49 protein-coding genes (1 of these 49 only partly in view) are annotated in these 56,937 nt (G+C 73.0%); 17 read left to right on the forward strand and 32 right to left on the reverse strand.

Features of this window, described 5'->3' with window-relative positions:
• Positions 1-104: 104 nt before the first annotated feature.
• Positions 105-3,002: a glycoside hydrolase family 48 protein gene (locus AB0B20_RS20425; RefSeq protein ID WP_357472632.1), complete on the reverse strand. Its 2,898-nt coding sequence runs from the start codon at positions 3,000-3,002 to the stop codon at positions 105-107.
• Between the two features lie 859 nt (positions 3,003-3,861).
• Between AB0B20_RS20425 and AB0B20_RS20430 the strand changes: the two genes are divergently transcribed.
• A complete protein-coding gene (locus AB0B20_RS20430; RefSeq protein ID WP_357386603.1) occupies positions 3,862-5,355 on the forward strand; it encodes a GH1 family beta-glucosidase in 1,494 nt (497 codons plus the stop codon).
• A 43-nt stretch (positions 5,356-5,398) separates the two neighbouring features.
• On the opposite strand, the gene AB0B20_RS20435 is transcribed toward AB0B20_RS20430, so the two are convergent.
• The 3 genes from AB0B20_RS20435 to AB0B20_RS20445 form a co-directional block, all read right to left on the reverse strand.
• On the reverse strand, positions 5,399-5,812 hold the full coding sequence (locus AB0B20_RS20435) for a roadblock/LC7 domain-containing protein (protein ID WP_196806755.1): 414 nt from the start codon (positions 5,810-5,812) through the stop codon (positions 5,399-5,401).
• 5 nt (positions 5,813-5,817) lie between these two features.
• Positions 5,818-8,394, reverse strand: coding sequence for a nitrate- and nitrite sensing domain-containing protein (locus AB0B20_RS20440; protein ID WP_357472465.1), 2,577 nt, complete (start codon positions 8,392-8,394; stop codon positions 5,818-5,820).
• A gap of 121 nt (positions 8,395-8,515) precedes the next feature.
• A complete protein-coding gene (locus AB0B20_RS20445; protein WP_357388123.1) occupies positions 8,516-9,886 on the reverse strand; it encodes an FGGY family carbohydrate kinase in 1,371 nt (456 codons plus the stop codon).
• Positions 9,887-10,145: 259 nt separating this feature from the next.
• Here AB0B20_RS20445 and AB0B20_RS20450 point away from each other — a divergent pair, with 259 nt between their 5' ends.
• Entirely contained in the window at positions 10,146-12,065 is a 1,920-nt protein-coding gene (locus tag AB0B20_RS20450) for a chorismate-binding protein (RefSeq protein WP_357472469.1), read from the forward strand.
• 71 nt (positions 12,066-12,136) lie between these two features.
• Here AB0B20_RS20450 and wrbA read toward each other — a convergent pair whose 3' ends face one another.
• Positions 12,137-12,754, reverse strand: a complete 618-nt coding sequence (wrbA, locus tag AB0B20_RS20455; RefSeq protein ID WP_357388119.1) for an NAD(P)H:quinone oxidoreductase — start codon at positions 12,752-12,754, stop codon at positions 12,137-12,139.
• Positions 12,755-12,839: 85 nt separating this feature from the next.
• Here wrbA and AB0B20_RS20460 point away from each other — a divergent pair, with 85 nt between their 5' ends.
• A complete protein-coding gene (locus AB0B20_RS20460) occupies positions 12,840-13,331 on the forward strand; it encodes a GNAT family N-acetyltransferase (protein ID WP_357472472.1) in 492 nt (163 codons plus the stop codon).
• Between the two features lie 203 nt (positions 13,332-13,534).
• Positions 13,535-14,638, forward strand: coding sequence for a winged helix DNA-binding domain-containing protein (locus AB0B20_RS20465; RefSeq protein WP_357388115.1), 1,104 nt, complete (start codon positions 13,535-13,537; stop codon positions 14,636-14,638).
• An 84-nt stretch (positions 14,639-14,722) separates the two neighbouring features.
• Here the strand turns inward: AB0B20_RS20465 and ugpC are convergent, their stop codons facing one another.
• Genes ugpC through AB0B20_RS20485 form a run of 4 tightly spaced genes read right to left on the reverse strand, consistent with a single transcriptional unit; the run spans position 14,723 to position 19,119 of the window.
• Positions 14,723-15,931, reverse strand: coding sequence for a sn-glycerol-3-phosphate ABC transporter ATP-binding protein UgpC (ugpC, locus tag AB0B20_RS20470; RefSeq protein ID WP_357388113.1), 1,209 nt, complete (start codon positions 15,929-15,931; stop codon positions 14,723-14,725).
• A gap of 9 nt (positions 15,932-15,940) precedes the next feature.
• The gene (locus AB0B20_RS20475) at positions 15,941-16,777 is read right to left on the reverse strand and encodes a carbohydrate ABC transporter permease (RefSeq protein WP_357388111.1); all 837 of its coding nucleotides are present in this window, start codon (positions 16,775-16,777) and stop codon (positions 15,941-15,943) included.
• 1 nt (position 16,778) lies between these two features.
• On the reverse strand, positions 16,779-17,780 hold the full coding sequence (locus AB0B20_RS20480) for a sugar ABC transporter permease (protein ID WP_357472475.1): 1,002 nt from the start codon (positions 17,778-17,780) through the stop codon (positions 16,779-16,781).
• Between the two features lie 55 nt (positions 17,781-17,835).
• On the reverse strand, positions 17,836-19,119 hold the full coding sequence (locus AB0B20_RS20485; RefSeq protein WP_357472478.1) for an ABC transporter substrate-binding protein: 1,284 nt from the start codon (positions 19,117-19,119) through the stop codon (positions 17,836-17,838).
• A gap of 390 nt (positions 19,120-19,509) precedes the next feature.
• On the opposite strand from AB0B20_RS20485, the gene AB0B20_RS20490 reads away from it, so the two are divergent.
• Together AB0B20_RS20490 and AB0B20_RS20495 are read left to right on the forward strand one after the other, a co-directional pair.
• Positions 19,510-19,941 (forward strand): hypothetical protein, encoded by a 432-nt coding sequence (locus AB0B20_RS20490; RefSeq protein ID WP_357388105.1) that lies wholly within the window; start codon positions 19,510-19,512, stop codon positions 19,939-19,941.
• Between the two features lie 47 nt (positions 19,942-19,988).
• Positions 19,989-20,264 (forward strand): hypothetical protein, encoded by a 276-nt coding sequence (locus AB0B20_RS20495; protein WP_357472481.1) that lies wholly within the window; start codon positions 19,989-19,991, stop codon positions 20,262-20,264.
• Positions 20,265-20,328: 64 nt separating this feature from the next.
• Here the strand turns inward: AB0B20_RS20495 and AB0B20_RS20500 are convergent, their stop codons facing one another.
• The 3 genes from AB0B20_RS20500 to AB0B20_RS20510 all read right to left on the reverse strand — a co-directional run bounded on the left by AB0B20_RS20500 (position 20,329) and on the right by AB0B20_RS20510 (position 22,939).
• Positions 20,329-21,030 (reverse strand): hypothetical protein, encoded by a 702-nt coding sequence (locus AB0B20_RS20500; protein WP_357472484.1) that lies wholly within the window; start codon positions 21,028-21,030, stop codon positions 20,329-20,331.
• A gap of 402 nt (positions 21,031-21,432) precedes the next feature.
• Positions 21,433-22,218: a DUF4184 family protein gene (locus tag AB0B20_RS20505; RefSeq protein WP_357472487.1), complete on the reverse strand. Its 786-nt coding sequence runs from the start codon at positions 22,216-22,218 to the stop codon at positions 21,433-21,435.
• A 22-nt stretch (positions 22,219-22,240) separates the two neighbouring features.
• Positions 22,241-22,939 (reverse strand): HAD family hydrolase, encoded by a 699-nt coding sequence (locus AB0B20_RS20510; RefSeq protein ID WP_357472490.1) that lies wholly within the window; start codon positions 22,937-22,939, stop codon positions 22,241-22,243.
• 134 nt (positions 22,940-23,073) lie between these two features.
• On the opposite strand from AB0B20_RS20510, the gene AB0B20_RS20515 reads away from it, so the two are divergent.
• Positions 23,074-24,393 carry a hypothetical protein gene (locus AB0B20_RS20515; RefSeq protein WP_357472493.1) on the forward strand — a complete coding sequence of 440 codons (1,320 nt, stop codon included), beginning with the start codon at positions 23,074-23,076 and terminating at the stop codon, positions 24,391-24,393.
• Positions 24,394-24,432: 39 nt separating this feature from the next.
• On the opposite strand, the gene AB0B20_RS20520 is transcribed toward AB0B20_RS20515, so the two are convergent.
• Entirely contained in the window at positions 24,433-27,153 is a 2,721-nt protein-coding gene (locus AB0B20_RS20520) for a glucosidase (RefSeq protein ID WP_357472496.1), read from the reverse strand.
• Between the two features lie 42 nt (positions 27,154-27,195).
• Here AB0B20_RS20520 and AB0B20_RS20525 point away from each other — a divergent pair, with 42 nt between their 5' ends.
• The 4 genes from AB0B20_RS20525 (at position 27,196) to AB0B20_RS20540 (ending at position 34,070) form a co-directional block, all read left to right on the forward strand.
• Entirely contained in the window at positions 27,196-29,139 is a 1,944-nt protein-coding gene (locus AB0B20_RS20525; protein WP_357472499.1) for an amylo-alpha-1,6-glucosidase, read from the forward strand.
• A 128-nt stretch (positions 29,140-29,267) separates the two neighbouring features.
• Positions 29,268-30,593: a glycosyltransferase family 4 protein gene (locus AB0B20_RS20530; RefSeq protein ID WP_357472502.1), complete on the forward strand. Its 1,326-nt coding sequence runs from the start codon at positions 29,268-29,270 to the stop codon at positions 30,591-30,593.
• A gap of 89 nt (positions 30,594-30,682) precedes the next feature.
• Positions 30,683-33,139 (forward strand): protein kinase, encoded by a 2,457-nt coding sequence (locus tag AB0B20_RS20535; RefSeq protein WP_357472505.1) that lies wholly within the window; start codon positions 30,683-30,685, stop codon positions 33,137-33,139.
• Between the two features lie 121 nt (positions 33,140-33,260).
• Positions 33,261-34,070 carry a metal-dependent hydrolase gene (locus AB0B20_RS20540; RefSeq protein ID WP_357472508.1) on the forward strand — a complete coding sequence of 270 codons (810 nt, stop codon included), beginning with the start codon at positions 33,261-33,263 and terminating at the stop codon, positions 34,068-34,070.
• A gap of 29 nt (positions 34,071-34,099) precedes the next feature.
• On the opposite strand, the gene AB0B20_RS20545 is transcribed toward AB0B20_RS20540, so the two are convergent.
• The 10 genes from AB0B20_RS20545 to AB0B20_RS20590 all read right to left on the reverse strand — a co-directional run bounded on the left by AB0B20_RS20545 (position 34,100) and on the right by AB0B20_RS20590 (position 43,634).
• Complete coding sequence (locus tag AB0B20_RS20545) at positions 34,100-34,585, reverse strand: hypothetical protein (protein ID WP_357472511.1); 486 nt, start codon at positions 34,583-34,585, stop codon at positions 34,100-34,102.
• Positions 34,586-34,822: 237 nt separating this feature from the next.
• The gene (locus tag AB0B20_RS20550) at positions 34,823-35,539 is read right to left on the reverse strand and encodes a VOC family protein (protein WP_357472514.1); all 717 of its coding nucleotides are present in this window, start codon (positions 35,537-35,539) and stop codon (positions 34,823-34,825) included.
• 117 nt (positions 35,540-35,656) lie between these two features.
• Positions 35,657-35,989, reverse strand: coding sequence for a TfoX/Sxy family protein (locus AB0B20_RS20555; protein ID WP_357472517.1), 333 nt, complete (start codon positions 35,987-35,989; stop codon positions 35,657-35,659).
• Positions 35,990-36,030: 41 nt separating this feature from the next.
• Positions 36,031-36,624: a nucleotidyltransferase family protein gene (locus AB0B20_RS20560; RefSeq protein ID WP_357472520.1), complete on the reverse strand. Its 594-nt coding sequence runs from the start codon at positions 36,622-36,624 to the stop codon at positions 36,031-36,033.
• A gap of 140 nt (positions 36,625-36,764) precedes the next feature.
• Positions 36,765-38,432, reverse strand: a complete 1,668-nt coding sequence (locus tag AB0B20_RS20565) for a bifunctional 3'-5' exonuclease/DNA polymerase (RefSeq protein ID WP_357472635.1) — start codon at positions 38,430-38,432, stop codon at positions 36,765-36,767.
• A gap of 138 nt (positions 38,433-38,570) precedes the next feature.
• Positions 38,571-39,527 carry a carbohydrate ABC transporter permease gene (locus AB0B20_RS20570; RefSeq protein WP_357388077.1) on the reverse strand — a complete coding sequence of 319 codons (957 nt, stop codon included), beginning with the start codon at positions 39,525-39,527 and terminating at the stop codon, positions 38,571-38,573.
• Between the two features lie 13 nt (positions 39,528-39,540).
• Positions 39,541-40,482 carry a sugar ABC transporter permease gene (locus AB0B20_RS20575; RefSeq protein ID WP_120569017.1) on the reverse strand — a complete coding sequence of 314 codons (942 nt, stop codon included), beginning with the start codon at positions 40,480-40,482 and terminating at the stop codon, positions 39,541-39,543.
• A 22-nt stretch (positions 40,483-40,504) separates the two neighbouring features.
• Complete coding sequence (gene ngcE, locus AB0B20_RS20580) at positions 40,505-41,917, reverse strand: N-acetylglucosamine/diacetylchitobiose ABC transporter substrate-binding protein (protein WP_357388075.1); 1,413 nt, start codon at positions 41,915-41,917, stop codon at positions 40,505-40,507.
• A 23-nt stretch (positions 41,918-41,940) separates the two neighbouring features.
• Positions 41,941-42,690, reverse strand: coding sequence for an SIS domain-containing protein (locus AB0B20_RS20585; RefSeq protein ID WP_357388073.1), 750 nt, complete (start codon positions 42,688-42,690; stop codon positions 41,941-41,943).
• On the reverse strand, positions 42,687-43,634 hold the full coding sequence (locus AB0B20_RS20590) for a MurR/RpiR family transcriptional regulator (protein ID WP_357388072.1): 948 nt from the start codon (positions 43,632-43,634) through the stop codon (positions 42,687-42,689). The genes AB0B20_RS20585 and AB0B20_RS20590 overlap by 4 nt, the downstream gene beginning before the upstream one ends.
• A gap of 157 nt (positions 43,635-43,791) precedes the next feature.
• Here AB0B20_RS20590 and AB0B20_RS20595 point away from each other — a divergent pair, with 157 nt between their 5' ends.
• Positions 43,792-44,781 (forward strand): BadF/BadG/BcrA/BcrD ATPase family protein, encoded by a 990-nt coding sequence (locus AB0B20_RS20595; protein WP_357472523.1) that lies wholly within the window; start codon positions 43,792-43,794, stop codon positions 44,779-44,781.
• A gap of 236 nt (positions 44,782-45,017) precedes the next feature.
• On the opposite strand, the gene AB0B20_RS20600 is transcribed toward AB0B20_RS20595, so the two are convergent.
• The 7 genes from AB0B20_RS20600 to ngcE (AB0B20_RS20630) form a co-directional block, all read right to left on the reverse strand.
• Complete coding sequence (locus tag AB0B20_RS20600; RefSeq protein WP_357472527.1) at positions 45,018-45,449, reverse strand: SRPBCC domain-containing protein; 432 nt, start codon at positions 45,447-45,449, stop codon at positions 45,018-45,020.
• Complete coding sequence (locus tag AB0B20_RS20605; protein WP_357388066.1) at positions 45,442-45,762, reverse strand: metalloregulator ArsR/SmtB family transcription factor; 321 nt, start codon at positions 45,760-45,762, stop codon at positions 45,442-45,444. The genes AB0B20_RS20600 and AB0B20_RS20605 overlap by 8 nt, the downstream gene beginning before the upstream one ends.
• Entirely contained in the window at positions 45,755-46,126 is a 372-nt protein-coding gene (locus tag AB0B20_RS20610) for a glyoxalase superfamily protein (protein ID WP_357388064.1), read from the reverse strand. The genes AB0B20_RS20605 and AB0B20_RS20610 overlap by 8 nt, the downstream gene beginning before the upstream one ends.
• Positions 46,127-46,210: 84 nt before the next feature.
• Positions 46,211-46,780, reverse strand: a complete 570-nt coding sequence (locus AB0B20_RS20615) for a hypothetical protein (protein WP_357472530.1) — start codon at positions 46,778-46,780, stop codon at positions 46,211-46,213.
• 85 nt (positions 46,781-46,865) lie between these two features.
• Positions 46,866-47,780: a carbohydrate ABC transporter permease gene (locus tag AB0B20_RS20620; RefSeq protein ID WP_357388060.1), complete on the reverse strand. Its 915-nt coding sequence runs from the start codon at positions 47,778-47,780 to the stop codon at positions 46,866-46,868.
• The gene (locus AB0B20_RS20625) at positions 47,777-48,685 is read right to left on the reverse strand and encodes a sugar ABC transporter permease (protein WP_357388137.1); all 909 of its coding nucleotides are present in this window, start codon (positions 48,683-48,685) and stop codon (positions 47,777-47,779) included. The genes AB0B20_RS20620 and AB0B20_RS20625 overlap by 4 nt, the downstream gene beginning before the upstream one ends.
• Positions 48,685-50,100, reverse strand: a complete 1,416-nt coding sequence (ngcE, locus tag AB0B20_RS20630) for an N-acetylglucosamine/diacetylchitobiose ABC transporter substrate-binding protein (RefSeq protein ID WP_357472533.1) — start codon at positions 50,098-50,100, stop codon at positions 48,685-48,687. Before ngcE (AB0B20_RS20630) ends, AB0B20_RS20625 begins: the two co-directional genes overlap by 1 nt.
• A 163-nt stretch (positions 50,101-50,263) precedes the next feature.
• Between ngcE (AB0B20_RS20630) and AB0B20_RS20635 the strand changes: the two genes are divergently transcribed.
• Positions 50,264-51,652, forward strand: a complete 1,389-nt coding sequence (locus AB0B20_RS20635; RefSeq protein WP_357388056.1) for an acyltransferase — start codon at positions 50,264-50,266, stop codon at positions 51,650-51,652.
• Positions 51,653-51,655: 3 nt separating this feature from the next.
• On the opposite strand, the gene AB0B20_RS20640 is transcribed toward AB0B20_RS20635, so the two are convergent.
• Positions 51,656-52,951 (reverse strand): aspartate aminotransferase family protein, encoded by a 1,296-nt coding sequence (locus AB0B20_RS20640; RefSeq protein ID WP_357388054.1) that lies wholly within the window; start codon positions 52,949-52,951, stop codon positions 51,656-51,658.
• A gap of 152 nt (positions 52,952-53,103) precedes the next feature.
• Here AB0B20_RS20640 and AB0B20_RS20645 point away from each other — a divergent pair, with 152 nt between their 5' ends.
• Entirely contained in the window at positions 53,104-54,057 is a 954-nt protein-coding gene (locus tag AB0B20_RS20645; protein ID WP_357388135.1) for a hypothetical protein, read from the forward strand.
• A 57-nt stretch (positions 54,058-54,114) separates the two neighbouring features.
• Here AB0B20_RS20645 and AB0B20_RS20650 read toward each other — a convergent pair whose 3' ends face one another.
• A complete protein-coding gene (locus AB0B20_RS20650; protein ID WP_357388052.1) occupies positions 54,115-54,801 on the reverse strand; it encodes a Tat pathway signal sequence domain protein in 687 nt (228 codons plus the stop codon).
• A gap of 345 nt (positions 54,802-55,146) precedes the next feature.
• On the opposite strand from AB0B20_RS20650, the gene AB0B20_RS20655 reads away from it, so the two are divergent.
• The 3 genes from AB0B20_RS20655 to AB0B20_RS20665 form a co-directional block, all read left to right on the forward strand.
• On the forward strand, positions 55,147-55,896 hold the full coding sequence (locus AB0B20_RS20655; protein ID WP_357388050.1) for a TetR/AcrR family transcriptional regulator: 750 nt from the start codon (positions 55,147-55,149) through the stop codon (positions 55,894-55,896).
• Between the two features lie 182 nt (positions 55,897-56,078).
• The gene (locus tag AB0B20_RS20660; protein ID WP_357388048.1) at positions 56,079-56,708 is read left to right on the forward strand and encodes a DUF6230 family protein; all 630 of its coding nucleotides are present in this window, start codon (positions 56,079-56,081) and stop codon (positions 56,706-56,708) included.
• A 1-nt stretch (position 56,709) separates the two neighbouring features.
• A protein-coding gene (locus tag AB0B20_RS20665) for a DUF6114 domain-containing protein (RefSeq protein WP_357388046.1) crosses the window boundary here: on the forward strand, positions 56,710-56,937 show its beginning. 324 nt of this gene lie beyond the right edge of the window; 228 of the gene's 552 nt are visible here — the first part of the coding sequence; its start codon is at positions 56,710-56,712; its stop codon lies off the right edge, out of view.

The following is a 56,937-nucleotide window of genomic DNA, read 5'->3' on the forward strand; positions in this document are numbered from 1 at the left end:
GCACTCGGCGGCCACCGAGGTCCAGGTCCACTCGAAGAGCTGGACGATCACCTTCTTGGTGCCCGGGGTACGGGCTCGCGCCCGCCCGCGGAGGAGGGGTCACCTCACCCCTGCGGGAAGTAGGTGCCGTAGTCGGCGTACGCCATGGCGATGTCCGCCTGCGCCCAGAACCGGTGGTAGTTGAAGACCGGCTCGGGACCGCCGTTCAGGTACGCCTGCACCTTCGGCCAGTCCGGGTCGTTCTTGTAGAACGACCGGATGTCCAGGAAGCTCTTGCCCGGGGCGATCGCGTCGCCGTTGGGCATCTTCCCGGTCCAGCCGTTGGGCACGTAGAGACCCTGGCCGTCGGCGGCGTTGTAGACGTCGTCGAAGCGCTTGTAGTCGCCGCGCTTCTCCGGCGTCGAGACGCCCTTGCTGTCGGCGGACGCCGAGAGCGCGTCCAGCAGGCCCTTGGCGGTGTCCTTCGCCGCGGTGTTGCCGGACTTGGCCGCGTACGCGATGAGCGTGCGGGCGTAGGCGCCGGCGACGCCGACGTCCTGGCCCTTCACCGTCACCTCGACGTGCAGGTTGCTGTTCGGCTGCGGGCTGCTCGGGTTCCAGTTGGCCGGCTGGCCCGTCCACTTCATGTCCGACGGGATCGACCAGTTGGTGCCCAGCGTGGTGTTCGCGATCGCCCACGGCACCCACTTGTCCAGCAGCGCCTTGGCCTTCGCGTTGCCGGTCTCCAGGTAGAGCTCGGCGATGCGCTGCATCGACCAGGCCTGCATGCCGAACCACTGGTTCGACGGCGGGTCGTTGTAGACCGGGTCGACGTCGTAGTACATGCCGTAGAAGGTGGCGGTGCCGGCCGGCGGCTGGGCGTAGCTGCCGTCCCAGCTGTTCGTGGCGCCACCGGCGATGCCGCCCTCGGCGGACTGGAGCCAGGTGTAGAACTCGAGCTGCCGGTCGAGGCTCTTCTGCCAGTCGGAGACCGCGGTCGGCGACTTCGGCTTCAGCTCCGCGACGTTCGTCATCGCCCAGGCCGCGAACGGGTTCTGGTAGCCGAAGTGGCTGTGGCTGGAGCCGATCCGCCACGACCAGTTCTGCGAGGCGTCGTACGCGCCGCCCCAGGCGTAGTACCAGGAGAGCAGGTAGTGCGCCGAGTCACGGCCGCTGCCGGCCGGGCAGGTGCTCGCCCCGACGCAGTTGCCGATCTTCTTGAAGTACTTGTCGAACAGCGCGTAACGCAGGTAGTCGCCCATCTTGGCGGCCTTGGCCACGGTGGCCGCGACGTCGGCCTGCTTACCCTGCGCCTTGGCCCAGGTCAGCGCCCAGTAGGCGGCCTGGACGGCACGCGCGTCGGCGTCCGGGGCGTTTGTGTACTTCCACTGCTTGGCCGGGGCGCTGGACTCCTTGACGAACAGGTCCAGGTAGCCGTTCGGACCGCCGTGCTTGAACGTGTCGCAGGACGGCTGCGGCACGGTCTCCCACACCGACTCCTGGGTGCCCCGCTGGAACGTGTTGATGTACGCGGGCCGCGTGGTGCCGTCGCCGCAGCGGCCGAAGCCGTAGGTGTTGTCCACGTCCAGCAGCCAGTGCATGCCGTAGATGTCACCGGTGCCGTAGGTGGACTGCAGCTCCGAGCGCAGCGGGTCCTGGCCGACCGGGACGCTGGCCTCCAGCGCCGACGGGTACTGGCTGGGCAGGTTGTGCTCGGCGGCGTACTGCGGGGTGCCGGGCGAACCGGCAGTGGCCTGGTCGGCGTGCGACGGGATGATGTACTTTTCCATCACCGTCCAGGCGTTGTTGAACGGGGCCCAGTTCTGGGTGACCCGGCCGTACTGCGCCTCCAGCCAGAGCCAGAAGCTGAACGCCTCCGAGGTGGTCTCGTGGCCGTGGTCGGGCGCCTCGACGATGAGCGTCTCGATCGAGTGGTACGGCACGCCCTCGGGGCTGAAGTAGCCCGAGTTCTTGATCTTGCCGTACTGGTCGAGGAACTTCTTGATGTAGGCGTTGTCGCCGCCGGGGGTGTCGTTGTCCGCCTCGGTGGCCACGACGGAGATCGGCGCGTAGCCGGTGGCCGACGCGGTGATCGTGGCGGTGCCGCCGACCGTGTCGGCGTCCTCCGCGGCGGAGACCGTCGCGGTGACGCCGGTGCTCCAGTTGCTCGGGGTGAGCGTCAGCGTGGACGGCGAGACGGTGATGTCGCTGTCGCCGGTGACGGCGAGGGTCACCGGGACGTTGGCGGTGGGTGCCGCGCTGAGCGTGTACCGGACCGTGGCGCTGCCGCCCTCGGACACGGTGACCGCCGACGGGCTGGCGACCAGCTTCGGCCCGCTCGCCGCGGTCACTGTGAACGACTTCTCCGAGACCGCCGTGCCGCCCGCGTTGTCGTACGCCTTGGCCTGCACCGTGTAGCTGCCGGCCGGCAGGTCGAGCAGGTCGTAACCGTACGGCGCGGTGGTGTCGGTGTTGACGAGCAGGCCGTTGCGGTAGAACTCGACCTTGCTGATGGTGCCGTCGGTGTCGCTCGCGGTCGCGGTCAGCGGGACGTCCGCCGGCGCCTCGAACGGGCCGGCCGGCACGCTCAGGGAGACCGTCGGCGGCTGGTTGGTCTGCGCGCCGTTGCAGGCGACCCCGTTGAGGGTGAACGCGGTGGGCTTCGGGTTGCTGCCGCTGTAGCTGCCGTTGAAGCCGATGCTGGTGGACGCGCCGGTGGGCAGGCTGCCGTTCCACGACTCGTTCGTCGCGGTGACCTCGCTGCCGGACTGGCTCCACCGGGCCGACCAGCCCTGAACCACGCGCTGGCTGCTGTTCGGGAAGGCGAACTTCAGCGACCAGTTGTTCAGCGCGTCACCCAGGTTCTTGATGGTGACGTTGGCGGTGAACCCGTTGTTCCAGTCGGTCGTCGCATAGGTCACGTCGCAGGCGGGCGCGGCCTGTGCGGCGCCCGCGGGCAGGGCCACCCCGCCTATGACGAGGGCGGTGGCGGCGACCATCGCCGTACGGCGACGTCTGGCCAGAAGTCTCATGTGGGCGGTGTCTCCTCGGACCGGGCCGGGACCTCGGGGCCCCGGCAGGGCGCCTCCACGCGACGACGGGCGTACGCGGGGGGACGGAGGCGTCCGGAAAGGTGGTCGTCCCGGCCGTGCCGGGGATCGGGGCGCCGCACCGGTTCGTCACCGGGTGCCCTCGGCGGCCCGCGCTCGCGTTCACTGGCTCCGCGCTGCGTGACGAGAGTGTGACATGGAAGCGCTCCCACCACAACGGCCAGGGCAGATACGCGCTTCCATGTTTCGATCTCGTTTAGGGTCTTTTCCAAACCCGTGACGAGCGTTACAGTCGCAGCATCGCCGATGGGAGCGCTTCCATCGACGGAGATATAAGTACTGGATCGCCGGGTACACCCGTGCCCGGCGCGTCGGCCCAGAGGCCGACGGCGGACCAGCCCGGACGCCGCCGCCGGCCGCCACCCGCCAGACGGAGGGAGGTGGAACCAGAGCCACTCGCGTGGCCCGGCTCCCGCGCGACGCGCACGACGGACGCCAATTCCACTTCGTGCGTGTGTGCACCATCGGTGGGGACGGGGGTTGCCCTCCCCCGTCCCCACACTAAACCCCCGTTGTCGACGGCAAAAGAGGCCGACGGGACAGGCGTGACACGCCACCCGGACGGCCTTTCGCGCTATCCGCCCCATCCCTCGCCGCTCACGCCGCCGCGAGCGACGTTCCCGAGCGACGCCCCCGCCCACCCCACACCCTTCCGGCCGCCCGCCGGCCGCGCCGCATCCTCGCCGCGACCGCCGGATCGGGGCCGGCCGCCCCTGGCTATGCTGGGAGCGCTCCCGGCCCTGGGCGGCCCGTCACTCCGAGGAGAAGCCTCATGTCGTTACTCACCCGACGGCGCCTGCTCCGCCGCGCCGCCCTCTCCGCGACCGCGGCCGGCGCGGCCCGGACCGGGCTCGCCGGCGCCACCGCGGCCGGGGTCGCCGCGTCGACAGTCGCGCTCGGCGGCTGCGACAGCCGGCCCGAGCGCACCACCGACCCGGAGCCGGATCGCGGGCTGCGCTTCCCGGACGGCTTCGGCTGGGGGGCGGCGACCTCGGCGTACCAGATCGAGGGGGCCGCGAAGGAGGACGGGCGGGGTGAGTCCGTCTGGGACACCTTCAGCCACACGCCGGGCCGCACCCGCAACGGCGACACCGGCGACGTCGCGGCCGACCACTACCACCGGTACGCCCAGGATCTGGACCTGATGCGCGAGCTGGGGCTGCGCAGCTACCGGTTCTCCATCTCCTGGCCGCGCATCCAGGCCGACGGCTCCGGCCGCCCCAACCAGCGCGGCCTCGACTTCTACCGCCGCCTGGTGGACGGGCTGCACGAGCGCGGCATCGCGCCGATGGCCACGCTGTTCCACTGGGATCTCCCCCAGGCTCTGCAGGACGCCGGCGGCTGGGAGAACCGGGACACCGCCGAGCGCTTCGCCGAGTACTCCGACGTGGTGTTCCGCGCCCTCGGCGACCAGGTGCCGGTCTGGCTGACCATCAACGAGCCGAAGACTGTGGTGCAGAACGGCTACATCTGGGGCCACCACGCGCCGGGCATCCGCGACGAGGACGCGGCGTATCTGGTCGCCCACCACCTCCAGCTCGCCCACGGCCTCGCCGTGCGGGCGCTGCGCGCCTCCGGCGTCACCGGCCGGATCGGCCCGGCGCTCAACCTGCACCCCTGCTACCCGGCCGACGACTCGGCCGAGTCGGCCGCCGCGACCCGGCTCCACGACGGCTACGAGAACCGCCTCTACCTCGACTCGATCTTCAAGGGCGCGTACCCGGAGGACGTGCTGGACGACCTCGGCCCGGACAGCCGGATGGCGCGCGGCGTCCGCGACGGCGACCTGAAGATCATCTCCAGCCCGGTCGACCTGCTCGCCGTGCAGTACTACACGCCGCTCTACGTCACCGGCACCCGCGACACGGTCCGCAAGTGGCCCACCTCCGAGGCGGAGTGGCAGCAGATCTACCCGGAGGGCATGTACGACATCCTGACCCGGGTCACCCGCGACTACGGCCGGGTGCCGATCACCATCACCGAGAACGGCCTGCCCTGCCCCGACGTGCCCGGTCCGGACGGCAACATCGACGACGCCGGGCGGGTCGCCTTCCTGCGCGACCACTTCGCCGCCGCCCACCGGGCCGTCGCCGACGGGGTGCCGCTGGAGAGCTACCACGTCTGGTCACTGCTTGACAACTTCGAGTGGGCCGAGGGGTACGAGCAGCGCTGGGGCCTGGTCTACGTGGACTACGCGAGCCAGCGACGGGTGCTCAAGCGCAGCGCCCACTGGTACCGCGACGTGATCCGCCGCAACGGCCTGTGACCCGGTGCGCGCCCGGCCGGCAGACCACCGGCCGGGCGCGCTCTCAGCGCGGCAGCGCCTGCTGGAGTTCGGCGCGCAACGCCGGGGTGAGCATCTCGCCCGCCTGCTTGGCCAGCCGCGCCATCTCGTAGCCGACCACGCCGATGTCGGCGTCCGCCCCGGCCAGCGTGGCCAGGATCGAGCCGTCCCGGATCTGCATCACCAGGAAGTAGCCGCGCCCCATCTCGACCACCGTCTGCTTGACGACGTCACCGTCGAACATCTGCGCCGCCCCGGCGGTGATGCTCATCAGGCCGGAGGTCACCGCGGCGAGCTTGTCCGCGTGGTCGCGGGGCAGGTGCGCCGAGATCGCCACCAGGAGCCCGTCGGAGGACACCACCACCGCGTGGGCCACCCCCGGAACACGCTCGGCGAACGCGTTCACCAGCCAGCTCAGGTCGCGTGCCTCCTGGCTCAACGTCGTCACTGTCGTCGCCCTCCTTCGTCGTGCGGCAGGTACATCTCGGTGGTCTCCTCGGCCTCGGCCCGCCGTACGCCGCTGTAGAGGCGCGACAGCATGCCGCCGACCGCCTCCGGATCCGGCTCGTGCCGCACCACCGGGCGGTCCGGACGCCCGGCCGGGGCGACCGAGGTGAGCTGGGCCATCGGCACGCGTACCGGCAGGCCCCGCTCGTTCGTCCCTCCGGTCACCGGCGTCGCCGCCGGGGCCGGCGTCACACCCGGCGCCGACGCGGCCGGTCCCTGCCGGCTGAACCAGCCGCCGCCCGCCGCGCCGGCGTCCGGCGTGAGCACGTCCTCGGCCCGTCCCGGCCGGGGCCGTGGCGCGGTGACCGGCGCGGCGGCCGGCGCCGGCGCGCCGGGCGCGGCGTCGGTTCCGTCGCCGAGCGGCCGGCCGGTCAGCGGGGACACCGGCAGCGCCGCGGGCTGGCCCGGCGCCGGACGCCATCCGGCCACCGGCAGTTCGGCGGTCGCCGCCACGAGCGCCCCGGACGCCGCGACCCGACCGGTGAGCGCCCGCTGCTCCGCGCCGCGCCCGAGCCGGTCCGGCCCCGGCCGGTCCGTCTCCGGCGTGGGCGCCTCGGCGAGCAGCTCGGCCGGGATCCGCACCCGGGCCACCAGGCCCGCCCGGCTGGCGCTCAACCGCACCCGTACGCCGTGCCGGGCGCTGAGGTGGCTCACCACGAACAGGCCCATCCGCTCCGAGGCCGACACGTCGGCGGCCGGCGGCTCGGCGAGCACCGCGTTCGCCTCGGCCAGCGCCGACGGGCTCATGCCCAGGCCCGCGTCGACCACCTGCACCAGCGCGCCCCGGCCGTCCGGCTCGACGACCACCCGCACCGCGGTGTCCGGGCGGGAGAAGGCGGTGGCGTTCTCCAGCAGCTCCGCGAAGAGGTGCACCAGGTCGCCCACCGCGTGCCCGACGACGTGCAGGTCGGTCCGGTTCTCGTGGCGCACCCGCTGATACTGCTCGATCTCCGCGCTGGCGGCCAGCAGCACCGCGCCCAGGCCCACCGGGCGGTTCCACCGCCGGGTCGACTCGCTGCCGGCGAGCACCAGCAGGCTCTCGTCGTTGCGGCGCATGCGGGCGGCGAGGTGGTCGAGCTTGAACAGGTTCTCCAGCTGGTCCGGGTCGCTCTCCTCGCGTTCGAGTTCGTCGAGCAGCTCCAGTTGCCGCTCCACGAGCACCTGGCTGCGCCGGGCCAGGTTGACGAACATGGCGTTGACGTTGCGCCGCATCATCGCCTGCTCGACCGCCACGTCGACGGCGCTGCGGTGCACCGCCACGAACGCCTCCGCCAGCTCGCCGATCTCGTCCTGCGAGTCGATCACCGCGGGCGGTACGTCGATCGCGCCCACCGGGCGGTCCACCGTGCGCAGCCGTTCCAGCGTCAGCGGCAGGTCCACCTGCGCGATCCGCAGCGCCTGGCCGCGGAGCTGCCGCATGGCGCGGGCCACCGACCGGCCGACCAGCAGCGAGATCAGCACCGCGGCCAGGAGCACCGTGGCGATCGCGCCGCCCACCAGCAGCGTGTCGCGCAGTTGCCGGGCGCTGGCGTCGTCCGCCTCGCGTACCGCGTCGGCGACGATCTCGCTCTCCAGCTGGCGGAACAGCTCCTGCCGCTGCTCGCCGGCCGCCCACCACTGGGCCGCGTCCAGCAGGGCCGGCTTCGCCTCGCCGCCGGGCAGGGTGCGCTCCTCCATCCGGGTGGCGGCGACGAACGCCGGGTCGACCGAGGTGCGGTCGTAGCGGCGGATCTGGTCCGAGGTCGCCGCGACCCGGAACGCGCCGAGCGCGGTGAGCTGCTGGGCCCGCAGGTCGCTCAGCGTCACCTGGGCGTCGGGCTCGTACCGGCCGGACCGGGCGGCGGCGTAGAGCTCCGCGCGGATGCGCGAGGACAGCTCCTTGACCCGGGAGACCTGCACGTACCGCAGCACCGCCTCGGTCAGGTCCTGCCGGCCGTCGCCCGGCGACGGCTCGGCCAGCAGGCGCAGCAGCGCCGCGACGGACCTGTGGTAGTTGCTCAGCACGGTGTCGCTGGACAGCACCGCCGGCGCCACCGCCGCCCGGATGTTCACCACCTGGTCGTACGCCTCGATGGCCTCGGAGTAGGAAACGCGCCAGGCGGCGTCGGCGTCGGCCAGCGGCGCGGCGGCGGTGCGCAGCTCCGTCATCGCCCGGTCGGTGGCCTCCTGGAGCGGCTTGAGCGCGGCGACGGCGGCGTCCCGGTCGGCGCCGGTGCCGGCGCGGCGCAGCGCGGCCAGTTCACCGGCGGTGCGGTCCCGTTCGTGCTGGAGCCGGTCCACGGCGGCGGAGATCTGCCGGCCGATGCCGACCTGCTCGGCGAAGGCGCTCAGCGTGGTGGTCTGCCCGACCAGTCCCCGGGTCTGGATGCCGGCCAGGATCAGGAACGCCAGTGAGGGGATCACCAGCACCGTGGCGAGCTTGGTGCCCATCCGCCAGTCCCGCAGCCGGAACCCGGAGCGCCGCCGGTGCGGTTGAGGGGCCGCACCGCGAACCGGGTCGGGACCTGCGCCCACGGTTGCCTCCTCGTCCCGCCCCACCACGTCGGGGAGCGGAGTCCATCCAATCAGGCCGGCGGTCGGTGTCAACGGCCGCCCGGACGGCATGACCAGGACGGTCAGCGCCGCGGGTGGACGGTCACGCGTGCGAGGCGGCCTCGTCCGTCCGGCCGACCCCGGCGATCTCGCCCGCCTCCGCGAGCCGGCCCAGCGCGATGAGCGCGGCGCCGGTCGCGCCGATCTCCGGGTTGCGCTGCCAGGCCACCCGGCGCGGCGCGAGCGCGTCGAGGAACGCCCCGCGCCACCACGGCGAGGCGGTCAGCGCCCCGCCGCCGAGGATCACCTCCGTCGGCTCGCCGATGTCGGCCTCCAGCAGGGTCAGGTCGTCGGCGACCAGCCGGCACAGCCCGCTCATCAGACCGGCGAGGATGTCCACGGCGGTGGTGCCGAAGCTCAGCCCGCGCAGCTCCCCCGAGCCCGCCGGGGCGGTGCCGGGTGGACGGTCGCCGCCGAAGCGCGGATCGGCCCGCACCGGGCCGGCGGTGCGGTCCAGCGCCGCCTCCAGCTCCGCGCCCTCCGGCAGCCGCAGCTCGCGGGCCGCCCAGGCGAAGAGGTTGCCGCCGCTGGAGTACGCCGCGCCGGTCACCACGTGGTCGTGGTCGACCCGGTAGCGCCAGAGCTGCGCCGGCAGCGGCGGCGGCTGCGCACCGGCCGGCAGCGCCTGGATCACACGGACCGCCGCCGAGGTGCCGACGGTCACCGCCGCGCGGGAGGGCTCGACGCAGCCCGAGCCGACGTTCGCCGCCGCGCCGTCGCCGACCGGCGGCGCCCACCGCGCGCCGGCCAACTGCGGCCAGCGCCGGGCGTACGTCGCGTTCAGCCGGCCGTGCCAGCCCCGCGGGGCCGGCGGCGCCAACCCATCCGGGCGTACGCCGGCCAGCTCGCACGCCTCCGCGTCCCAGTCCAGGCGCCACAGGTCGAACAGCCCGGTGCCGGAGGCCAGCGACACGGACATCGGCGCCTCGTCGAGCAGCGTGCCGAGCGCGTACTCGGTGAGCCCGGTGAAACGGGCGGCCGGGCCGGCCCGCTCGCGCAGCCAGGGCAGCCGCACCGACCAGTAGCAGCGGTGCCACCAGGTGCCGGTACGCCTGTGGAAGTCCTCCGGGTCGGCCGGCCCGGTCGCTCCGCCAAGCGGCTCCGGCCGGGTGTCCAGCCAGGTCAGCACCGGCCCCGACGGTGTGCCGTCGGCGGCCACCGGCAGCACCGAGTGCCACTGCGCGGAGGTGGCGACCAGCTCCACGTCCCGCAGGTGCCCACCGGCGGCCAGCTCGTCCACGCACTCGATCAGGCAGGCCAGATAGGCCGGGCCGTCGAGCGTCCCGCTGCCGTCCTCCCCGGTGACCAGGCGCACCCGGCGCCGGGCCAGCGCGCCCGGACGGGGCACGGCGTCCGCGTCGAGCACCAGGCCGCGCACCGAGGAGGTGCCCAGATCCAGAGCGAGAATGTCCATCGCCGGTCAACCTACCCGCCGTGACCGGCGGCTACGCCAAGATCCGTACCGCTCTCGTGTGATCGGGTTCCGCGCCGACCGCCGACCGCGTACAGTGACCGTCATGCTCGCGCATCTGTCCTGCTGGTGGCCCGCCGACCCGGCGGCCCACCCCCGCGCGTAGCTTTCCCCACGCGGCCGCCCGACGAGGCGGCCGCCGGTCTTCCCCGGCATCCCGGGTCGCCTTCACCGGCGGCCACCGGCCCACCGAGGAGACCCGATGACCCGCCCGTCCGACCCGCTCGCCGCCGTCGCGGCCGGCCGCGACCCCGGCCCGTTCGCGCTCGTCCGCCGCGAGGGCGCCGGCCATGTCGACCTGTTCACCGGCCCGGTACGCACCGCCGGCCGGCTCGCCGACCTGCCACTGCCAGAGCACGGCCCCGGGCCGCACACGCTGGCGGTGGTGCCGTACCGGCAGATCACCGAACGCGGTTTCGAGTGCGTCGACGACGGGCTGCCGCTGGAGTTCCTGGCGGTCGAGGAACACCGGCGGATACCGCTCGTCGAACTCCTCGACGACCTGCCCGACGCCGAGGTACGCACCCGCGACGCCGACTTCGACATCCCCGACGACGAGTACGCGGCGATAGTGGAACGGGTGCTGACCGACGAGATCGGCCGGGGCGAGGGCGCGAACTTCGTCATCCACCGCACCATGCGCGCCACAGTGCAGGGCGACCCGCTCGCGGCGGCCCTGGCCGCGCTGCGCCGGCTGCTGCTGCGCGAGCGGGGCGCGTACTGGACGTTCCTGGTGCACACCGGCACCCGGATCCTGGTCGGCGCCAGCCCCGAGCGGCACGTCAGCGTCGCCGACGGGCTGGTCGAGATGAACCCGATCAGCGGCACGTTCCGGCACCGGGGCGCGACCGTCGACCGGGCTGAGCTGCTGCGCTTCCTGCACGACGAGAAGGAGGTGGAGGAGCTGTACATGGTGCTGGACGAGGAGCTGAAGATGATGGCCGTGGTCGCCGAGCACGGCGGCCAGGTGGTCGGGCCGTACCTGAAGGAGATGGCGCACCTGGCGCACACCGAGTACCTGCTGGCCGGGCGCTGCTCCCGGGACGTCCGCGAGGTGCTGCGGGAGACCATGTTCGCGCCGACGGTCACCGGCAGCCCGATGGAGAACGCCTGCCGGGTGATCGCCCGGCACGAGCGCGCCGGCCGGCGCTACTACGCCGGGGTGCTCGCCCTGCTGGGCCGCGACGAGCAGGGCCGGCAGACGCTCGACGCGCCGATCCTGATCCGTACCGCCGAGATCTCCCCGGACGGCGCGCTGCGCGTGCCGGTCGGCGCGACGCTGGTCCGGCACTCGACCACCGCCGGGGAGGTCGCCGAGACGCACGCGAAGGCCGCCGGGGTGCTCGCCGCGCTGGGTCTGGGCCCGGACGCGCCGCGCTCGGCCACCGAGCCGGCCGTCCGGTACGCCGACGACCCCGAGGTACGCGCCGCGCTGGCCGCCCGCAACGCCCCGCTGGCCCGGTTCTGGCTGGACCAGCGGAAGCCGGGGGCACTCGCGCTGCGCGGGCTCGCCGGACGCCGGGCGCTGATCGTCGACGGCGAGGACACGTTCACCGGCATGCTCGCCCACCAGCTCGGCGCGCTGGGCCTGGCGGTGACCCGGCGGGACTGGCCGGACCCGGGCCCGCTGGACGGCTACGACCTGGTGGTGGTCGGCCCGGGGCCGGGTGACCCGCGGGACGCCACGGCGCCGAAGATGGTGGCGCTGCGGGCGCTGCTGACCGAGCTGCTCGACTCGGGCCGGCCGACGCTCGCGGTGTGCCTGGGCCACCAGTTGCTCGCCGGGCTGCTGGGCCTGCCGCTGCACCGCCGCGACGCGCCGTACCAGGGGTTGCCGCGGGACGTGCCGGTGTTCGGGGTGACCCGCCGCGTCGGGTTCTACGCCAGCTTCACCGCCCGCGCCGACGCCGACCGGGTCGCCGGCCCGTACGGCCCGGTCGAGGTGTCCCGCGACCCGGCCGACGGCGCGGTGCACGCGCTGCGCGGCGCGGGCTTCGCCGGGGTGCAGTTCCACCCGGAGTCGGTGCTGAGCCAGGACGGCACGAAGGTCCTGGCGGATCTGCTCGGGCATCTGCTCGACCGGCCGGCGCTGAGCGCGCATGGCGCGGCCGATCGCGGGTAGGGCACTGGCGACCGGTGGTCCGGACGGGTTCGAGAGCCCCCGCCCGGCCACCGGTCACCCGGGCACGCCGGTCAGCCGGCCATGCCCCGCTTCAGCGCCGCCCCCATGAGCACGGCCCGCTTGGCCGTCAGCGCGGTGGCGGTCAGGGCCACGTGGTCCGGGGCCACCTCGCCGTTGTTGCTGGTGTGCGACGCGCCGTACGGGTTGCCGGCGACGAACTGGCTCGGGTCGGTGTAGCCGGGGGTCACCACGACACCGCCCCAGTGGTAGAAGACCGTGTACAGCGACAGCAGCGTCGCCTCCTGGCCGCCGTGCGACGTGGCGGTCGAGGTGAACCCGGTGTAGACCTTGTCGGCCAGCGCCCCGTTGGCCCACAGCGGCCCGGTGGTGTCGATGAACTGCTTGAGCTGGGCGGCGATCATGCCGTACCGGGTCGGCGCGCCCATGATCACGACGTCCGCCCAGGCCAGGTCGTCCGGTTCGGCCTCCATCACGTCCTGGGTCTCCAGCCGGTGCGCCTGCCAGCCGGAGTTGGAGCGGATCGCCTCGTCGGGCGCCAGCTCACGTACCTTGCGCAGGCGCACCTCGGCGCCGGCCTCCCCCGCCGCCTCGACCGCCGCCTGCGCCATCTGGTAGGTGATGCCGGTCGCGCTGTAATAGATCACCGCGACCTTGACCTGGCCATCCATCAGACGTTTCCTCCTCGTTTCGGGTCAGCTCCGGCGACTACCCGTTACTTGCTCCGTCAAACGCCGGGCGTGGCATGCTCGCCGGGTGCAGATCCGTACCGCCACGCCGGCCGACTGGCCGCTGATCTGGCCGTTCCTGCGCGAGATCGTGGCGGCCGGCGAGACGTACACCTGGCCCCGCGACCTCACCGAGGAGCAGGCGCGTGGGCTCTGGATGCCGGCCCCGCCGGCGCGCACCGTGGTCGCGGTGGCGCCGGACGGCGCGGTGCTCGGCTCGGCCAAGCTGGCGCCCAACCAGGGTGGTCCGGGCGACCACGTGGCGAACGCCTCGTTCATGGTCGACCCGGCCGCCGCCGGGCGCGGCGTCGGCCGGGCGCTGGCCGCGCACGTGCTCGACGCGGCCCGGGGCGACGGCTACCGGGCCATGCAGTTCAACGCCGTGGTGGCCACTAACACCCGGGCGGTCGCGCTGTGGCGGTCGCTGGGCTTCGAGGTGATCGGCCGGGTGCCGGAGGGCTTCCGGCACCCCACCCGGGGGTACGTCGACCTGCTGGTGATGCACCGGCGCCTGGCTTGAGCGTGGCTCAAGATTTGCGCAAGTTCCGCCGGCAACCGCTGCCTGCGCCCAGCTCACACGGGATGCTGATCGGACCGGCGCCGGCCGCACCGGCCGCCCCCGCGCCGGGAACCTGAACGGGGGATCGCGCTGGTGTCGGCAGCGCCGCCGGCGCAGCGCGATCAGGGGCCGGGTTGTCGTACCCCGGGCCTAGGCTGACGCCCGTGACCGTACGCCTCAGCCGCGCCGAGGCGCTCGCGCTGCGCATGACCGCCCTGCTGCTGCGCCCGCACCCCACCGCCCGCCCGACGGGTGTCGCCGACGTGGTCGAGTGGTTCGGCGCCATGCAGGCGCAAGACGCGGCGAGCGGGCTGTGGTCGCTCGGCGTACGCCTGCCCGGCTCCACCCAGGCCGACGTCAGCGCGGCGCTGGAGCGGCGCGAGGCGCTGCGCACCTGGCCGATGCGCGGCACCGTGCACCTGGTGCCGGCGCGCGACACGCGGTGGATGCTGGAGCTGACCGGGGCGCGGACGCTCGCCGGCATCGGCGGGCGGTGGCGGCAGCTCGGGCTGACCCTCGCCGACTGCGACCGGGCCGGCGACGTGCTGGGCGCGGCGCTGACCGGCGGCGGGCGGCTCACCCGCGCCGAGTGCCTGGCCGCGTTGCGCGCCGCCGGGCTGGACACGGACGGTCAGCGCGGCTACCACCTGCTGTGGTACGCCAGCCAGCGCGGCGTCACCTGCATCGCCCCGCACGTCGGCACCGAGCAGACGTTCGTCCTGCTCGACGAGTGGGCGCCCGAGCCGCACCGTCCGGAGCGCGACGAGGCGCTGGCGTTGCTGGCGCACCGCTACGTGCGCGGCCACGGCCCGGTGTCGCGGCACGAGCTGGCCCGGTGGACCGGCCTGACCGTCACCGACGCGACCCGGGCGATCACGCTCGCCGGTGACCTGCTCTCCCCGGTCGAGGTCGACGGCGAGCCCGCGGTGGTCGACACCGCGCTGCTCGACGCGCCCCGCGCGCCCGCCGACGACGTGCACACGCTGCCCGGCTTCGACGAATACCTGCTCGGCTTCAAGGACCGGTCGCTGATGCTCGACCCGGCGCACGCCGCCGCCGTGGTCCCCGGCAACAACGGGATGTTCCGCTCCACTGTGGTGCGCGGCGGGCGCGTGGCCGGCACCTGGACGCGGACGATCGGCGCGAAGGCGGTGAGGGTGACCGTGCACCAGCTCGTGCCGTTCGACGCCGCGCTGCGATCCCGGGTGGACGCCGCACTGGCGGCTTACGCCCGTTTCCTCGGCCTTGCGCTGCGCCACTCCTGGTGACGGCGCAGGGCCTGCCGATCCCCTCCGGCGGTCCTGCCGAGGGCCGGCGGCAGACATGCCACCGGCCCTCGGGCGGGTCCGGGATCAGTCGGCGAGCGCGCCGGCCGATCGGCCCTCGTGCAGCGTCAGGTTGCGGCCGCTGCCCGGGTCGAACAGGTGGATCTTCTCCAGGTTGAACCACACCCGCCGCGACTCGCCCTCGCGTACCGGCGACTCCGCCGACAGCCGGGTGACCAGGTTCGACCCGGCGCCGGCGAAGTCCGCCGCACCCGTGTCGGCGGCCAGCTCCTCCAGCTCGGCGGCGGTGGCCCGCTCCCCCTCGACGGTGAAGTAGACGTACTTGTCCGAGCCCATCGACTCGACGATGTCGACGGGCGCCTCGAACTCCATGCCCCGGCGGCGGGTCTCGTCGTCGACCAGCGCCGCGTCCTCGAAGTGCTCCGGGCGGATGCCGAGGATCAGCTCCCGTGGTGCGTCGGCGCCCTCCAGCTCGCGGCGGATCCGGTCGCCGACCGGCACGTCACCGAGCGCGGTCCGCAGCCGGCCGTCCTCCACGACGGCGTGCACGAAGTTCATCGAGGGCGAGCCGATGAAGCCGGCGACGAAGAGGTTGCGCGGGTGGTCGTACAGCTCCTGCGGCGGCCCGACCTGCTGCACCGCGCCGCCGCGCATGATGACCACCCGGTCGCCGAGCGTCATCGCCTCGGTCTGGTCGTGGGTGACGTAGACGGTGGTGGTGCCGAGCTGCTTCTGCAGCCGGGACACCACTGTGCGCATCTGCACCCGCAGCTTGGCGTCGAGGTTCGACAGCGGCTCGTCCATCAGGAACGCCTTGGGCTGGCGGACGATCGCCCGGCCCATCGCCACCCGCTGCCGCTGCCCGCCGGAGAGGTTGGCCGGCTTGCGGTCCAGCAGCGCGGTCAGCTCCAGCACCTTCGCCGCCTCGTCGACCTTCTGGTTGATGGTCTCCTTGTCCAGCTTCGCCAGCCGCAGCGGGAACGCCATGTTCTCCCGGACGGTCATGTTCGGGTAGAGCGCGTACGACTGGAAGACCATCGCGATGTCCCGGTCCCGGGGGGCCTTGTCGTTGACCCGCTCACCGCCGATGCGCAGCTCACCGGAGCTGATGTCCTCCAGCCCGGCGATCATGTTGAGCGTGGTGGACTTCCCGCAGCCGGACGGGCCGACCAGGATGACGAACTCGCCGTCGGCGATCTCCAGGTCGACGTCCTGTACGGCGGTGGTCCCGTCCGGGAACCGCTTGCTCACCTTGTCCAGCACGATGTCGGCCATTGCTACCACCTATCCCTTGACTGCGCCGGAGGTCAGACCGGAGACGATGCGGCGCTGGAAGAAGAGCACGAACAGGATGATCGGCACGGTGATCACCACCGCGGCGGCGCAGATCGCCCCGGTCGGGTCCTCGAACTGCGACTCGCCGGTGAAGAACTGCAGGGCCACCGGGACCGTGCGGGACCGCTCGGTCGAGGTGAGCGTGATCGCGAACAGGAAGTCGTTCCAGCAGAAGATGAAGACCAGGATCGCCGTGGTGAACACGCCGGGTGCGGCCAGCGGCGCGATCACCCGCCGGAACGCCTGCGCCTGGGTGGCGCCGTCCATCTTCGCCGCCTTCTCCAGGTCCCACGGGATCTGCTTGAAGAACGCCGACAGCGTGTAGATCGCCAGCGGCAGCGCGAACGTGATGTACGGCAGGATCAGCCCCGGCCAGGTGTCGAACAGCCCGAGCTGCCGTTCGATCTCGAACAGCGGCGACACCAGCGACACCTGGGGGAACATCGCGATCAGCAGCGAGACGCCGACGAGCAGCTTCTTGCCCGGGAAGTCCAGCCGGGAGATCGCGTACGCGGCCATCGTCCCGAGCACCACGGCGATGGCGGTGGCGATCAGCGCGATGCCGATGGAGTTGACCAGGGCCCGGACGAACTGGTCGGTGTCGAAGATGGTCCGGTAGTTGTCGAGCGTCCACTCCCGTGGCCAGAACTTGCCGTCGGTGAGCGTGGCCGGGGTCTTGAACGACAGCGAGGCGATCCAGAGCACGGGGACCAGCGCGAAGACGACTACCACGACGTCCAGCAGGCCCCAGCGCACCTTCGCCCGCGTGGTGGTTTCCACTGCCATGTCAGCGCCTCTCCCCATCGTCGCTGCCGGGGGCAGCGGTGCCGAACAGCTTCACGAACACGAAGGCGATGATCGCCACGGTGATGAAGATCAGCACCGACATCGTGGAGCCGATGCCGAGGTTCAGGCCCCGGATCAGGTTGTTGTAGGCGAGCATCGACACCGACGACGTCTCGTTGCCGCCGTTGGTGAGCACGAAGATGTTGTCGAAGACCCGGAACGCGTCGAGCGTGCGGAACAGCAGCGCGACCAGGATGGCCGGCTTCATCACCGGCAGCATCACCTTGGTGAACCGCTGCCACGCCGTCGCGCCGTCGGTGGAGGCCGCCTTGAGCAGGTCCTCCGGCACGAGTGCCAGCCCGGCCATGAGCAGCAGCGCCATGAACGGGGTGGTCTTCCAGATCTCCGCCAGCATGATGATCGCCAGCGAGCTGGCCCGCTCGGTCAGCGGGGCGCTGCCGTCGAACAGGTTCGCCAGGTAGCCGGTGCCCGGCGTCCAGGCGTACCGCCAGGAGAACGCCGCGACCACCGTCACGATGCCGTACGGGATCAACGCGGCGGTGCGGACGATGCCGCGGCCGACGAGCGTCCGGTGCATGATCAGCGCCAGGCCCATGCCGAGCACCAGCTCGACCGCGACGGTCACCACTGTGATCAGCGCGGTCACCCCGAACGCGGTCCACCAGAAGTCGTTCGTCAGCACGGTGACGTAGTTCTCCAGACCGACGAACTCCCGCTCGTCGGGGAAGCGCAGGTCGAAGCGTTGCAGCGACAGCCAGACCGAGTACAGGATCGGGTACGCGGTGACCAGCACCATGACCAGCGCGGCCGGCGCGCACAGCAGCCAGCCCAGACGCCGCTCGGCCCGCTTGTTCTCGCTGAGCGGGGCGCGGTTTCCGCGCCGGGACCGCTGTTCCGGTACGGCGGCGTGCCGGCCGCCCGGCTGCTCGGCCTCGGCCTCGGCGGCGGCCTGCGCGCCGGCCGGGGTGGCGTTCACGCTCACAGTGCCACCTTCTTTCGCGACTGCGGGGCTCGCAGGACCGGCTCACTCCTCGCGCTCATGGCAGAACCCCCTTGGACTCCAGCGCGTCGGAGATCGCCTTGCGCAGCTCGTCGGCGGTCTGCTCGGGCCGGATCGCCGACGGCGGCGACAGGATCGCCGACATCACCGTGGAGATGCTCTGGTACGCCGGGGTCAGCGGCCGGACCGCGGAGTCCTTCAGCTCCTCCAGGATGGTCTCCTTCATCGGGTACGCCTCGGTCATCTCCGGGTCGTCGTAGACGGCCTCGATGGTGGGCGGCACGCCGTCGTTGACGGCGGAGAACTTCTGGTTCTCGGCGTTACGCAGGCAGCGGGCCGCCTCGAACGCCTCCTCCGGGTGCTTGGAGTAGCTGCTGACCGCCAGGTTGACCCCGCCGATGGTGACCTTGCTGGGGGTGTCCGCGTCGATGCCGGGCACCCGGGCCCACTTCACGTCCTTCGCCAGGTCGGGGTTGGCCTCCTGCAGCGCCGGATAGACGAACGGCCAGTTCACCTGGAACGCGCCCTTGCCGGACTGGAACTCCAGCCGTACCGGGTCCTCCAGCGCGTTGCTGAACGACGGCGAGGTCACGCCCGACGTGGCGAACTTCTGGAGCTGGTCCAGCGCGCGAACCGCGCCGGCGTCCATCTCCGCCTTCTTGCCGTCGTCACTGAGGATCTTGCCGCCGGCGCTCTCGGCGAGCGTGTTGTAGAGCACCACCAGGCCCTCGTACTGGGCGCCCATGGTGAGCACCTGGTACGGCTTGCCCTGCTCCTTGAGCTGCTGGGCGGCGGAGATCATCTCGTCCCAGGTCTTCGGCGGCTGCGACACCAGGTCGGACCGGTACCACAGCAGCTGCACGTTGGTGTTCTTGGGAGCGGCGTAGAGCTTGTCCTCGTACCGGGCGGTCTCCAGCGGGCCGCCGAGCGTGCCCTGCTCGACCTCGGCCTTGTCCTGACCCGTCCACTCTTTGATCCACTTCGCGCTGGCGAACTCCTGGGTCCACGTGACGTCCAGGCCGAGCACGTCCATCCCGCTGTCCTGCGCGGCGAGCCGCCGCACCATCTGCACCCGCTGCTCGTCGGCCTCGCGCGGCAGCACCCGGTAGTCGATCCGGTACCGCCCCTGCGCCGCCGTGTTGCAGGTGTCGACGACCTTCTGCAGGTTCTGCTCGGGCGGGTAGTACAGGTTGATCGTGGGGACGCCGCCGTCGCCGCCGGACCCGCAGGCGGCCAGCGGGGCCACCAACGCGAGCGCGGCGGCCGCTGCCGCCGCGCGTCCGGCCGGCCGCCGTGCGGCCGTGTCGGGGACTGTCGTCATCACCCTCCCCCTCTCTTCGGCGAAGAACCGGGGAGTGACACGTGCCCCGGTGCACGGCGAGACGACCGGGGCGCGGGCCCGATCGCCCGACGCCCCGGGCGTGTCGTGCGGCTGAACGTGCCCGACCTGCGACGGAGCGAAACATCACGGACATGTGACGGCGGCCCGGCACACCGGTGCCCGACCGCCGTGGCGATCCGGGAGCGGCGGAGGCTACCCAGCGTCAGCCGGCTCGGCTAGCGTTTTGCCCAGCTCCGTAGCCGGCGCGTCGCCGTCGACGCCGACGCGCCTCCGGCCGTCCCCCATCGCCCGCCCGATCGGTTGGTTCTGACGGGAAGTGCCGTGCGTGCGTTCCCCGGTTGGGCAGGATTCCCCCGAGGAGGTGCCGTCGTGCAGGACACCCGCGCTCTCGCCCTGACGTTCGAGGTGAGCGGCCTGCCCCCGGTCAAGACCGAGGCCCTGTCCATCTTCGCCGCCGGGCACCGGCAGGCGACGAGGGTCCGCGCCCTGCTTCAGGCCGCCTGCACGGCGGCCCAGCGCACCGGGTGGACCCCGCTGACCGGGCCGGTCGAGGTGGAACTGACCCTGCGCTGTCCGCCCGGGCACCGCACCTCCGACGCCAGCACCCTGCTGGGCGGGGTGTGCGCGGTGCTCCAGGACAAGAAGCGGGTGTCCAGCATCGGTCTCGCCCACCTCGGCGTGCTCGTCGACGTCGCGCTCTGGGCCGACGACCGGCAGATCCGCCGGCTGTCGTACGTCGAACAGCCGGCGGAGGAGTTCTCATATCTGGTCCGGGTGTCGGCCGTACCGACGATGGTTTGACCGACGTCCGCGGTGGGGTACCGCGGACGCCGACGAAGGGAGTGCCGATGTCGGAGCCACATGTCACGCTCGATCCGAGTGGGCTGGACCCCGTGCAGCGGAAGCTGCGCGGCCCGCTGGAGGATCAGCTGACCTCGGCCCTGCAGGCGGCCGCCGACCGGGTCCGCGCCGGCTACGCCGGCGAGCCGGTGGAGGACGTCTGCCGTCGGTTGCTCGACGAGACCCGCTCCGGCCTGCACCCCGACATCGCCGCCGGGTTCAACCCGGACATGGACGAGTTCTGCCGGGTGGCGGTGGCGATCGTGCGCGGCGAGGTCGGCTGACACTCACTCATCGACGGGGCATCCGAAGCTCGAAACCAACGACCTCGCCCGACTCCTCGCCGGATCAGCTCCGCCGCACGTCGACTGCCACCACGTGGGTGCCGTCCGGGCGGTCGGACTCCCCCAGCCGCACCGGCAGCCGGCCGCCGTCGGACGGTTGCAGGCCGAGGCCGAAACTGAGGTGGCCCTCGAAGTCGCCGGCCACCGCCCATCCGCGCAGCGTGGGGAAGCGGATCGCCGCTGGCGGCAGGTCCGCCGTTCCGCCGCCGCGGGCGTCGTGCGCCTGGGCCGGATCGAACCGCACCGACAGGTACGCGGTGCCGGGCAGCGTGACCGGCGCGCCCCGCCCCTCGGTCACCACCTGCGGCACGTAGGAGACCTCGTAGGACGGGGTGGGACCGCGGAAGGCGAACGTGATCCGGCTGAACCCCTCCGCCGGATGGTCACCGACGTCGATCGCCACCAGGACGGGCAGCGGTTCCCCGGGCGGCGGGGTGACCGGCACCCGTACCCGATGGGTCACCCGGGCCGGGCCGCCCGGCACCGCCCACCCCCAGGTGACGCGCCAGGACTCGGCGGCCGACGCGGCATCGGTCGGGACCGGCGGGGTGGGGGTGGCCTCCGGCGCGTCGGTGAGGGCCGGCGCGGACGCCGCCGCGACCGTCGGGGTGGGCGCCGGGGACGCGCCGTCGTGGCCGGTCGCCGTGCAGGCCGTCACGAACAGCACGACCAGACCGGCGAGCAGCGGTACGCGCTGAGGTGTCATGACTCAGTGTCGCTCCGTCACCGGCTCGCGCACCAGGGGTGTCCCACCCGCGATCTGGGCGGCGATCCAGCGTGCTGGTGGAGGGCGCCGGACGGGTCAGGACCGGGTCCGCAACTCCCCGGTCCTGACCCCGGCCGTCCGGTTGGGTAGCGGTCTGCGCCACGGGAGCGCGGCAGGCGTGGCACGACGCCTTCCGCCGGGCTCCGCACGGCGAGCCGGTATGCCCGCACTCAGCTCCACGGTGCTCTCACCACCGGACTCCGGTGCGCCCCCGCCTCACCCCGACGAGGCGTGGGCGCCGGCTCAGGTTAGGCGCGTCCGCGCAGGCCGGACAAGCGATGACCGACGACTGCGGTTGTGATTGATGTCTATGCGGAATTGCGGCATGTCGGCGTAACGGGGTCAGCCGGTTTCGCGCTGTTCGACTTCGAGACGCCGAGTCCGCCCGGCGGGCGACGGCGGGCCGGTCCGGGCCGCCACCGCCCCGGCGACGAGCGCCAACGCGACCACGTGCAGCGCCCGTACGCCGGCCGGGGCGGCGACGCCGGCCGCCGGCAGCGCGGGCAGCAGCAGCGCGCCGAGCCCGGTGACCGCCAGCGCCACCCGCCAGAACACGTTCGGCTTCGCCTCCGGCCCGGGTACGGGCACGTCACCGGACCGCAGCCCGCAGCGGGCCTCGTAGACGGCGAGCCCGACCACCAGCAGCCCGCCGCCCAGGCCGGTCACCAGATCGGCGAACTGGTACCAGTACACGCCGGTCAGGGCGTGGAAGTCGGCGACGCCGAGCAGACGGGGCAACCGCTCGCTGTGGCTGGCCCGGTCCCAGGCCACGTGGCTGAACGCGCCGATGAGCGCCGAGCAGACGGTCACCTGCCACGGGTGGCGTACCCGGGCCAGCGTCGCGTACCACTGCCAGCCGAACAACCGCTGAGCGGGCAGGTGCACCGCGATGCCGGCGACCACGCGGCGCACCACCCAGGCGTACGCGATGGCGACCGGCAGGCACCACCAGAGCAGTCCACCGAGCGTGTGCGTCCGCATGCCGAGCGCCAGCCGCGTGCCGGTGAACAGGTACGCGACGTCCGGCGCCACCGCGCCGGTGCACAGTGCCACGCCGTCGAACCAGCCCGGCCGCCACAGTTTGAGCGGCAGCACCGGCGCCAGGTGCGACGGGAAGGTCAGCGGCACCCTCCGGACGTTACCGGCCCGCTCAGAAGTGCTGGACCAGGTCGGGGAACGCGGCCAGCCGGATCACCCGCGAGTCGGACGGGTCCAGCTCGTCGTGCTCCAGGATCCAGGTGTTCTCGTTCGGGATGAAGACCGCGTTCATCCCGGCGGCCCGCGCGGGCAGGATGTCCGAGCGCGGGGAGTTGCCGATCATCCACGCGGCGGCCGGGTCGAAGGCGTGCTCGCGGGCCAGCCAGCGGTAGGTGTCGGCGTCCTTCTCCGGCACGATGTGCGCGGCCCGGAAGTGGTGCAGCAGCCCGCACGCGTCCAGCTTGCGCTGCTGCTCCTCGCGCTCGCCCTTGGTCAGCAGCAGCAGCTCGTGCCGCCCGGCCAGGTCGTCGAGCGTCTCGGCCACGCCCGGCATCAGCTCCACCTGGTGCCCGACCAGCGCGGCGGCGAGCTGCTCGATCTCGGCGCGCTCCCCTGCGGTGGCCGGACGCTCGCGCAGCCTCTCCAGGCACTCCCCGAGGCTGCGCAGGAAGACCTTGCTGCCGTAGCCGTGCGCGACGGCGTTCGCGCGCTCGATGTCGTCGAGCACCGCGCGGATCCGGGCCCGGTCCAGCGTCGGATGGTCGAGCCAGGTGAGGAAGTCGTCGATGACACGCTCGAACAGGACGTTGTTCTCCCAGAGCGTGTCGTCGGCGTCGAAGACCAGCACGGCGGCCTCCCGGCGCGGCGGCATCGCATCCCTCCCTCGTGGACCCCGGACACCGTACTGCCCGGCCGCCGGACGGGCCACGCGGTTTATCCGGTCGGCGGCCGGTTACCGGCGGCTACCCGACTGCGGAATCCCTGGTCGGACGGCATGCTTCGGCCATGAAGACCTCACCTGATCATCCACCTGGACGCCGGCGGCGGGTGGCCGTCGCGGTGGCCGCGACGCTGGCGGTCGCGGGCGCCGCACTGCCGGGTTCCCCGGCGCTCGCCGTCAACGCCGCGCACACCACAGTGGTCGGCACGAACCCGGTCGACTGGACGCCGCACGCGCTGGACGGCACGGTGCACCGGATCCTCCAGATCGGCAACCGCGTGTACGTGGCCGGCACGTTCACCAAGGTGCGCAACGCCAGTCAGTCGGCCCAGCTGGCGATGCCCCGGCTCGTGGCGCTGGACGCGACCACCGGCCGGATCGACACCACGTTCCGGCCGCAGGTGAACGGCGCGGTCAAGGCGCTCGCCGCCGCGCCGGACGGCCGTTCGCTCTACATCGGCGGCGCGTTCACCACTGTCAACGGCACCGCGGCGTCCCGGCTGGCCCGGGTGGACGCGGCCACCGGTGCCCGGGTCGCCGGGTTCTCCACGCCGGCCTTGAACAACCAGGTGAACGACATGCGCCTGGTCGGCAACCGGCTGATCGTCGGCGGCGCGTTCCAGACCGTCGGCGGGGTGACCCGCCGTGCCCTGGCGGCGGTGAACGCCACCACGGGGGCGGCCGACGCGTCGGTCAACCTGAACCTGGCCGGCCCGCGCAAGACCACCTCCGGCGCGACGGCCCCGGTGAAGGTCGAGGCGCTGGACGTCTCCCCCGACGGCACCCGGCTGGTGTTCGCCGGCAACTTCAGCACCGTCGCCAGCGTGGCGCGGCACCAGCTCGCGGTGGCGAACCTGTCCGGCGCGGGCGCCACGCTCTCCGGCTGGGCCACCGACCGCTACCAGCCGCAGTGCGCGCGGTCGATGCCGTCGTACCTGCGCGGGGTGGACATCTCCCCGGACGGCACCTGGTTCGCGGTGGTGACCACCGGGGCGGCGTTCCCGGGCACGCTCTGCGACACCGCGGCGCGCTTCGAGTTCGGCACGGCCACCGGCGGCAAGCAGCCGACCTGGGCCAACTACACCGGCGGCGACACGCTGCTGTCGGTGGCGGTGACCGGCGCGGCGGTCTACGTCGGGGGGCACCAGCGCTGGCTGGACAACCCGCAGGGCCGCAACTCGGCCGGCCCGGGCGCGGTGTCCCGGCCGGGCATCGGGGCGATCCACCCGACCACGGGCAAGGCGCTGCCGTGGAACCCGACAAAGGACCGGGGGGTGGGCACCGGCGAGCTGTACGCCACCGACCGGGGCCTGTGGGTCGGCAGCGACACGGTGACGGTGGCCGGGGAGTACCACGCCCGGCTGGCGTTCCTGCCGCTGCCGTGAACGGGCGGGGCGCGGCGGTGTCCCGCCGCGCCCCACGCGTCAGCGACGCAAGGTGAGGATCAGGTCGGCGACCAGCGCGGTCCAGCCGGTCTGGTGCCAGGCGCCCAGGCCGGCGCCGTTGTCGCCGTGGAAGTACTCCGGGAAGCAGATCAGGTCGCGCCAGTCCGGGTGGGTCTGGAAGAGCTGCGCGGCGCCGTAGATCGGCCGCCGTCCCCAGTCGTCGCGGGTGAACAGCGAGATCAGCCGCGCGGACAGGTCGTCGGCGATCTCGTCCAGCGTACGCTTGACGCCGGACCGGGTCGGGTACTCGACCTGGAGGTCGTCGCCGAAGAACGCGGCGTAGTCGCGCAGCGCGCTGATCAGCAGGAAGTTCGTCGGCATCCAGATCGGGCCGCGCCAGTTGGAGTTGCCGCCGAACAGGCCGCTGGTCGACTCGGCCGGCTCGTAGCCGACGCTGAACTCCTGCCCGCCGAGCATGACTGTGAACGGCTTGTCCAGGTGGGCCCGGGACAGCGTACGCAGCCCGTACTCGGAGAGGAACTCGTCGGTGTCGAGCATCCGGGCCAGCAGGCGTACCACCTGGTCCGGGGCGACCATCGACAGCAGCCGCTGCTGGCGGCCGTCCGGCCCGAGCCGGCGGGCGCCGATCACCTCGGCGTACTCGGGGCGGTTGGTGAGGAACCAGCGCAGCCGCGCGCCCAGTTCCGGCAGGCGGCGCATGGTCCGGGCGGTCAGCCGGGTGACAGCGGCCAGCGGCAGCAGCCCGACCACCGAGCGGACCTTCAGCGGCACCTTGGTGCCGTCGGCGAGCCGCAGCACGTCGTAGAAGAACGCGTCCTCGGCGTCCCAGAGCCCCTGGTGGTACGCCGCCGCGGCGATGTACGCGAAGTGCTCGAAGAACTTGGTGGCGGTGTCGGCGTACGTGCGGTCGTGCTCGGCCAGCACGATCGCCATGTCGAGCAGGTTGAGCGCGTACATGGCCATCCAGCCGGTGCCGTCGGACTGCTCCAGCACCCCTGCCACCGGCAGCGCGGCCGAGCGGTCGAACGGGCCGACGTTGTCCAGCCCGAGGAAGCCGCCCTCGAAGACGTTGTTGCCGCCGGTGTCCTTGCGGTTGACCCACCAGGTGAAGTTGAGCAGCAGCTTGTGCATCACCCGGGCGAGGAACTCGTGGTCGCGGGCGCCGTCGATCTCGAAGACCTTCAGCGCCGCCCAGGCGTGCACCGGCGGGTTGACGTCCCCGAACGCCCACTCGTACGCCGGGATCTGCCCGTTGGGGTGCAGGTACCACTCGCGCAGCAGCAGCAGGATCTGCTCCTTGGCGAAGCCCGGGTCGACCCGGGCGATGGTGACGCAGTGGAAGGCCAGGTCCCAGGCCGCGTACCAGGGGTATTCCCACGGGTCCGGCATGGAGATCACGTCGAAGCTGTTCATGTGCCACCAGGCGCTGTTGCGCCCGTGCCGGCGGCCGGCCGGCGGCGGCGCGGAGCCGGGGTCGCCGGCCAGCCACCGTTCGACGTCGAAGTGGTAGAACTGCTTGCCCCACATCAGCCCGGCGATGGCCTGGCGGGCCACCAGTGCCTCGTCGGCGGTGGCGGCGGCCGGGATGACGCTGTCGAAGAACCGGTTCGCCTCGGCCCGGCGGGCCCACAGCACGGTGTCGAACCCGTCGCCCAGGTCGGCCGGGGCGGGCGGCGCGGCGGCCGGCGGCGGCGCGGTACGGGTCAGCCGCAACCGGATCTGCCGCTTCTGGCCCGCCGGCACGTCCAGCACGTAGTGCAGCGCGCCCTTGGTGCCGGTGCGCTCCGGGTTGACGGTGTCCGCGCCGGCCACCACGTGGTCGTTGATGCCGTCCTTCGGGTACGGCGACCGCCCTGGTAGCCCCCACAGCCGCTCGGCGTTCGTCTCGTTGTCGCACAGCAGCGGCACCGGGTCGCCGTCGCCCTCCAGCAGCAGCTGGCCGAGCACCCAGTGGTCACCGACGAGCCGGGCGCCGCCCCGCGTCCCGGCCTCCTCGCCGGTCAGCCTCGGCACCCGGTCGGTGCCGGGCAGGCCCCACGCCCAGGTGTTGCGGAACCACAGCGTGGGCAGCACGTGCAGCGTCGCGTCCTGGTCGCCCCGGTTCGCCACGGTGATCAGCACGCACATGTCGGCCGGGGACGCCTTGGCGTAGTCGACTGTGACCGCCCAGTACCTGTCGTCGTCGAAGATGCCGGTGTCGACCAGCTCGTACTCGGTGTCGTCCCGGCCGCGCAGCGCGTTCACCGCGACCAGCTCGTCGTACGGGAAGGCGGCCTGCGGGTAGTGGTAGCGCCAGCGCATGAAGGAGTGCGTCGGGGTGCTGTCGAGGTACCACCAGTACTCCTTGACGTCCTCCCCGTGGTTGCCGCCGTCGCCGCCGAGGCCGAACATCCGCTCCTTGAGGATCGGGTCGCGCCCGTTCCACAGCGCGAGGGCGAAGCAGAACGTCTGCCGGTCGTCGCAGACGCCCGCCATGCCGTCCTCGTTCCACCGGTACGCTCGGGACCGCGCGTGGTCGTGGGGGAAGTAGTCCCACGCCGTGCCGTGCTCGCTGTAGTCCTCCCGTACCGTCCCCCACGCCCGCTCGGACAGATAGGGGCCCCATGCGCGCCAGTCCTGCTCCCCGGCGTCGGCCTGGGCGAGCCGGTGCCGCTCGGGGTCGGGGGACGCGGAGGTCGACCGGTCGGTGATCACTGGCTCATCTTCGACGCCGCCCGGGTACTTCTCCACAGCGGCCATTGTCGCCGTGGCATGTCACACCTCGCTGCCGGTGGAGGAAAGTTGATCGACATCCGTTTCGGGCCGCGGGTCTGCGGCGAGCTGTCCACCGCCGCCGCGCGGGAATGGCTGGTCACGGACGGGCGCGGCGGGTACGCCATGGGCACCGTGGCCGGGCTGCGTACCCGCCGGTACCACGGACTGCTCGTGGTGGCCGGTGACACGCCCGCGTCCCGCAAGGTGGGACTCGTGAGCCTCGATCCGGCGGTGACCCTGCCGTCGGGGCGGCAGGTCCGCCTCGGCGCGCACGAGTGGTCCTCGGGCGTGGTGGACCCGCGCGGCTTCGAGCTGCTGGAGCACTTCGACCTGGCCGACGGGGTGCCGCGCTGGCGCTGGCGCATCGGCGACGTGGTGATCGAGCGGGAGATCGCCATGACGTACGGCCGCTCCTGCGTGGCGGTGGTGCACCGGCTGATCTCCGGCGGCCCGGTGCGGCTGGACCTGGCGGCGGCCTGCACCTGGCGCGACGCGCACGGCGAGCGGCGGGCGGACGGCCCGGCGCCCCGGCTGGAGCCGGCTGCGGGCGGCGCCGTGGTCGACGGCGCGTACCGCCTGTCCGGGCCGGACTGGACCCCGGAGGGGCAGTGGTGGCACGGGGTGCGTCACCGGGTGGAGGCCGAGCGCGGCCTGCACCCGGACGAGGACCTCTGGTACGCGGGCCGGTTCACCGGCGCGCTCGACGAGCCGGGCGCTACCGTGTCGGTGCTGGCCTGGGCGGACGGCCTGGCCGAGGAGCCGCCACCGGCGACCGCGGTGGTGGAGGCCACCCGGCGGCGCAGCCGGGCGGTGGTGGCCGCGGCGAAACCCGGCGACACGGTCGAGGCGACGCTCGCGCTGGCCGCCGACGCGTTCGTGGTACGCACCGCGACCGGCCCGGACGTGGTCGCCGGCTACCCCTGGTTCGGCGCCTGGTCGCGGGACACGATGATCTCCTACGAGGGCCTGTTCCTGTGCACCGGCCGCGCCGACGAGGGCCGGGACCTGCTGCGGGCGTACGCGGCCACGCTGAACGAGGGCATGCTGGCGAACACCGCCGACACCGGCCGGGTCGAGTACAACACCGTGGACGCGACGCTGTGGTTCCTGCACGCGGTCCACCGGCACGTCACGGTCACCGGCGACACCGACCTCGGCGACGAGCTGCTGCCCGCGCTGCACGGCGTCGTCGAGGCGCACGTGGCGGGCACCCGGTACGGCATCGGCGTGGACCCGGCCGACGGGCTGCTGGCCCAGGGCGGCCCGCCGGACGTGGCGCTGACCTGGATGGACGCCCGGGTGTACGGCGTGCCGGTGACCCCGCGTACCGGCAAGCCGGTCGAGGTCAACGCGCTGTGGATCAACGGGCTGGCCGGGCTCGCCGAGCTGACCGAGCTGGCCGGACGCGACGCCGCCGGGCTGCACGCCCTGCACGACCGGGCCACCGCCGCGTTCCGGGAGCGTTTCCCCGCCCCGGCCGGCTGGCTGCACGACGTAGTGGACGCACCGGCGCCCGCGTACCCGCTGGGCGGGGCCGCGCACCACGACGACGACCTGCTGCGCCCCAACCAACTGCTCGCCTGGTCGCTGCCGCACGCGCCGCTGGAACCGGACGAGGTGACGTTGCGCCGGATCACCGAGGCGTTGTTCACCCCGCTCGGCCCGCGCAGCCTCGCCCCGGACTCCCCCGGCTTCACCGGACGGCACCGGGGTGGGCCCGCCGAGCGGGACTCCGCGTACCACCAGGGCACCGTCTGGCCGTGGCTGACCGGGCCGCTGCTGGACGCGTACCGCCGGGCCGGGCTGCCCACCGACGACCTGCTGGTGGGACTGGTGGGCCACCTCACCGAGGACGGCCTCGGCTCGGTGAGCGAGACCGCCGAGGGCACGCCCCCGCACGCGGCCACCGGCTGCCCGTTCCAGGCGTGGTCGGTGGCCGAACTGCTGCGCGTGCGGCGGATGCGCCGGTAACGCGTTACAGACCGGCAACCGGCGCGTCGCCGCCGGTTATCGACCCCTCGGCAGGATGGGCGGCGACCCCACCGGACACCGCGGCGACGCCGCCCGGGGTGGGGACGCCACAACTCAAAGGGGGCCGCGTGTCAGCCGACGCCGAAGTGATCGACATCCAGCCCGCCCGGCGCCTGCGGGTGCTGCTGCTCTCCTGGGAGTACCCGCCGGTGCTCGTCGGCGGGCTCGGCCGCCACGTACACGCCCTGTCGGTCGCCCTGGCCGCCGCCGGGCACGAGGTCACAGTCGTCACCCGCCACGCCGAGGGCGCTCCCCTGGAGGAGTACGCCGACGGCGTACGCGTCGTCCGCGCCGCCGAGGACCCGGTCCGATTCCCGCTCGCCACGGGCTCGCTGCTGGCCTGGACCATGGCGTTCAACCACACGCTGACCCGGGCCGCGCTGCGCGCCGCCTCGTCCGGCACCTACGACGTGATCCACGCCCACGACTGGCTCGTCGCGCACACCGCCGTCACGCTGGCCGAGCACCTGGACGTCCCGCTGGTGACCACCATCCACGCCACCGAGGCGGGCCGGCACCAGGGCTGGCTGCCGGAGGAGATGAACCGAACCATCCACGGCGTCGAGCACTGGCTGAGCAACGCCTCGGGCCGGGTGATCGCCTGCTCCGGCTACATGCGCGACCAGGTGGCACGGCTGTTCGGCGTACCGGCCGGGCGCATCGACGTGGTCCCCAACGGCGTCGACGACCGGGCCTGGCGGGCGCGGCCGCACGCGGTGGCCTCCGCTCGGGCCCGCTTCGCGGCGGGCGGCCCGCTCGTCGGGTACGCCGGCCGGCTGGTCTACGAGAAGGGCGTGCAGCACCTGGTGCACGCAGTGCCGCACCTGGCGAAGCGGCACCCCGGCCTGCGGGTGGTGATCGCCGGGGACGGGCCGTACCGGGACGAGCTGGTCGACCAGGCACGGCGGCTGCACCTGGGGGACACGGTCCGGTTCGCCGGTTTCATGAACGCCACCCAGCTCCCCGCGGTGCTGGCCGCCACCGACGCCACGGTCATTCCCAGCCTCTACGAGCCGTTCGGCATGATCGCACTGGAGGCGGCGGCCGCCGGAGCGCCGCTCGCGGTGGCCCGCACGGGCGGGCTGGCCGAGATCGTCGAGCCCGGGGTGACCGGGGTGACCTTCCCGCACGGCGATCCGGACGCGCTGGCCGGCGCCGTCGACCGGCTGCTCGGCGACGAGGTGTTCGCCCGGCGGGTGGCACGCAGGGCGCGGACCATGGTCAGCCGGCGCTACACCTGGTCGGCGATCGCCGCCCGGACCGCTGCCGCCTACGCGACCGCCCGCCGCGACCACGACGCGTTCCAGGCCCGCCGGGCCACCACCCTGCTCGCCGGCGACCGGTCCCCGATCGCCGTGCCGGAGGGGAACCTGCTCGCCGGCGCGGCAAGTTAGGCCCCCGGAGGACATGACGCACTGACATGCGATAGGTACCGTCCGATCCGTTGGCTATTGTGGACCACTGACCAGCGGTGAGGAGTGCGGTGCGGGAGGTAGTGATCGCGGGGCGGTACCGCCTGCTCGAACTGGTCGGCCGCGGCGGGATGGGCCAGGTCTGGCGGGCGCGCGACGAGGAGCTGCAACGCGAGGTCGCGGTGAAGCAGGTGGTGCCGCCGAACTGGCTCGCCGAGAACGAGCGGGACGAGCTGCGCGCCCGTACGCTGCGCGAGGCGCGCACGTCCGCGCGGCTCAACCACCCCAACGTGGTACGGGTCTACGACGTGGTCCGGGTCCAGGGTGAGCCCTGGCTGATCATGGAGTACGTCCCGTCCCGCTCGCTCCAGGAGATCATCGAGAGCGACGGGCCGCTGCCGCCCGGGCGGGCCGCCGAGATCGGCCTGTCGGTGCTCGCCGCGCTGCGCGCCGCCCACGACGCCGGGGTGCTGCACCGGGACGTGAAGCCCGCGAACGTGCTGCTGGCACGGGACGGGCGGGTGCTGCTCACCGACTTCGGGCTGGCCGTGTTCGAGGGCGGTGACGGCGCCATGACCCGTCCCGGCCTTGTCCTCGGCTCCCCGCAGTACGTCGCCCCGGAACGGGCCGCCGAGGGTGTGTCCAGCGTCGAGGCGGACATGTGGTCGCTCGGCGCGACGCTGCACGCCGCGGTGGAGGGCCGCTCGCCGTACGCCCGCAGCACCGCGATGGCCACGCTCGCCGCGCTCGCCACCCGGCCGCCCGACCCGGCGCCGCACGCCGGTCCGCTGACGCCGGTGCTGGCCGGGCTGCTGCGCCGCGATCCACGTACCCGCATGGGGCACCGCGAGACGGCCCGGCTGCTCGGCGTCGCGGCGGTGTCGGAGGCCGACGCGGAGGCCGCCGGATCAGCCGGCCGCGCCACCGCCGCGTCCTCCGACCGGGCGGGGGCCGGCCGCGAGGCCGACGTCCCGGCACGCGGCGCCGCCGGTGACGGTGCGGCGCTCCCGGGAAGCCCGGCCGCACCAGCTGGCGGCATCTACCCGGACCTGATGCCGCCGGCCGCCGCCGCGCGGGCGTGGAACCGGGCGGCGAAGCGCAGCGAGTGGGCCCCGCCCGCCGAGGGCGACCGCGCGCCGCCACCGGGCGACGCGGCCGAGGCCACCGGACCGGCGGACGTGCCGGGTTCGGCCGGCCGCCGCTCGGATTCCGGCGGCCTCCCGTCCCCGTCGTCCGCGGCCGGTGGGCCGGATGCGGACCGCCGCCCGGATGCGTCAGGCGGTCCGGCCGCCGACGGAGGTTCGGGCGCGGCCGGTGGCCCGGCCGCACCTGCCGGCCCCGGTGCGGCCAACCGCCCAGGTGCGGCCGATCGCCAGGGTGCGGCCGATCGCCCGGTCGCCGTCGGCCGGGCTGCGCCGCCGGAGCACGCCCGGGCCGGTGACCCGGATCGGGACCGGGCCGGGGACCCGGATCGTGCCCCGGCGGGCGCACCGGAGCGCGGCCGGGCCGGCCCGCCGGGGCAGAACGACCCGGCCGCCGCCACGGAGCCGGACCCGCCCCGGGCCGGGCCGGCCCGCCCCGGCCCGATCAGTCTCGGTCCCACGGTCCTCACCAGCTTCGTCGATCCGGGCAGCCCGGGCGGGCCCGAGTCGGCCCCCCGCGCCGACGCCCTCAGTCCGGTGCGCATCGGTGGTCCCGGCTCCGCGCCGGTGGCCAAGCCTCCCCCGGTCGCGCACAGCGGGCCGGTCGACAGCGGCGCTGTGCACCCCGCCCCGCCCCGCCCCGCCGGGGTCCCCCGCCCCGCCGACCCGCCGCTGCCCGCCGCCGACGGGAACCCGCTGCACCGCTGGGGGCTCGTGCTGGGCGCCGTGCTGCTGGCGGTGGCGACGGGCGTGGGCACCGCGCTGGCGATCAGCGGCGGCCACGACGATCCGCCGCAGGCGAGCACGTCCACCGAGGCTGTCGTCCGCCCCTGGGACCGCCCGCCCGGGCCGGGCATGCCGCCCCCGCCGTTCCCCTGCGTCCGGCCCGACGTGGCCGGCACACCGGTCCGCAAGGGGCCGCCCCCCGACAACCCGCCGGTGACGGTTCCGGCCGGCTGGGTCTGGCCCGCCGACACCGGCGGCTTCCGCATCGCGCTGCCCGCCGGCTGGCTGCAACTGCGCTCCGGCGACACCACCTGCTTCCAGGACCCGGCCACCCGGCGCATCCTCGGCGTCGAGCCCTACCCGGGCGGCGATCCGGTGGGCCGGTTGAAGTCGTCCGAGCGGGACCTGAAATCCGCCGGCCGGCTGCCGCTGTACCAGAAGCTCCGGTTGGAGCCCGACGGCCCGGGAGCGGCATGGGAGTGCCTGTGGACAGCGCCGTACGGGGAGCGGATGCACGCGTTGCGCGTACTGCCGGGCGAGCGGGCCGGCTGGACGCTCGGCTGGACCACGTCCGACGCCGACTGGCAGGCGGCCTCGAAACAGTTCGCGGTCATCCGCGCGAGCCTCGGCACGGTCCGGCCCACCCGTACCGCGGGCTGAACCTCGGCGTCCCCGGCTGCTCCTTCCCCTGTGGACCGTCCGGGTGATGCCCCGCCGTCGTACCGGCTGACTACAGTGGCGTAGTTTCGTAGATCAAGATCTTCGGGAAGGGCGAGCCGAGATGATGGGACCGTCCCACGCGCTCTCGGGCGCGGCGGTGTGGCTGACCGGCTCCTGGGCGATGGCCCAGTTCGCGGACTACCACCAGACACCGCTGGCGGTGGCGGTGGGCACCGCGGTCTGCGCCGGCGGGGCGCTCTTCCCCGACCTCGACCTGTCCGGCAAGGTCACCCGGAACCAGGGTGGCGCCACCGTGGCGCGCACGTTCGGCGTGTTCAGCCTCTTCGTCGCCGAGGTGGTGGAGAAGATCTCGCTCGGCGTCTACTACGCCACCAAGCTCAGCAAGGATCCACGCCGCAACAACGGGCACCGCACGCTGACCCACACCATCCCGTTCACGGTGCTCGTCGGCTGGGGCACCACCGCGCTCTGCGCCCACTACGGCAAGTGGGCGGTGGTCGGCATCCTCTTCTTCATGATCGGCCTGGCGCTGCGCGGGCTCTTCGACGAGTGGGCCGAGCGCGCCGGTTGGGTGGTGGTCACGCTGGTGTCCGCCGCCGCAGCCTGGTTCACGTTCGCCAACCTGCCCGGTGACCGCGGCTATCCGATGATCGGCCTCGCGGTCGGGGTGGGCTGCTTCGTGCACATCCTCGGCGACATGATCACCCGAGCCGGCGTGCCGATCCTCTGGCCCATCCCGATCAAACGCCGGATGTGGACGATGATCGGGCTCCCGAACAAGATCGCCCTGCGCACCGGCAGCAAGGCCGAGACCGTCGTGCTGCGCACCGCGATGACGGTGCTCTCCGTGCTGGCCGCGCTGGGGCTGGTCGCCCCGTCGGTGCTGCAACGCTTCAACATCCAGGTGTAGCCGGAGCGCACGTCCAGGAGCGGCCCGGGTCAGCCCGCCTCGGTGCGCAGCGGACCGGCAGTGGCCGTCCGGCGCCGGATCAACCGGGCCGCCCGTCCCACTCCGCCGGCGGTGAGCGCGTACGCCGCCGTCGGCGGGAGGGCCAGCAGCGCGCCGATCCCGGTCACGAGCGGCACCCGGGCGCCCGGCACGTCCGTGGCGACCGCGATCGCCGTGGTGTACCCGGCGGCCAGCACGACCGCGACGAGCCCCGCGTACGCCAGCGCCGGGCCGACCCGCCGCCGGCCCGCGGCCTCGCCGAGCGCGACGGCCGGCGCGAACAGCAGTGGCAGCCCGGCCACGCCGAGCAGCGCCGCGATCAGCACCAGCAGTGGCCCGGCCAGCGGGCCGCCCGGGTCGGCGCCGGTGACCAGCGCGTACGCCAGCAGGCCGAGGTAGCCGAGCACCGCCTCCGCGACGACGGCGAGCCAGGCCGCCGCGGCTCCGGCGAGATGTCGAGCGACGCTGGCGCCCATGTTGTCCCCTCCCCGTGCGGACGGCACGACGACCGTCCGATCGGAACGGTAGCGCCTCACCGCGTCGAGGTGGGGGCGGGCAGGCCGGCGCTCACCGCGACGCTGGACCGGGGTCACGGCGGTGCGGGTCGAGCTGCCGTGGGACCGGCTGTTCGAGGTGACGCTGGAACCGAGCCTGCGGCTGCGCTGATCGGTGCGGGTGCGGTCCCTCGCCCACAGGGAGGGGCCGCACCCGCCTCAGCGGGGTGTCAGCAGGCAGAACGCGGTGCCGTCCGGGTCGGCCAGCATCACGTCCTCGGCGGTGTGCCGGCCTGTGCCGGCCCGGCTCGCGCCGAGCGCGCACAGCCGGTCGATCTCCGCGTCCCGGTCACCGGTCGCGACCAGGTCCAGGTGTACGCGGTCCCGCCCGCCGCTGGGCATCAGTGGCGGGCCGCTCCAGGTGACCTTCGCGCCCCCGCGCGGCGATTGGATCGCGGTCTCCTCGCCCTGGTCCCAGACCAGCGGCCAGCCCAGCGCCTCGCGCCAGAAGAGGCCGGCCGCCCGGGTGCCGTCGCAGTTGACCGCGCCGAGCGGGCCGCAGCCGGCGAGGAAGGTGTTGCCCGCCCCGATGACGCAGAACTCGTTGCCCTCCGGGTCGGCGAGCACCACCTGGTCGTCGTCGGGGCCCTGGCCGATGTCGATGTGCCGCCCGCCCAGTGCCAGCGCCCGGTCGACGGTGTCTCGCTGGGCCTGCGGCGACGCGCTCGTCAGGTCGAAGTGGATCCGGTTCTGCACGGTCTTCGGCGCGTTGTTGGGCAGGAACCGGATCCGGAAGTCGCTGTGGGCGTCGCCGCCGAGCGCCACGCCCTCGCGCGGGTCGTCGAGGATCTCCCGGCCGAGCACACCGGACCAGAACCGCGCGAGCGGCAGCGGGTCGCCCGCGTCGAGGCTTACCGCGTAGAGGTGAACAGCCATCCGCCCGTCTCCGATCCGCCGCCGTGGTCGGCAGCAGGTCAGGAGCGTAGGCCGGGCGGTACCGGCCGCGCAGCCGGGTTTACCCGCGCTACGTCGCCGGCAACGCGCGCTCGCACGCTACTTCGCGGGCAGGGTGCGCGCGGAGCGGACGCCCCGCTCGACCCAGCGGGCCAGGTCGGCGTCGCGCTCGCAGACATCGGGCGACACGGTCACCCAGCCCCGCATCTCCCGGCCCCGCATGAGCGTCGCCTCGGCGCCGGGCTCGGCCAGCGCGCGCTCGGCCTCGGCCGGATCGACCCGGACCATCAGGCCGCCCGCGCCGCGCACGACCACCGCCATGTTGCCGCGCACCATCATCGCCAGGCCGCCGAACATGCGCCGCTCGGTGACGCCGGGCTCGGGCCCGAGGCGTTCCCGTACCCGGTTCGCCAGGTCCTCGTCGTAGGCCATGACGCCCATCGTGGCATCCGGGTCCGACAGCGGGGCGCGCGTCAGGCGCCGACGCGCTGTTCGGGGATGGACAGGCCGTAGAGCGCCATCAGCTCCGGGCTGTCGATCCGGCTGCCGTCGGCCACCGAGTCGCAGGCGATGTCGACGATCTGGTCCTTGTGCGCCAGCAGGTACGGCCGTGCGCCGACGTCGGCGCTGGCCAGGGTGGCGATGCCGGACCAGTGCCGGCGGCCGAACAGCATCGGGTAGCCGCGCAACCCGTCGTAGGTGGCGCAGACCAGCACGTCCGGGTACGGCAGCGCGGTCACCCGGCGGACCGCCGCAGCGGTGAGCCCGGGCATGTCCACCGGCACCACGACCACCGCCTCGATGTCGTCGTCGGTGAGCGCGGCGAGCCCGGCCCGGATCGAGGAACCGACCCCGGTGCCCCAGGCGCGGTTGACCACGACTGTGGCGCCGCTCAGGTCGGTGGTCTGCCTTACCTGCTCGGCCGCCGCGCCCAGCACCACCACGACCTGCGCGCAGCCCGCCTCGGCCAGCGTGTCGACCATTCGGCTGACCAGTGGCTTCTCGCCCTGGTGCAGCAGCGCTTCAGGTCCGCCGATGCGGCGGCCGCCACCGGCGGCGATGATCATTGCAGCGATCCGGTTCAGCGGTGCCCCCTCGATCAGGGGACGGACCGGGCACAGCCGCCCGGTCCGTCCCGTCGTACGCACACCGGGCCCAACGAGCGCGGCCGGAGGCGGGTAGCGGGGCAAAACGGAAAATTGTGTGACTATGCCGCGTCCGCGTAGCAATCGACAGTGGACAGGTCCAGCGGGAACCGGACCGGGGTGTCACCGAACAGCAGCCGGGTCGCCCGCGCGCCGGCGGCGCTGACCGCCTCGGCGACGGCCGCCGCCTGCCCGGCCGGGCAGTGCACAAGCACCTCGTCGTGCTGGAAGAAGACCAGCTCCGCCTCAGTGCCGGCCAGCTCGGTGCGCAGCGTGGCGAGCAGCGTGGAGGCCCACTCGGCGGCGGTGGCCTGGATGACGAAGTTGCGGGTGAAGCGCCCCCGCGAGCGGGCCGCCCGGGCCGACGGGCTGTGCGGATCGGCCCCGCCGTCCGGCATCGCCTCCTCCCCCTCGGCGAACCCGGCCGACCCGGGCGGGCAGGTACGCCCCAGCCAGGACCGGACCAGGCCGCCCGCCTCACCGGTGCGCGCCGCCGCCTCGACGTAGCCGAACGCGGTCGGATAGCTCTTCCGCAGCACCGCCAGCGCGGGCAGAGCCGTCCCGCCGGTCTGCCCGTACATCGCCCCGAGCAGGGCCACCTTGGCCTTCGCCCGGTCACCGCCGAACGAGTCCCGGGCCAGCGCCGCGTACAGGTCACCGGCGCCACCGGCCGCCGCCAGCCGCTCGTCGCCGGAGACCGCCGCGAGCACGCGCGGTTCGAGCTGGCCCGCGTCGGCCACCACGAACGTCCAGCCCGGATCCGCCACCACCGCCCGCCGGATCACCTTCGGGATCTGCAATGCCCCGCCGCCCCGGGTCGCCCACCGGCCGGAGACCACGCCGCCCGGCACGTACTCGGGGTGGAACCGGCCGCCGGACACCCAGGCGTCGCGCCAGGCCCAGCCGTGCGCCGTCCAGATCCGGTACAGCTCCTTGTATTCCAGGACCAGCGGGGCCGCCGGGTGCTCCACCCCGCGCAGCACCCAGGCGCGCGTGTTCGGCAGGTCCACGCCCGCGCGGGCGAACGCCCGCAACAGCTCCGCGGGCGAGTCGGCGTGCACCTGGCGTACGCCGAACGCGTCGGCGATGCGGGCCTGCAACTCGGCCAGCCGGCGCGGCGGCCCACCGACCGGGGACGGCTCACCGAGCAGGCCGGCCAGGATCGCGTCGTGCACGTCGGCACGCCACGGCAGCCCGGCCGCGCCCATCTCGGCGGCCACCAGCGCGCCCGCCGACTCGGCGGCCACCAGCAACCGGAACCGGCCGGGGTGGGTGGTCGCGGCGATCCGGGCAAGCTGGTCGGCGTACACCCTCGTCAACGCCGTGATGCCCGGACCGGGCGGGCCGGACGGTGGCTCGAAGAGCGTGGCCTGGGCGTGGCCCGGCGGCTCGGGCGGGCGGGGCGCCGGGTCCGGTGGGACCGGCGCGCCGGTGACCCGGGCCCAGGCGGCCGGCAGCGCGCGCGGCTCGCCCCACCGGCCCGCGTGCCCGAGCAGCAGCGCCTCGGTCAGCTCGACGTCGTGGCAGCGGTCGAGCCGCACCCCGGCGCGCAGCAGCGCCGGGTAGACGCCGGCCCAGGCGGCCCACAGCCAGCGGGGGTGGCCGGCCGCCTCGCGGGCGGCCACCGCGGCGGCCAGGTCGGCGACCTCCTCGGCCGCGCCGGCCGGGCGGCCGTCGGCGTGCAGCGGTTGCAGCAGGCCGCCACCCCGCTCGTCCGCCACCACCGCCATCAGCACGAACGCATTCTGCCCCCTCCCCCCGACACGCTCCGCGTGGAAGGAAGGGCCCCCTCTTAACGCCTGCGGTAGAGGAAGGGCCCCTTGTTAACGCCGAGCGTTAACAAGGGGCCCTTCCTTGCACCCGGAGGGTTACTTGCCGACGCCGGCGGTGAGGCCGGACTGCACCTGGCGCTGGAAGACGATGTACACGATCAGCACCGGCAGCATCGCCATTGTCACGCCGGCGAACAGGCCGGACCAGTCGGACTTGTAGCCCTGGTTGACGGACAGCTCGATCAGCCCCTGGGCGATCACCTGGTTCTTCGGCTCGCCGGAGACGGACTGCATGAGCAGCGTCGGCAGGTACCACTGGTTCCACTGGCCGAGCACGTTGAAGATGCCGATGCTGATCAGGCCCGGCTTGGCCATCGGCAGCATCACGCTGAAGAACGTCCGGGTGTGCGAGGCCCCGTCGACCTGGGCCGCCTCGGCGATCGAGTCGGGCAGCGTCCGGAAGAACGAGTGCATGAAGAAGATCGTGAACGACAGCGACCAGGCCACGTAGACCAGGATCAGCATGAGGTGCTTGTTCGGGCCGAGCAGCGGGAGGCTGACCCCGGTGTTGTAGACGCCCTTGAACAGCGGCACCGCTGCCAGATAGATCGGCAGCGTCAGACCGGACAGGAACATCCAGTAGATCAGCCGGTTGCCGCGGAACTCGAAGCGCGCCAGCGCGTACGCGGCCATCGAGCCGAGCAGCATCGTCAACGTCACGCTGAACACGAGCACGAGCAGCGTGTTGAGGAAGAAGCTGTCGATCCCGGCGGTCCAGGCGCGGGCGAAGTTGTCCCACTGCAACGCGTCGGGGATCAGCGACAACGGCTCGCGGATCACCTCGGAGTCGGTCTTGAGCGCCGACATCACCACCCACAGCAGCGGGTAGACCACCATGATCGCCCAGACCGCGAGGAACAGGTGCGAGAAGCCGTTGAAGATCCGGCCGCCGAAGCCGTTGCCGACGTCCTTCGCGCGCCGGTCCGCGGGTGGCCGGTCCGGCGGTGCCGTGTCGGACCGGGCCGGACCGGAGGTGTGGGTCACCGTGCTCATCGTCCAGACCTCCTCAGTACTCGATCCGCTCACGGCGGGTGATCCTCAGCTGGAGCGCGGCCAGCAGGATGGTGAAGATGGCCAGCGCGACGGCGATCGCGCAGGCGTAACCGAACTGGCCCTTCTGGAACGCGTTGAACTGGATCACCGAGGCGAAGATCTCGCTGGCGTGGTTCGGCCCGCCCTGGCTCGGCGTCATGACGAAGACCAGCGCGTACATGTCCAGCGCGATGAAGCCCAGATACACCCAGGCGACCGAGATGCTGTCCCGCAGCAGCGGCAGCGTCACCTTGAAGAACGTGTGGAACCGGCCCGCGCCGTCGAGGATCGCGGCCTCGTAGATGTCCTTCGGGATCGACTGCATCGCGGCGGAGAACAGCACCATGTAGAAGCCGGCGCCGCTCCACACCGCGATGAACAGCAGCCACCACAGCACCGCCGGTACGCCGAGGAACGGCTCCGGGTCGGCGGTGAAGGCGATCGGGTTGTCCGCGTCGACCAGCCCGATCTTGATGAGCAGACCGTTGATCAACCCCTGCCCGTCGGTGCGGTAGATCTGCTGCCACATGACGGCGATGACCACCAGCGACAGCACCTGCGGGAAGAAGAAGATGACCTTGTAGATCCCGGAGCCGAACACCCCGCGGATGCCGGCCCTGTCCTCGCGTCCGCCCACGTTGAGCAGGAACGCGAGGAACAGGGCCAGCGCGATCGTGAACAGCGGCACGGTGACCAGGAAGAACACGTTGTGCCAGAACGCCTTCCGGATCAGCTCGTCGGAGAACAGCCGGACGTAGTTGTCCAGCCCGACGAAGCGCTGGGAATCGGAGTACCCGCCCCAGTCGGTCAGCGAGTATCCCGCCGCCTGGGCGAACGGCCACACCACGTAGAACAGGTACAGCGCGACGGGCAGGGCCAGGAAGCCCGTGACGAAACGCGCGACTCCGTGCCGCATTTGACTCACTTCCTCGCGGTGATCAGGCGGTGCGGGTCTGCTTCTTGATCGACGAATCCTTGGCGACCTTGTCGGCGGCCGCCTGCATCTTGTCGACGAACTGCTGCGCGGTCAGGCGGCCGGCCATCAGCTCCTCGGAGAGGTTCTGGCTCTCCTTGTCCAGGTCGGCGTAGAAGTCCGGGAACTTCACCGAGATCAGGTCCGAGCTGCCGTTCTTCATCAGCGAGTTCGCCGACGCCAGCGCGGTGTCCTGGACGTTGTCGCCGGAGCCCTTGGTGGACGCCAGCGACTTGGTCAGCTCGGCGAACTTCGCCGAACCGGCCTTGGAGAGGATGGCCCGCAGGAACTCCTTCGCGGCCTCCTTGTTCGGCGCCTTGCTCGGCACCACGAAGCCCTCGCCGGAGGAGGCGAAGACGTCCTTTGCCGCCTTGTCGCCGCTCTTGCTCCAGTAGTCGGAGATGGTCATCTCGAAGCCCGGCGGGATGGTCGCGGCCATCTCGTTCTTCAGCCAGGTGCCGACCTGGATGAACGCCGCCTTGCCGTCCAGGAACGCCTGCTGCGACTGGGTGTGGTCGAGCTTGCCCGGCAGCAGCAGCTTGTCCTTGACCAGCTTCTCCCACGGCTCCAGCGCCGCGACGATGCCGTCGGCCTTCCAGGCGCCGTCCTTCAGGTTGTCGATGTCGACGACGGCCTGCTTGCCGACGGCCTTCCAGATGCTGGCGAACAGCGCCCAGCGCGGGTAGTAGCCGTGCACCGCGTCGTGCACGTACGGCGCCATGCCCTTGGCCTTGATCTTCGGCGCGAGCGCGAAGAACTCGTCCCAGGTGGTCGGCGCCGTCCACCCCTCCTTCTTGAACAGCGCGGCGTTGTACCAGTTGCCCCAGACCGTGTACGCGACGTTGACGACGTAGAACTTGCCGTTCTGCGTACCGTCGGCGACCGTGCCCGGCAGCAGGCTGTCGGCCACGGTCCCCTCGCTGTCCCAGGCCGGCGCGGTGAGCAGGTCGTCCAGGGGCTCGATCGCGCCCTCGTTGATCAGCGTGCTGCGGTCCATCATGTCGGCGCCCGAGTTCATCACCAGGTCGCTCGGCTGCGTCGCCATCTTGGGCTGCTCTTCGGTCTTGATCTTCTGGGTGGAAGACATGTTGACCGTGACGTTCGGGTGCTTGGCGTTGAAGACGACCTTGTCCTCCTTGGCCCACTGGTCGCCCAGGCCACCGTTGAACACGACCACCTTGACCGCGCTGCCGTCCTTGACGCCGAACGGGTTGTCCTTGCTCTTGGCCGCGCCGCCGCCGTCGGACTTGCTCGGCTCGCTGCCGGCGCAGGCGCTCAGCAGACCCGCCGCCGGTACGGCCAGCAGACCGGCCGCCGCGGCGCGCCGCAGCAGGGTCCGCCGGCTGACGTCGCCGAACTTCTCGGGGGAAACCGACATGTTGTCTCTCCTTGTGGGTCGGGTCAGGCGGTCCGCCGGAGACGCCCGGCGTACCGCGACTCGAGGGCGAGGTTGTGCTCGTCCCCACCGGGGACGTTGGCGGAGAGGTAGACAGGGGGTACCTCTCCGGCCTGGTGGAACCGTCGTACGACCTCGGCGGTCAGCAGCTGCGCCAGCAGCGCCGCGGTGACCGAGGAGACCGCACAGACCGCGCCGCCGCCCTCGAGCGGCAGCAGTGCGTCGCCGTACGGCGCGCCGTTGTCCAGCACGACGTCGGCGAGGTCGGCGAGCCGGTGCCCGGAGGGGTGCCGAGGAGCTACCCGGGCGGTGTGCTCGACCGAGGTGACAGCGATCAACTGATGGCCGCCGCGCTTGACGAGCGTCGCCAGCTCGACCACCGAGCCGTTGATGCCGGACTGCGAGGCGACCACGAACACGTCCTCCGGCTGCGGCGCCGCCAGCGCGTAGAGCTGGTGCGCCACGGCCGGGTCGCGTTCCAGCTTCGGGTCGGCGAGCACGTCGCGGGGCGCGTCGCCGTGCAGCACGAGGTCGTGCAGGGAGATCCGGTTGGCGGGGACCAGGCCGCCGGCCCGGGCGACCAGTTCGGCGGCGAACGCCTCCGAGTGGCCGGCGCCGAACGCCTGGAGGACGCCGCCGGCGCGCAGTCCGGAGGCGATCAGGTCGGCCGCCCGGTCCACCGCGACGGCCTGGCTGTCCACCAGCCGGTCGAGGACCGGGCGGACCGCCTCGGCGTACCGCTGGGCGCTGATCATGAGAGGGACCCCTTCGCGGCTTTGTGCCCGTCGACGGCCTGGGCGGTACGCCGGAAGGCCGCGTGGGCACGGTCGTGGGTGCGCTGCGCCACCGCGATGTAGAGCAGGTCGAGGACGACGAGCTGCGGGTGCCGGGCGGAGAGCGCGTCCGGCCGGAACGTGGTCGCCTGGCTGGCGGTGACCAGCACGATGTCGGCCAGTTCGGCGAGCGGCGAGCGGGGGAAGCCGGTGAGCGCGACGGTGGTGGCACCGCGGCTGCCGGCCTCGGCGAGCAGCTCGATCGTCTCCCGGGTCTGCCCGGTGTGCGAGATGCCGAGGGCGACGTCCCCGGCGCCCAGCAGCGCGGCGCTGGCGAGTCCCTCGTGCACGTCACTCCAGGCCCACGCGGCGACGCCGATGCGGTGCAGGCTGAACTGCATCTCCTCGCCGACGAGCGCGCTGCCGCTGGCGCCGAAGATGTTCACCCGGCTGGCCGCGGCGATGGCGAGCGCCGCGCGTTCCACCTCGGCCAGGTCGAGCAGCGCGGCGGTGTCGTGCATGGCGCGCGTGTCGGCGGCCATGATCTGGTCGAGCACCCGGGAGAGCGGGTCTCCGGGCTGGATCTCGCGTCCGATGTCGACGGTCCAGCCCGCCGAGCGGGCCCGGCCGGTCTCGGCGGCGATGCCGAGCCGCAGGTCCGCGTACCCCTCGAAGCCCATCGCCCGGCAGAACCGGGTGATGGTCGCCGGTGAGGTGCCGCTGCGCTCGGCCAGCTCGACGATGGTGGCACGGGCCGCCGCCTCCGGGTCGCTGAGCACGTGCTCGGCGACCCGGCGCAGCGCCCCGGTCAGCTCCCCCGTGCCGGCCCGGACCCTGGCCAGCACCCCGTCGGCGCCCAGCCGGTCGGCCGGGCCGGCATCGACCACCGCGGTCGCCGCGGAAGTCTCCACCTCGTGCTCGGCCATCGGCGTAAGCCTTTCGGAAAAGAGTGTTAACTGTTAGTGGTAAAAGTTCTTACTGAAGGCCCCTCCGTGTCAAGGGCGTGGGTGAAGTTTTCAAACTGTTACCTCCCGCGAGGCCGCGATCTTGCGTCCGGCGACGCGGCCGACCAGCATGAGTTCCATGTCGGACACCGTCGTGGTCGGCCTCGACGTCGGGGGCACCTCCACCCGCGCGGCAGCGCTGAGCCTCGACGGCACGCGACTGGGCGCCGGCCGCGCCGGCGGCGGCAACCCCACCAGCCACGGCGCCGAGCGGGCCGCCGCCGAGCTGCTCGCCGCCCTGCGCGCGGCGCTCGCCGACATCGACCCGGCTCGGGTACGCGCCGGCGTGATCGGCCTCGCCGGGGCCGGCCGCCTCCTGGCCGACCCGCGCGGCCGGGACGCGTTCGACCAGGCGTGGGCCGAGGCGGGGCTGCGATGCCCGTACGCGGTGCACGGCGACGCGCTCGTCGCCTACGCCTCCGGCACCGCCGCGCCGGACGGAACGGTGCTCGTCGCCGGCACCGGCGCGATCGCCGCCCAGGTACGCGACCTGCGGCTGGACCGCACCGCCGACGGCCACGGCTGGCTGCTCGGCGACGCCGGCTCCGGGTTCTGGCTCGGCCGTGAGGCGGTCCGGCGGCTGCTGGCCGACCTGGATCGTGCCGAACCGCCCGGTGACCTGGGCCGCCGGGTGCTGGCGGAGCTGACCGGCACGACCGAGGTGGACGACGCGCCCCGCGCCACCGCCGCAGCCGTCGTGCAGGCGGTCACCCGGCGACCGCCGGTGGAGCTCGCCCGGCTCGCGCCGCTCGTGGTGTCGTCGGCCCGCGACGGGGAGCCGACCGCCGTCGCACTGATCGCCGAGGCGGCGGCACTGCTGGCGGAGAGCGTGTCCCGTATCCGCCCACCCGGCGCGACCGACGCCGTGGTGCTCGGCGGCGGACTGCTCACCGGCGACACGCCGCTGGCCGGCGCGGTACGCGCGGAACTGGCCGCACGCTGGCCCGGCGCACCGCTGCACGGCGCCGGGGACGGTGCCGCCGCCGCGGCCTGGCTGGCCGCCCGCGACCTGCCCGAGGTCGCCGACCCGGTGGCACTGCACGCCCGCCTGGTCCCCCCACCCGCCTGACCCGCCCGGCACGCCCCTGACCCGCCTGGCTCGCCCTGCCGCCTGCCGCCGCCGGACCGCCCCGTGGCTGCCGCGGACGGCCTCGGGCGAGTTGTCGTCCGGCGGGCGGTGCGCGGCGTCGGGCTTCCTGCCGAGCGGAGAGTGACGACGACTCAGGACATCTGCCGCGCCGTCCTGCGGGTTCGGTCGCTTCCGCGCTCAGCTCGACAGGCGACCGCGAGCACCCACGCGAAGGGTCAGGGCAGCGCGGCCAGGGTGCCGGCGAGGCGCGTCCAGACCCGGGTACGCCAGCCGCCGTCGAGGACCGTGAAGGTGCGGCGCTGAAGCGGGTCGTCCGGGTCGAACCCGGCGTGCTCCAGGAACAGGCGGGTGCCCCGCCCCTCGGGCACCAGCGTCCAGGTGACCACGGTGTCGAGCGTGCCGCCACGCCAGGCCCACCGCATCCGGCGCGGCTCGTCCAGTTCCAGCACCTCACAGTGGACCAGCCCGTCGAACCGCCGGCCGGGTCGCGGCTCGGTCCGGAGCGTGAACCGGTGCCCGGGCACGGGCCGGAAGTCGTTCGGCATGAGCCAGCGTTCGATCAGATCGGAATCGGTCAGCGCACGCCACACCTTGGCCGGCGGGTGAGGCAGGAACCGGTCCACCGCGATGCGGGTCGGCTCACTCATCCGGCATCGTGTCCAGCACGTCGCCCAGGCTCGCCAGCCGCTGCCGCCAGAACCGCTCGTACGGGGTGAGCCAGTCGGCCAGCTCCCGAAGCGGCTCCGGGCGCAGCGCGTAGACCCGCTGCCGCCCGACGGGCTGCTCGGTCACCAGCCCGGCGTCCTTGAGCACCCGCAGGTGCTCCGACAGGCTGGGACGACGCATCTCGAAGCGGTCGGCGAGCCGCCGCACCGGCTGCTCCCCCTCGTCGCGGAGCAGCCGCAGCAGTTCCCGCCGGGTCGGGTTGGCCAGCGCCGTGAACACGTCCGGCTCAGACATGCGTCTCCTGCAGGACGAGCCCGTTGCCGTCCGGGTCGGCGAAGGTGACGTAGCGCCCCCAGGGCGCGACCTGGACGCCGTCCTCGGCGAACGCCACGCCCCGCTCGCGCAGCCGGGCCACGTCCGCGTCGAGGTCGTCGGTCTCCAGCACCAGCCCGCGCAGCGAACCGGCCGGCATGCTGTCGAACCAGGTGACAAGCGTGAGCGTGGTCGTGGCGCCCGCGGGGGCCACCTGGACCCAGCGACCGGCGGGCATCGGATTGTCCCGGACCAGGTCGAGACCGAGAACGTCGACGTAGAAGTCACGCGCCCGGTCCTGGTCGCTGACGGGCACCGAGAGGATCTGCACGTGGGTGACGGACATGCCGCCAGAATAGGTAGGAGATTTCCTACCGGTCAAGCGGCACGCGGGCCGGCCGGCTCGACCCGGCCGGCCCGCGTCGCATGCTCAGGCGTTCGGATTGCCCGGCTGCCCCGGGTGCCAGCCCTGCGGAGCCTGCTGCCCCGGATGCGGCGGGTACGCCGCACGCTGCTGCGGCACCTGACCGGGGTGCCCCTGCGGCGCGCCGTACTGCGCGGCCTGTCCCTGCGGCGCGCCGTACGGCGCCGGCTGCCCCTGCGGCGCGGCGCCGTACGGTGCCGGCTGGCCGTGGGCGGGCCCGAACGCCGGGCCGGGCTGACCGTGCCCCGCCGCCGGGTACGTGCCCGGCTGCTGCGGCGCGCCGGCGAACTGCTGCCCACCGGCGAACTGCTGTGCGGCGGCCTGTTCGCGAGCATCCTTGCGCGCCTTCACCGCGCGCACGATCAGCAGGATCGGCAGCACGAAGACGTAGAAGAAGATCCGGTAGCTGTCGCCGTCGAAGAGGAAGAGCAGGTAGAAGCCGTACCCGAAGAAGGCCAGGCCGATGACCACGTTGAGGATCCGGGAGCCGGTCCCCTGTTCCTTGACCACCGCGCCGACGACGACCATCGCGATGCCGCCGAGCATCAGCAACAGCGTGTAGAGGAGGAAGAACATGATATTCCTGTCGATAGACGAGCGTGCCGGCTCACCCTAGGTCAGCTCGATCTCTCCCACTGCCCCGTTGCCTGTGGCAACCACCTCACTTGAGCTGCCCGGCGGTCAGTCCGGACTGGACCTGACGCTGGAACGCCACGTACACCACGAGCACCGGCAGCACCGCGATGGTCAGGCCGGCGAACAACTGGGCGTAGTCACCGGCGTAGCCCTGGCTGACCGCGAGCGAACTCAGCCCCTGGGCGAGCATCCGGTCCTGCCCGTCGCCGGGCAGCAGCACCTGGGGCAGCAGGAACTGGTTCCAGTGGCTGAGGAAGTTGAAGATCCCCACACTGATCAATCCCGGTCGCGCCATCGGCAGCATCACCCGGAAGAAGAGCCGGAAGTGCCCGCACCCGTCGATCAGCGCGGCCTCCGCCACCGACGTCGGCAGCGTCCGGAAGAACGCGGTCAGGAAGAACACGGTGAACGGCAGCGAGTACGCGGTGTAGACCAGGATCAGGCCGGGCCAGGTGCCGAGCATGCCGACGCTGCGGACCACGAAGAACAGCGGGACCAGGGCCAGGAAGACCGGGAACATCATGCCGCCGACGAACAGGTAGTAGACCACCTGCCGGCCGCGGAACTCGTAGCGCGCGAAGACGTACGCGGCGGTGGCGCCGAGCAGCATGGTCAGGCTCAGCGAGCCGGCCACCACGACCAGGCTGTTGAAGAAGAACCGGCCGATGTGGGCGGTGGTCCAGGCACGCGTCCAGTTGTCGAACCGCAGCGCCTCCGGCAGGCCCCACGGCTCGGCGACGATCTCGCCGTTGGTCTTGAGCGAGCTGAGCACCATCCAGGCCAGCGGCAGGACCGTCATCGCCGCCCAGAGCAGCAGGAAGCCGTGCGAGAAGACGTTCGCCACGCCCAGCTCGCGGCGCGGCGGCCGGTCGCCCGGTCGTGCGGCGCCGGCCGGGACGGGAGCACCGGCGGTCGTCGTACCGGGATCCACTGTGGTCACGAGTACTCGATCCGATCACGCCGGGCGGTGCGCAGCGCCAGCACCGCCACCGAGAGGGTCAGGAAGAACATCGCCACGCCGATCGCCGACGCGTACCCGAACTTGTTCTCGCTGCCGAACGAGGTGTCGTACATCCGCAGCCCGATCACGTCGGAGGAGAAGTTCGGCCCGCCGTTCGTCATGAGCTGGACCAGGATGAAACCGTCCAGCGCCGCGATGGCCAGGTAGATCCAGGCGACCTGGATGGTGTCCCAGAGCAGCGGAATGGTGATCTTCCGCAGCATCGTGGTGCGGGACGCGCCGTCGAGCAGCACCGCCTCGTAGATGTCGCGCGGGATCGCCTGCATGGCGGCGCCGAAGAGCACCACGTAGAAGCCGACGTTGCTCCACACCATCACGGCCAGCACGCACCAGAACGCGAAACGCGGGTCGCCGAGCCAGGCCGGCGTGGCCAGCCCGACGGCGCGCAGGGCGCCGTTGAGCAGGCCACTGGTCGGGCTGTAGATCTCCTTCCAGAGCAGCGCGATGATCACCACCGAGAGCACCTGCGGGAAGAAGTAGACGAGCCGGTAGACCGAGGTGCCCCGCACCCCGGTCACCCCGGCCCGGCCCTTGCGTCCGCCCATGGTGAGCATGCTGGCGAAGAACAGGCCCAGCGCGATGGTCACCACCGGCACCACGGCGAGCAGGATCGCGTTGTTCTTCAACGCGTTCCACACGTACCCGTCGTTCAGCAGCGTGCGGAAGTTCGCCAGGCCGACCGGGTCGGCCTGCGCGGAGTAGCCCATCCAGTCGGTGGTGGAGATCTGAAAGGCCTGGAGGTACGGCGAGAGCACGAAGATGCCGTACAACGCCAGCGGGGGAAGCAGGAACGTGAGGATCAGGGGGTAGCGGCCCTGTCGCATCACGCCGACCGCTTGTACTTCTTGACCGAGCTGTCCTGCGCGATCGAGTCGGCGCCCTTCTGGCACTGGTCGAGGAACTCGGCCGGGGAGATCCGGCCGCTGAAGAACTCACCACAGGCCGCGTCGACCAGGTTGCGCTCCAGCTTCCGGTAGTAGTTGTTGTAGACCCAGTTGAAGCCGTTGGACCCGGACGCGTCGAGCGCCTTGACCACGGTGCTGAGCCCGTACGGCAGGTCGATGCCCTCGGTGGCGCCGGCGACCACCGGCAGGCTGGCGACCTTCTTGGTGAAGTCCTGTGCGCCCTTGCGGGAGAGCATGGTCCGGAAGTACTCCAGGCCACCGGCGACGTTGCGCGCTTTCGCCGGCACCATGAACGGCTCGCCCGCGGTGCCCCGGATCGCCTCGTACGGCAGCTTGTCGCCGCTGCCCAGGCTCGGCGTCGGCGCGACTGTCATGTTGAAGCCGGGCGGCGTGACGTCCTTCTGCTCGCTCTCCAGCCAGGAGCCGCAGGAGATGAACGCGGCCTTGCCCTGGCACCAGGCGGTCTGCGACTGCTTGTGGTCCAGGCCCGGGGAGCCGTCGAGGATGAACTTGTCCTTGACGATCTGGTGCCAGGCGTCGGCGGCGGTCTTCATGGCGTCCGACTTCCAGGCGTTCGGCTCCAGGTTGTCGATGGCCAGCGCCACAGACGGCCCGCCGAGCTTGATCGCGGTGGAGATCAGCGGCCAGCTCATGTAGCGGGGGTGCACTCCGGCGTACGTCCAGGGGGCGATGCCCGCGGCCTTGATCCGGCGGCAGAGCGCGATGTGGTCGTCCCAGGTCTTGGCGTCCTCCCAGCCGCGGTCGGCGAACAGCTTGGTGGAGTGCCAGATGCCGTACACCGTGTAGGTGTAGTTGAGCACCAGGAACCGGCCGTCGTAGGAGCCGACCTCGACGGTGCCGGGCAGCAGCGTGTCCTTGACCGTCTTGCCGGGCGTGTCGAGGCTCGGCGCGGCGAGCAGCTCGCCCAGGTCGGCGAGCGCGTTCTGGGAGACCAGGCCGTTGAAGTCGATCTGGCCGGCGCCGGAGTTGTTCACCACGTCGGGCGGGCTGCCGTCGACGAAGCGGGGCTGGAGGGTCTTGCTGATCTCCGCGGTGGCCGAGTGCTTGATCTGCGCCTTCGGGTACCGCTCCTTGTACATGGCCTCGTGGGCCTTGGCGTAGTCCTCGCCGAAGCCACCGTTGAAGATCACCACCTCCAGCGGGGCGTCCTCGGCGACGCCGAGCGGGTTCTGCTCGCTCTTGGTGCCCTTGTACGCGCCGCCGTCGCCCTTGTCGTCGCCACCGGAGGTGGCGCAGCCGGCGAGCAGGCCGGCGGCGGGGGTGGCCAGCAGACCGGCGGCGGCGCTGCGCCGTAGGATCTCACGCCTGTTCATCGCATCTCCTCGGTCCGGGTACGCGCGGTGAGCACCCTGTCGCTTGTCTTCACAAGACGCATTTGCAATGAAGAATTTCTACGACAGTGCGGCGGGGACCACAAGCCCTCTCGACCGATCCGTTATCCGTACCGGTCTGGGCCGGCTGGCCTAACCTGAGCCCATGCGCCGCCTGCGGCAGCTCGCGCAACGCACGCCGCCGGGGCGGGAGCGCTACATCGACCTGCTCCGGGCGCTCGCCATCACCATGGTCGTGCTCGGCCACTGGGGCGTGACAGTAATCGGGTACGACCACGGCCGCCCCGCCGGCCACTCCGCGCTGGGCGACCTGCGCTGGGCCTGGCCGCTGACCTGGGTGGCCCAGGTGATGCCGGTGTTCTTCCTGGTCGGCGGCTACGCCAATGCCGCCTCGCTGGCCGCGCGCCGGCGCCGGGGCGGGTCGGCGGCCGGGTGGCTGGTGGACCGCAGCGCCCGGCTGGTCCGGCCGACCACCGTGTTGCTGCTCGTCCTGGCCGCCGGGGCGGGAGTCGCCACGCTGCGCGGCGCCGACCCGGCGCAGGTGCGCGCGGTGGTCTGGTTCGCCACCATCCCGCTGTGGTTCCTGGTCGCCTACGTCGCGGTGGTGGCGCTGACCCCGCCGATGTACGCGCTGCACCGCCGGTTCGGGCTCGCCGTGCCGGTGGCGCTCGTGGTCCTCGTCGCGCTCGGCGACCTCGGCCGGCTCCTCGGCCCGGCCGCGCTCGCCGACGGCAACTACCTGTTCGGCTGGCTGGTCGTCCACCAGCTCGGTTTCGCCTGGTACGACGCCGCCCGGGCGGACACCCGCCGGACCGGCGGCGGAACCCGGGGCCTGTTCCGCCGCCGGCTGCCGCTGTCCCGCCGCTCGGGCGCGGTCCTGCTCGGCGGCGGTCTTGTCGCGCTGCTGCTGCTCACGGTGCTCGGGCCGTACCCGGTGGCGATGCTGCACGTGCCGGGCGAGCGGCTGGACAACGCGGCGCCGCCGAGCCTGGCGCTGATGGCCACCGCCGCCGCACAGCTCGGCCTGATCCTGCTGCTGCGCGGCCCGGCCGGGCGCTGGCTGCGCCGGTCCGGCCCGTGGCAGGCGGTACTCGCGGTGAACGCCGTGGTGCTCACCCTCTTCCTCTGGCACCTGACCGCCGCGGTGCTCCTCGTCGGCCTGCTGGACGCGCTCGGCGTGCTGCCCACTCCCCCGGTCGGCTCGGCGGCCTGGTGGGCGTGGCGCGTGCCGTGGCTGCTCGCGCTCACCGCGGTGCTGGCCGTGCTGGTCGCCGTCTTCGGGCCGGTCGAGGCCCGCACCCGCCGCCCGGCCCCGACCGGGCCGGCCGGGGCGAATGGCCGGCGGCTGCGGGCCACCCTGGCCGTGGCCGGGTACGCGGGCGTGCTGGCCGGTCTGCTGCTGAACAGCCTCGTGCCCAAGGCCGCCCAGGAGCCGCTGGGCCTGCCCGCCCCGGCGCTCGTGGCGTACCTGGCCGGGGCGGGTCTGCTGCGGCTGCTCAGGTCGGGGCGGGCGGGCCGGCGCCGGCCGGGTTGACGCTCACGCCCCGATCGCGGCGCTGATCGCGTCGACCAGGATCGCCAGGCCCTCCCGGGCCTCGTCCTCGGTGAGCGTCAGCGGCGGGCCCATCCGGATCACGTTGCCGTAGAGGCCGCCCTTGCCCACCAGCAGGCCGCCCGCGCGGCACGCCTCGAAGACGCTTGTGGTCAGCGCCGGGTCCGGCTCGACGGTGCCCGGGTGGACGAACTCGACGGCGAGCATCAGCCCCTTGCCGCGTACCTCGGCGACCTGGGCCAGTCCGGCGGTGGCCGCGCGCAGGCCGTCGCCGAGGATCGCGCCGACGCGGGCGGCGTTGCCTTGGAGATCGTGGTCGAGCAGGTAGTCCAGCACCGCGTTGCCGGCGGCGGTGGAGACGGGGTTGCCGCCGAAGGTGGAGAAGCTGATCGCCGGCACCGACTCCAGCACCTCGGCGCGACCGACCACACCGGCCAGCGCGAAGCCGTTGCCGACGCCCTTGGCGAAGGTGAGCAGGTCCGGCGTCACGCCGTGTGCCTGGTAGCCCCAGAAGTGCTCGCCGGTACGGCCCCACCCGGTCTGCACCTCGTCGCTGATCAGCAGGATGCCGTGCTCGTCGAGCACCTTCTTCCAGGCGGCGAACAGCCCGTCCGGGCCGTGCACGAAGCCGCCCACGCCCTGGACCGGCTCGGCGATCAGGCAGGCCACGTCGCCAGTGGTCTGGGTGGCGAGCACCTCGCGCAGGTCCTCGACCGCCGCGTCGACCCGGTCGGCGGCGTCGAGCCGGGCCAGCAGCCCGCGCAGCCGTTCACCGGAGTGCAGCCAGGCCACCTGCAACGGGTTCAGGGCGCTGGCCGACCAGCCGCGGTTGCCGGTGACGCCCATTGTCGCGTACGTCCGGCCGTGGTAGCTGTTGCGCACCGCGAGGATCTGGTGCGAGCGCCGGTGGTTCGTGGCCACGAGCAGCGCCGCCTCGTTCGCCTCGGTGCCCGAGTTGGTGAAGAAGACGCGGGCGTCCGGGATGCCGGAGAGCCGGGCGATCTTCTCGGCCAGCTCGACCTGCTGCCGGATCAGGTAGAGCGTGGAGGTGTGCACGAGCCCGGTCCGCAGCTGCCGTTCGACCGCCTCCCGGATCTCCGGGATGTCGTGACCGACCATGGTGGTCAGCACCCCGCCGAAGAAGTCCAGATAGGTCCGGCCGGCCGCGTCGGTGACCCGGCGGCCGGAACCGGCCACCAGTTCCAGCGGTTCGGCGTAGTAGAGCGGCATCCAGGACGGGAGCACGGCGCGGTGCCGGGCCAGCAGGTCGTCGGAGGTCATCGGCGCACCCTTCAGCGGAGGTGGATCCCCGCACGTTCCCACCACCACCGGGGCCGGGACAACAGGCGACGGACGGGAGGCCCGTCCGATCCGCGTCCCGGCCGGTGCGGGAGCGGTCCGGCGGTAGCATCCGCCGGGTGCGTACGGATCAGGTGACACTGCCGGGCGGCGCGACGCGCGCGCATCTGCTGGCCGAGGTCCGGTCCTGGGTGGAGTCGGCGCCGGTGCGGCGTCTGGTGTCGCACTTCGGCGGCGACTGGCCCGGCGGTGATCTGGCGGCGGTGCTGGCCGGGTTGGACGCGTTCTCCGCCCGCCGCTGGGACTTCCGCCAGGGCCGGGAACGCCCGGACGCCCGGGAGCCGGCGTTCGATCCGGCCACCGCCGCACTGGTGCTGAGCGCCGCCGAATCGCTGGGCCTGGTCCGCTCGGTCGCGCCGGCCCGATCCGGGTACGCGCACCTGTTGGTGCTCGGCGGGCTGGCGCACGCCTGCCTGCGGCGCACCGCGTACGCGGCGGTGCTGGCCCGGACGGTGGCCGAGGTGTCCGGCGAGGTGGCGGTGCTGGGCAGTTTCCGGCCGCTGTCGGCGGCCGAGTCCCACACGCTGGACGCCGCCGGGCTGTCCGGCTGTGCCACCGAGGTGGACGTCCTCGACGCCGGTGTGCGGCTGGCGTTCGGCGTGACCGGGCCGGACGACGAGCGTGGCGAGCCGGGCGGTCATCCGCACCGGGCCTGGTCCTCGCGCACCTACCGGCCGGCCGGGTCGCCCCCGGTACGGGTGCTCGCCGCGCCGTCCAGCGAGCCGGACCGCCGTCGCGCGCACACCGCCGACACGCAACGGTTCTGGGCCGAGCACGTGCGGCTGCGCGCGGACGACCCGGTGCTGATGGTGACCGCCCCGATCTACGTGCCGTTCCAGCACTGCGACGCGCTGCGGACGCTCGCCGTGCCGTACGGCTGCGGCGTCGAGACCGTCGGGGTGGATCCGGCCGCACGCGCCGTCGTCGACCTGCCGGAGCCGGCCCTGACGCCGGGCCGCTACCTCCAGGAGATCCGGTCGGCGCTGCGGTCGATGCGAGCGCTGCACGCGACGCTGGCCACCGGCTGACCGGCTCATGGGCCGGTGCCCGGCGAATCCGCCGCGCACCGGCCCGGGAGCCGGGTGTCAGTTGACGTAGACCGCCGGGCTGCCGGTCTTGCTGGTGTCCTTCACCGGCGAGTACGACGCGGTGAAGTACGCGGTGCCGAAGCACAGCGACGGGCCGGAGAACTTGGTCAGGGGCTGGTTGGTGAAGCTGATCGAGTTGGTGGCGTTCGACGCCGTGCCGGTGAGCGAGTTCGTGCTGGTGCGGTAGACGCAGGTGATCGCGCCGAGCAGCGAGTTGAGCACGACGGTGCTCTGGATCGGCGCCGCCGCCGTCCCGGAGATCTTGACCACGCCGGCGCTGGTCACCGAGGTGGTGTACGGCAGGTTGTTGACGGTCACGCTCTTTACGCCGGTGGTGCCGATGACGTTTGTCGTGCAGCTGGTGAACGACTGTGCGGTGAGGCTCTCGGTCGCGGTGCCGGGTGCGGTCGGGTTGGTCAGCACCTTGGCGCTGAAGGTGGACGCGGCGCACTTGATGCCGGTGGTGCCGCTGGTCGAGGAGTAGAACGTGGCGTTCGTACCGCTGCGCAGGCTGGCCTGGATGACGTCGCCCACCGACACGGCGGTGCCGCCGACGGTCGGGTAGGTCAGCACGGCACTGGCGAGCGAGGTGGCGGGGGCGGCGGTGGCGGGAGCGGCGCCGACCAGACCGGTCAGCAGCGTCAGGGCCGCGAGGCCCGCGCCGATGCGTCCGTACCTGGGCATGGTTGTTCCTTCCGGCGGTGGGACAGGTGCCGGCGGCGTCCCGATTGGACGGAGCCGGTGGGATGCGGCGGCCGGGATCGGGCCGCCGATGGTGGTGGTGCGCCGTCGCGGCCTCAGCGGGCCGGGCGGCGTGGCGCAGTGCGGCGTCGCCGCGTCACCTGGGTCTCTCCGGCCTTGGGGGGACGGGTCCGCGCGGCGATAATGGCAGCCATCCGGCCCTCCTTCGACGCGTACGGGGTGACCGACGAGAAGTGATCACCAGCGGTGACGAGGCGTAAACTGAGCGTGTCGAAAGTTATAAACCTCGGAGGGTCGTAAAGTCAACGAATCAAGAAAGGTCGATGAGTGACAGTGCCGAGCCCGCCGCCGCCGGCGCCCGCGCCACTGCCGGGCGCCCGCCACGGCCGCGACCCGGATCGCGCCATCAAGCGCGGTCCGCGCCGCGTGCCGGCCGAGGAGGTGGCGGCGACCCAGCGCGACCGCCTCTTCGACGGGCTGGTCCGGGAGGTCGCCACCCGGGGGTACGACAACGCGCGGGTCAGCGACATCTGCCACGCCGCCGGGGTCACCCGGCCCGCCTTCTACGCGCTGTTCAACGGCAAGCAGGACGCGTTCCTGGCCGCGTACCGGCACGGGATCGCTGTGGTCTCGCACCTGATGGAGGACGCCTACCGCGACGCGGGACCGGACTGGCCGCAGGCCGCCCGGGCAGCGCTGCGCACGCTGCTCGACGTGCTGGCGAGCGTGCCCGCCTTCGCCCGGATGGCGCTCGTCGAGGTGGACGCGGCCGGCCCGGACGCCCGCCGGGAGCGCGACGCGCTGCTGCACAGCTTCCGCCGGTTCTTCGCCGACGCCGGGCCGGCACCCGCCGAGGTGGACCGGGAGGCACTGCTGTCCACAGTGGTCGGCGGCATACACGCCACCATCCGGGAGCGGGTGGCGCAGGGGCGGGCCGACGAGCTGCCGCTGCTGCTGCCGGCGCTCACGTACGCGGCGACCGCGCCGTTCCTCGGCCCCGGAGAGGCGAGCCGCGTCGCCCGGGTGGCCCGGACGGACGACGGCCCGGCCGCCACCGCGCCCTGCGTTCAGCCCTGAGCGGTGGAAAACCGCAGCGGTTTTTCACTTTGGCCGCTTTTGGCAAATGCCGCCCAACCATCTGCTACAGACAGTTGACCGCATCTTTACTCAGCGGTAACTTCGGCCTGCGCCCTCGGCGCGCACATCTTGCGAATCCCACTCGCATCGTCGCGAATGAATTGATCTCGAAAGGGGCCGGCATGTCGGAGCAGATCGAGCAGATCGAGACCGATCAACCGCGGAGTGGCGTGCGCTGGCGCCGGTTCGCCGTCACGCTCGGCGCCGTGGCGGCCGGCGCGGCCGGCATGGTGGTGCTGACCGCGCAGGGTGTGCTCGGCGCGCAGTTCGCCATCTCGGGCATGCCGTTCACGGTCACCGCCGACAAGCTGGAGGGCACCGGCTTCGAGCAGTTCGCCACGCTCGACCAGATGATCCCGGACAGCCCCAACCAGGGCGACACCGGCGGGCAGGTACTTGTGATCGTCTCGGCCATCGACAAGGCCGAACTGACGAATCTCTGCCAGAGCATCAACCTGGGCGGGACGAATCTGCGGATCACCGCCGGCAATTCCGGAAAGCCGGTGACCGCCCGCACGCTCGTGGTCGACGGCGACGAGGTCGCCGGTAACGCCTCCTTCAAGAACATCGACGTGGGCCAGGACGCCAGCACCGTCGACAAGGTCCCCGGGGTCAAGGGCAACCCGGGTGTGTTCGCCCAGCAGGCCGACAGCGTGACCATCACCAACCTGCGGCAGAACAACTACGCCACCACGGCCGCCGTGTTCACCCTGCCCAACCTGCGCATGGGCTTCAGCTCCGAAGGGTGCTGAGGTGAGCGCGGGACAGCACTCGGCGCCCGCCGCCGGCGTACGCACACGCTGGCGGCGCTGGCGCCAGGCCCGGCCGTTCACCGCCGGGCTGCTCATCGCGCTCGGCGGCGCGGAGATGCTCGTGACACTGCGCGCGCCGCTCGGGGTGCTGCTGCACGTCGGGCCGCAGGGGCTGGCCGCGTACCTGGTCCCCCTCGTCCTGGTCATCTGCGGCGTACTGCTGATCACC

Source organism: Micromonospora sp. NPDC049151 (assembly GCF_040648395.1).
In the GTDB taxonomy this organism is placed as follows: Bacteria; Actinomycetota; Actinomycetes; order Mycobacteriales; family Micromonosporaceae; genus Micromonospora.

Excerpts from the sequence above, each read along its gene's own strand:
- AB0B20_RS20430 (WP_357386603.1), top strand. The coding sequence starts at position 3,862 with ATGTCGTTACTCACCCGACGGCGCCTGCTCCGCCGCGCCGCCCTCTCC.
- AB0B20_RS20445 (WP_357388123.1), bottom strand. The coding sequence starts at position 9,886 with ATGGACATTCTCGCTCTGGATCTGGGCACCTCCTCGGTGCGCGGCCTG.
- AB0B20_RS20450 (WP_357472469.1), top strand. The coding sequence starts at position 10,146 with ATGACCCGCCCGTCCGACCCGCTCGCCGCCGTCGCGGCCGGCCGCGAC.
- wrbA (WP_357388119.1), bottom strand. The coding sequence starts at position 12,754 with ATGGATGGCCAGGTCAAGGTCGCGGTGATCTATTACAGCGCGACCGGC.
- ugpC (WP_357388113.1), bottom strand. The coding sequence starts at position 15,931 with ATGGCCGACATCGTGCTGGACAAGGTGAGCAAGCGGTTCCCGGACGGG.
- AB0B20_RS20475 (WP_357388111.1), bottom strand. The coding sequence starts at position 16,777 with ATGGCAGTGGAAACCACCACGCGGGCGAAGGTGCGCTGGGGCCTGCTG.
- AB0B20_RS20485 (WP_357472478.1), bottom strand. The coding sequence starts at position 19,119 with ATGACGACAGTCCCCGACACGGCCGCACGGCGGCCGGCCGGACGCGCG.
- AB0B20_RS20495 (WP_357472481.1), top strand. The coding sequence starts at position 19,989 with ATGTCGGAGCCACATGTCACGCTCGATCCGAGTGGGCTGGACCCCGTG.
- AB0B20_RS20500 (WP_357472484.1), bottom strand. The coding sequence starts at position 21,030 with ATGACACCTCAGCGCGTACCGCTGCTCGCCGGTCTGGTCGTGCTGTTC.
- AB0B20_RS20510 (WP_357472490.1), bottom strand. The coding sequence starts at position 22,939 with ATGCCGCCGCGCCGGGAGGCCGCCGTGCTGGTCTTCGACGCCGACGAC.
- AB0B20_RS20515 (WP_357472493.1), top strand. The coding sequence starts at position 23,074 with ATGAAGACCTCACCTGATCATCCACCTGGACGCCGGCGGCGGGTGGCC.
- AB0B20_RS20520 (WP_357472496.1), bottom strand. The coding sequence starts at position 27,153 with ATGGCCGCTGTGGAGAAGTACCCGGGCGGCGTCGAAGATGAGCCAGTG.
- AB0B20_RS20540 (WP_357472508.1), top strand. The coding sequence starts at position 33,261 with ATGATGGGACCGTCCCACGCGCTCTCGGGCGCGGCGGTGTGGCTGACC.
- AB0B20_RS20545 (WP_357472511.1), bottom strand. The coding sequence starts at position 34,585 with ATGGGCGCCAGCGTCGCTCGACATCTCGCCGGAGCCGCGGCGGCCTGG.
- AB0B20_RS20550 (WP_357472514.1), bottom strand. The coding sequence starts at position 35,539 with ATGGCTGTTCACCTCTACGCGGTAAGCCTCGACGCGGGCGACCCGCTG.
- AB0B20_RS20555 (WP_357472517.1), bottom strand. The coding sequence starts at position 35,989 with ATGGCCTACGACGAGGACCTGGCGAACCGGGTACGGGAACGCCTCGGG.
- AB0B20_RS20560 (WP_357472520.1), bottom strand. The coding sequence starts at position 36,624 with ATGATCATCGCCGCCGGTGGCGGCCGCCGCATCGGCGGACCTGAAGCG.
- AB0B20_RS20565 (WP_357472635.1), bottom strand. The coding sequence starts at position 38,432 with ATGGCGGTGGTGGCGGACGAGCGGGGTGGCGGCCTGCTGCAACCGCTG.
- AB0B20_RS20570 (WP_357388077.1), bottom strand. The coding sequence starts at position 39,527 with ATGAGCACGGTGACCCACACCTCCGGTCCGGCCCGGTCCGACACGGCA.
- AB0B20_RS20575 (WP_120569017.1), bottom strand. The coding sequence starts at position 40,482 with ATGCGGCACGGAGTCGCGCGTTTCGTCACGGGCTTCCTGGCCCTGCCC.
- ngcE (WP_357388075.1), bottom strand. The coding sequence starts at position 41,917 with ATGTCGGTTTCCCCCGAGAAGTTCGGCGACGTCAGCCGGCGGACCCTG.
- AB0B20_RS20585 (WP_357388073.1), bottom strand. The coding sequence starts at position 42,690 with ATGATCAGCGCCCAGCGGTACGCCGAGGCGGTCCGCCCGGTCCTCGAC.
- AB0B20_RS20590 (WP_357388072.1), bottom strand. The coding sequence starts at position 43,634 with ATGGCCGAGCACGAGGTGGAGACTTCCGCGGCGACCGCGGTGGTCGAT.
- AB0B20_RS20595 (WP_357472523.1), top strand. The coding sequence starts at position 43,792 with ATGTCGGACACCGTCGTGGTCGGCCTCGACGTCGGGGGCACCTCCACC.
- AB0B20_RS20600 (WP_357472527.1), bottom strand. The coding sequence starts at position 45,449 with ATGAGTGAGCCGACCCGCATCGCGGTGGACCGGTTCCTGCCTCACCCG.
- AB0B20_RS20605 (WP_357388066.1), bottom strand. The coding sequence starts at position 45,762 with ATGTCTGAGCCGGACGTGTTCACGGCGCTGGCCAACCCGACCCGGCGG.
- AB0B20_RS20610 (WP_357388064.1), bottom strand. The coding sequence starts at position 46,126 with ATGTCCGTCACCCACGTGCAGATCCTCTCGGTGCCCGTCAGCGACCAG.
- AB0B20_RS20615 (WP_357472530.1), bottom strand. The coding sequence starts at position 46,780 with ATGTTCTTCCTCCTCTACACGCTGTTGCTGATGCTCGGCGGCATCGCG.
- AB0B20_RS20625 (WP_357388137.1), bottom strand. The coding sequence starts at position 48,685 with ATGCGACAGGGCCGCTACCCCCTGATCCTCACGTTCCTGCTTCCCCCG.
- ngcE (WP_357472533.1), bottom strand. The coding sequence starts at position 50,100 with ATGAACAGGCGTGAGATCCTACGGCGCAGCGCCGCCGCCGGTCTGCTG.
- AB0B20_RS20635 (WP_357388056.1), top strand. The coding sequence starts at position 50,264 with ATGCGCCGCCTGCGGCAGCTCGCGCAACGCACGCCGCCGGGGCGGGAG.
- AB0B20_RS20640 (WP_357388054.1), bottom strand. The coding sequence starts at position 52,951 with ATGACCTCCGACGACCTGCTGGCCCGGCACCGCGCCGTGCTCCCGTCC.
- AB0B20_RS20650 (WP_357388052.1), bottom strand. The coding sequence starts at position 54,801 with ATGCCCAGGTACGGACGCATCGGCGCGGGCCTCGCGGCCCTGACGCTG.
- AB0B20_RS20660 (WP_357388048.1), top strand. The coding sequence starts at position 56,079 with ATGTCGGAGCAGATCGAGCAGATCGAGACCGATCAACCGCGGAGTGGC.